Origin of the sequence: Paenibacillus lignilyticus (assembly GCF_017942085.1) — a bacterium.
Lineage (GTDB): Bacteria > Bacillota > Bacilli > Paenibacillales > Paenibacillaceae > Paenibacillus_Z > Paenibacillus_Z lignilyticus.
The window spans coordinates 1-50,102 of the sequence record NZ_JAGKSP010000025.1; the positions used below are offsets into that span (position 1 = coordinate 1).

Annotated in this window: 53 protein-coding genes, 1 tRNA gene and 1 pseudogene; 13 read left to right on the forward strand and 42 right to left on the reverse strand. The window is 48.9% G+C overall.

The genetic code is table 11. The annotated features are described in order from the left end of the window. Positions 1 to 255: 255 nt before the first annotated feature. From I8J30_RS29650 to I8J30_RS33380, 4 genes and pseudogenes are all read right to left on the reverse strand, one after another. Positions 256 to 660, reverse strand: coding sequence for a YflT domain-containing protein (locus tag I8J30_RS29650; RefSeq protein WP_210664051.1), 405 nt, complete (start codon positions 658 to 660; stop codon positions 256 to 258). A gap of 61 nt (positions 661 to 721) precedes the next feature. Beyond that, the gene (locus I8J30_RS29655; protein WP_210664052.1) at positions 722 to 883 is read right to left on the reverse strand and encodes a DUF1328 domain-containing protein; all 162 of its coding nucleotides are present in this window, start codon (positions 881 to 883) and stop codon (positions 722 to 724) included. Positions 884 to 1,169: 286 nt separating this feature from the next. Beyond that, complete coding sequence (locus I8J30_RS29660; RefSeq protein WP_240548482.1) at positions 1,170 to 1,841, reverse strand: GNAT family N-acetyltransferase; 672 nt, start codon at positions 1,839 to 1,841, stop codon at positions 1,170 to 1,172. An 84-nt stretch (positions 1,842 to 1,925) separates the two neighbouring features. Beyond that, a pseudogene (locus I8J30_RS33380) lies at positions 1,926 to 2,174 on the reverse strand (short-chain dehydrogenase); the annotation flags it as partial. Positions 2,175 to 2,333: 159 nt separating this feature from the next. Between I8J30_RS33380 and I8J30_RS29665 the strand changes: the two are divergent. Next, a complete protein-coding gene (locus tag I8J30_RS29665) occupies positions 2,334 to 3,149 on the forward strand; it encodes a glycoside hydrolase family 16 protein (RefSeq protein WP_210664053.1) in 816 nt (271 codons plus the stop codon). A gap of 30 nt (positions 3,150 to 3,179) precedes the next feature. On the opposite strand, the gene I8J30_RS29670 is transcribed toward I8J30_RS29665, so the two are convergent. From I8J30_RS29670 to I8J30_RS29685, 4 genes are all read right to left on the reverse strand, one after another. After that, entirely contained in the window at positions 3,180 to 3,848 is a 669-nt protein-coding gene (locus I8J30_RS29670) for a DNA alkylation repair protein (RefSeq protein ID WP_210664054.1), read from the reverse strand. Between the two features lie 38 nt (positions 3,849 to 3,886). Continuing rightward, on the reverse strand, positions 3,887 to 4,366 hold the full coding sequence (rlmH, locus tag I8J30_RS29675; protein WP_210664055.1) for a 23S rRNA (pseudouridine(1915)-N(3))-methyltransferase RlmH: 480 nt from the start codon (positions 4,364 to 4,366) through the stop codon (positions 3,887 to 3,889). Between the two features lie 3 nt (positions 4,367 to 4,369). Then, the gene (locus I8J30_RS29680; RefSeq protein ID WP_090980575.1) at positions 4,370 to 4,537 is read right to left on the reverse strand and encodes a CxxH/CxxC protein; all 168 of its coding nucleotides are present in this window, start codon (positions 4,535 to 4,537) and stop codon (positions 4,370 to 4,372) included. A gap of 218 nt (positions 4,538 to 4,755) precedes the next feature. Next, entirely contained in the window at positions 4,756 to 6,147 is a 1,392-nt protein-coding gene (locus tag I8J30_RS29685) for a S1C family serine protease (protein ID WP_210664056.1), read from the reverse strand. A 127-nt stretch (positions 6,148 to 6,274) separates the two neighbouring features. Here I8J30_RS29685 and I8J30_RS29690 point away from each other — a divergent pair, with 127 nt between their 5' ends. Beyond that, positions 6,275 to 6,496, forward strand: a complete 222-nt coding sequence (locus I8J30_RS29690; protein WP_210664057.1) for a hypothetical protein — start codon at positions 6,275 to 6,277, stop codon at positions 6,494 to 6,496. Here I8J30_RS29690 and I8J30_RS29695 read toward each other — a convergent pair. The 14 genes from I8J30_RS29695 to I8J30_RS29760 all read right to left on the reverse strand — a co-directional run bounded on the left by I8J30_RS29695 (position 6,465) and on the right by I8J30_RS29760 (position 23,000). Further along, the gene (locus I8J30_RS29695) at positions 6,465 to 7,271 is read right to left on the reverse strand and encodes an MBL fold metallo-hydrolase (RefSeq protein WP_091224690.1); all 807 of its coding nucleotides are present in this window, start codon (positions 7,269 to 7,271) and stop codon (positions 6,465 to 6,467) included. The two genes, I8J30_RS29690 and I8J30_RS29695, sit on opposite strands and share 32 nt — an antisense overlap. 74 nt (positions 7,272 to 7,345) lie before the next feature. Next, a complete protein-coding gene (gene yycI, locus I8J30_RS29700; RefSeq protein ID WP_091224689.1) occupies positions 7,346 to 8,068 on the reverse strand; it encodes a two-component system regulatory protein YycI in 723 nt (240 codons plus the stop codon). Between the two features lie 29 nt (positions 8,069 to 8,097). After that, positions 8,098 to 9,777 carry a YycH family regulatory protein gene (locus I8J30_RS29705; RefSeq protein ID WP_210664058.1) on the reverse strand — a complete coding sequence of 560 codons (1,680 nt, stop codon included), beginning with the start codon at positions 9,775 to 9,777 and terminating at the stop codon, positions 8,098 to 8,100. After that, entirely contained in the window at positions 9,774 to 11,609 is a 1,836-nt protein-coding gene (gene walK / locus I8J30_RS29710; RefSeq protein WP_210664059.1) for a cell wall metabolism sensor histidine kinase WalK, read from the reverse strand. The genes I8J30_RS29705 and walK overlap by 4 nt, the downstream gene beginning before the upstream one ends. Next, a complete protein-coding gene (yycF, locus tag I8J30_RS29715) occupies positions 11,606 to 12,361 on the reverse strand; it encodes a response regulator YycF (RefSeq protein WP_210664060.1) in 756 nt (251 codons plus the stop codon). The genes walK and yycF overlap by 4 nt, the downstream gene beginning before the upstream one ends. Before the next feature lie 194 nt (positions 12,362 to 12,555). Continuing rightward, positions 12,556 to 14,061 carry a M23 family metallopeptidase gene (locus I8J30_RS29720; protein WP_210664061.1) on the reverse strand — a complete coding sequence of 502 codons (1,506 nt, stop codon included), beginning with the start codon at positions 14,059 to 14,061 and terminating at the stop codon, positions 12,556 to 12,558. Positions 14,062 to 14,195: 134 nt separating this feature from the next. After that, positions 14,196 to 14,861, reverse strand: a complete 666-nt coding sequence (locus tag I8J30_RS29725) for a hypothetical protein (protein ID WP_210664062.1) — start codon at positions 14,859 to 14,861, stop codon at positions 14,196 to 14,198. A 146-nt stretch (positions 14,862 to 15,007) separates the two neighbouring features. Further along, positions 15,008 to 16,294, reverse strand: coding sequence for an adenylosuccinate synthase (locus I8J30_RS29730; RefSeq protein ID WP_210664063.1), 1,287 nt, complete (start codon positions 16,292 to 16,294; stop codon positions 15,008 to 15,010). A 182-nt stretch (positions 16,295 to 16,476) separates the two neighbouring features. Further along, complete coding sequence (gene dnaB / locus I8J30_RS29735; RefSeq protein WP_091224682.1) at positions 16,477 to 17,838, reverse strand: replicative DNA helicase; 1,362 nt, start codon at positions 17,836 to 17,838, stop codon at positions 16,477 to 16,479. 30 nt (positions 17,839 to 17,868) lie between these two features. Next, on the reverse strand, positions 17,869 to 18,312 hold the full coding sequence (gene rplI / locus I8J30_RS29740; protein ID WP_091224681.1) for a 50S ribosomal protein L9: 444 nt from the start codon (positions 18,310 to 18,312) through the stop codon (positions 17,869 to 17,871). Then, positions 18,309 to 20,270, reverse strand: a complete 1,962-nt coding sequence (locus tag I8J30_RS29745) for a DHH family phosphoesterase (protein ID WP_210664064.1) — start codon at positions 20,268 to 20,270, stop codon at positions 18,309 to 18,311. The genes rplI and I8J30_RS29745 overlap by 4 nt, the downstream gene beginning before the upstream one ends. Positions 20,271 to 20,289: 19 nt before the next feature. Further along, the gene (locus I8J30_RS29750) at positions 20,290 to 21,192 is read right to left on the reverse strand and encodes a DUF2232 domain-containing protein (RefSeq protein WP_240548483.1); all 903 of its coding nucleotides are present in this window, start codon (positions 21,190 to 21,192) and stop codon (positions 20,290 to 20,292) included. A gap of 164 nt (positions 21,193 to 21,356) precedes the next feature. After that, complete coding sequence (locus I8J30_RS29755; RefSeq protein WP_210664086.1) at positions 21,357 to 21,797, reverse strand: CBS domain-containing protein; 441 nt, start codon at positions 21,795 to 21,797, stop codon at positions 21,357 to 21,359. 117 nt (positions 21,798 to 21,914) lie between these two features. Next, positions 21,915 to 23,000, reverse strand: coding sequence for an LCP family protein (locus tag I8J30_RS29760; protein ID WP_210664066.1), 1,086 nt, complete (start codon positions 22,998 to 23,000; stop codon positions 21,915 to 21,917). 182 nt (positions 23,001 to 23,182) lie between these two features. On the opposite strand from I8J30_RS29760, the gene I8J30_RS29765 reads away from it, so the two are divergent. Next, positions 23,183 to 23,536, forward strand: a complete 354-nt coding sequence (locus I8J30_RS29765) for a DUF4870 domain-containing protein (protein ID WP_210664067.1) — start codon at positions 23,183 to 23,185, stop codon at positions 23,534 to 23,536. Between the two features lie 60 nt (positions 23,537 to 23,596). Here I8J30_RS29765 and rpsR read toward each other — a convergent pair whose 3' ends face one another. The 3 genes from rpsR to rpsF are packed head-to-tail and all read right to left on the reverse strand — an operon-like array spanning position 23,597 to position 24,753. Beyond that, positions 23,597 to 23,875, reverse strand: coding sequence for a 30S ribosomal protein S18 (gene rpsR, locus I8J30_RS29770; protein ID WP_090574546.1), 279 nt, complete (start codon positions 23,873 to 23,875; stop codon positions 23,597 to 23,599). Positions 23,876 to 23,893: 18 nt separating this feature from the next. Beyond that, entirely contained in the window at positions 23,894 to 24,427 is a 534-nt protein-coding gene (locus tag I8J30_RS29775) for a single-stranded DNA-binding protein (protein ID WP_091224676.1), read from the reverse strand. A 41-nt stretch (positions 24,428 to 24,468) separates the two neighbouring features. Then, complete coding sequence (rpsF, locus tag I8J30_RS29780; RefSeq protein WP_210664068.1) at positions 24,469 to 24,753, reverse strand: 30S ribosomal protein S6; 285 nt, start codon at positions 24,751 to 24,753, stop codon at positions 24,469 to 24,471. A 240-nt stretch (positions 24,754 to 24,993) separates the two neighbouring features. Between rpsF and I8J30_RS29785 the strand changes: the two genes are divergently transcribed. Continuing rightward, positions 24,994 to 25,173, forward strand: a complete 180-nt coding sequence (locus I8J30_RS29785; protein WP_091224674.1) for a YjzC family protein — start codon at positions 24,994 to 24,996, stop codon at positions 25,171 to 25,173. Positions 25,174 to 25,717: 544 nt separating this feature from the next. Here I8J30_RS29785 and I8J30_RS29790 read toward each other — a convergent pair. From I8J30_RS29790 to I8J30_RS29800, 3 genes are all read right to left on the reverse strand, one after another. Continuing rightward, positions 25,718 to 25,808 (reverse strand) — tRNA-Ser (locus I8J30_RS29790). A 60-nt stretch (positions 25,809 to 25,868) separates the two neighbouring features. Further along, complete coding sequence (locus I8J30_RS29795; protein WP_210664069.1) at positions 25,869 to 26,111, reverse strand: DUF951 domain-containing protein; 243 nt, start codon at positions 26,109 to 26,111, stop codon at positions 25,869 to 25,871. A gap of 64 nt (positions 26,112 to 26,175) precedes the next feature. Further along, positions 26,176 to 26,415, reverse strand: coding sequence for a putative Se/S carrier protein (locus tag I8J30_RS29800; protein ID WP_091224672.1), 240 nt, complete (start codon positions 26,413 to 26,415; stop codon positions 26,176 to 26,178). Between the two features lie 151 nt (positions 26,416 to 26,566). Here I8J30_RS29800 and yyaC point away from each other — a divergent pair, with 151 nt between their 5' ends. After that, positions 26,567 to 27,160 carry a spore protease YyaC gene (gene yyaC / locus I8J30_RS29805; RefSeq protein WP_210664070.1) on the forward strand — a complete coding sequence of 198 codons (594 nt, stop codon included), beginning with the start codon at positions 26,567 to 26,569 and terminating at the stop codon, positions 27,158 to 27,160. On the opposite strand, the gene I8J30_RS29810 is transcribed toward yyaC, so the two are convergent. The 12 genes from I8J30_RS29810 to rpmH form a co-directional block, all read right to left on the reverse strand. After that, entirely contained in the window at positions 27,129 to 27,626 is a 498-nt protein-coding gene (locus I8J30_RS29810) for a DUF4446 family protein (RefSeq protein WP_210664071.1), read from the reverse strand. The two genes, yyaC and I8J30_RS29810, sit on opposite strands and share 32 nt — an antisense overlap. Before the next feature lie 30 nt (positions 27,627 to 27,656). Continuing rightward, on the reverse strand, positions 27,657 to 28,829 hold the full coding sequence (locus I8J30_RS29815) for an aminotransferase class V-fold PLP-dependent enzyme (protein ID WP_210664072.1): 1,173 nt from the start codon (positions 28,827 to 28,829) through the stop codon (positions 27,657 to 27,659). 120 nt (positions 28,830 to 28,949) lie between these two features. Further along, positions 28,950 to 29,801: a ParB/RepB/Spo0J family partition protein gene (locus I8J30_RS29820; protein ID WP_210664073.1), complete on the reverse strand. Its 852-nt coding sequence runs from the start codon at positions 29,799 to 29,801 to the stop codon at positions 28,950 to 28,952. Further along, positions 29,782 to 30,555: a ParA family protein gene (locus tag I8J30_RS29825; protein ID WP_091224667.1), complete on the reverse strand. Its 774-nt coding sequence runs from the start codon at positions 30,553 to 30,555 to the stop codon at positions 29,782 to 29,784. Before I8J30_RS29825 ends, I8J30_RS29820 begins: the two co-directional genes overlap by 20 nt. 94 nt (positions 30,556 to 30,649) lie before the next feature. Beyond that, positions 30,650 to 31,471: a nucleoid occlusion protein gene (gene noc, locus I8J30_RS29830; protein ID WP_091224666.1), complete on the reverse strand. Its 822-nt coding sequence runs from the start codon at positions 31,469 to 31,471 to the stop codon at positions 30,650 to 30,652. A 158-nt stretch (positions 31,472 to 31,629) separates the two neighbouring features. Further along, positions 31,630 to 32,352 carry a 16S rRNA (guanine(527)-N(7))-methyltransferase RsmG gene (gene rsmG / locus I8J30_RS29835; protein ID WP_210664074.1) on the reverse strand — a complete coding sequence of 241 codons (723 nt, stop codon included), beginning with the start codon at positions 32,350 to 32,352 and terminating at the stop codon, positions 31,630 to 31,632. 2 nt (positions 32,353 to 32,354) lie between these two features. Beyond that, positions 32,355 to 34,244, reverse strand: a complete 1,890-nt coding sequence (gene mnmG, locus I8J30_RS29840; RefSeq protein WP_210664075.1) for a tRNA uridine-5-carboxymethylaminomethyl(34) synthesis enzyme MnmG — start codon at positions 34,242 to 34,244, stop codon at positions 32,355 to 32,357. Between the two features lie 32 nt (positions 34,245 to 34,276). After that, entirely contained in the window at positions 34,277 to 35,656 is a 1,380-nt protein-coding gene (mnmE, locus tag I8J30_RS29845) for a tRNA uridine-5-carboxymethylaminomethyl(34) synthesis GTPase MnmE (RefSeq protein WP_210664087.1), read from the reverse strand. A gap of 77 nt (positions 35,657 to 35,733) precedes the next feature. Further along, positions 35,734 to 36,402 carry an RNA-binding cell elongation regulator Jag/EloR gene (gene jag, locus I8J30_RS29850; protein ID WP_210664076.1) on the reverse strand — a complete coding sequence of 223 codons (669 nt, stop codon included), beginning with the start codon at positions 36,400 to 36,402 and terminating at the stop codon, positions 35,734 to 35,736. Further along, complete coding sequence (locus I8J30_RS29855) at positions 36,399 to 37,175, reverse strand: YidC/Oxa1 family membrane protein insertase (protein WP_091224662.1); 777 nt, start codon at positions 37,173 to 37,175, stop codon at positions 36,399 to 36,401. Before I8J30_RS29855 ends, jag begins: the two co-directional genes overlap by 4 nt. 139 nt (positions 37,176 to 37,314) lie before the next feature. Further along, positions 37,315 to 37,662 carry a ribonuclease P protein component gene (gene rnpA / locus I8J30_RS29860; RefSeq protein ID WP_210664077.1) on the reverse strand — a complete coding sequence of 116 codons (348 nt, stop codon included), beginning with the start codon at positions 37,660 to 37,662 and terminating at the stop codon, positions 37,315 to 37,317. Positions 37,663 to 37,849: 187 nt separating this feature from the next. Next, positions 37,850 to 37,984, reverse strand: coding sequence for a 50S ribosomal protein L34 (rpmH, locus tag I8J30_RS29865; RefSeq protein ID WP_090574515.1), 135 nt, complete (start codon positions 37,982 to 37,984; stop codon positions 37,850 to 37,852). Positions 37,985 to 38,615: 631 nt separating this feature from the next. Between rpmH and dnaA the strand changes: the two genes are divergently transcribed. The 6 genes from dnaA to gyrB all read left to right on the forward strand — a co-directional run bounded on the left by dnaA (position 38,616) and on the right by gyrB (position 45,010). After that, on the forward strand, positions 38,616 to 39,968 hold the full coding sequence (gene dnaA, locus I8J30_RS29870; RefSeq protein WP_091224660.1) for a chromosomal replication initiator protein DnaA: 1,353 nt from the start codon (positions 38,616 to 38,618) through the stop codon (positions 39,966 to 39,968). 244 nt (positions 39,969 to 40,212) lie between these two features. Beyond that, positions 40,213 to 41,355: a DNA polymerase III subunit beta gene (gene dnaN, locus I8J30_RS29875; protein ID WP_210664078.1), complete on the forward strand. Its 1,143-nt coding sequence runs from the start codon at positions 40,213 to 40,215 to the stop codon at positions 41,353 to 41,355. Between the two features lie 17 nt (positions 41,356 to 41,372). Then, positions 41,373 to 41,588 (forward strand): S4 domain-containing protein YaaA, encoded by a 216-nt coding sequence (gene yaaA / locus I8J30_RS29880; protein WP_090980644.1) that lies wholly within the window; start codon positions 41,373 to 41,375, stop codon positions 41,586 to 41,588. 46 nt (positions 41,589 to 41,634) lie between these two features. Then, positions 41,635 to 42,744 (forward strand): DNA replication/repair protein RecF, encoded by a 1,110-nt coding sequence (recF, locus tag I8J30_RS29885; protein ID WP_210664079.1) that lies wholly within the window; start codon positions 41,635 to 41,637, stop codon positions 42,742 to 42,744. Positions 42,745 to 42,777: 33 nt separating this feature from the next. Continuing rightward, positions 42,778 to 43,026: an extracellular matrix regulator RemB gene (remB, locus tag I8J30_RS29890; protein WP_090980648.1), complete on the forward strand. Its 249-nt coding sequence runs from the start codon at positions 42,778 to 42,780 to the stop codon at positions 43,024 to 43,026. 73 nt (positions 43,027 to 43,099) lie between these two features. After that, positions 43,100 to 45,010, forward strand: coding sequence for a DNA topoisomerase (ATP-hydrolyzing) subunit B (gene gyrB / locus I8J30_RS29895; protein WP_210664080.1), 1,911 nt, complete (start codon positions 43,100 to 43,102; stop codon positions 45,008 to 45,010). A 50-nt stretch (positions 45,011 to 45,060) separates the two neighbouring features. On the opposite strand, the gene I8J30_RS29900 is transcribed toward gyrB, so the two are convergent. Beyond that, entirely contained in the window at positions 45,061 to 45,813 is a 753-nt protein-coding gene (locus I8J30_RS29900; RefSeq protein ID WP_210664081.1) for a YheC/YheD family protein, read from the reverse strand. Between the two features lie 394 nt (positions 45,814 to 46,207). Between I8J30_RS29900 and gyrA the strand changes: the two genes are divergently transcribed. Further along, positions 46,208 to 48,700, forward strand: coding sequence for a DNA gyrase subunit A (gyrA, locus tag I8J30_RS29905; protein ID WP_210664082.1), 2,493 nt, complete (start codon positions 46,208 to 46,210; stop codon positions 48,698 to 48,700). Positions 48,701 to 48,743: 43 nt separating this feature from the next. Next, positions 48,744 to 49,829, forward strand: coding sequence for an HD-GYP domain-containing protein (locus I8J30_RS29910; protein ID WP_210664083.1), 1,086 nt, complete (start codon positions 48,744 to 48,746; stop codon positions 49,827 to 49,829). A gap of 42 nt (positions 49,830 to 49,871) precedes the next feature. On the opposite strand, the gene I8J30_RS29915 is transcribed toward I8J30_RS29910, so the two are convergent. Then, positions 49,872 to 50,102: hypothetical protein (locus tag I8J30_RS29915; protein WP_210664084.1), on the reverse strand; the 231-nt coding region annotated here is incomplete at its 5' end.

Here is a 50,102-nt window from a genome sequence, read left to right on the forward strand (position 1 = left end):
AGAAGGATAGGCGTTCAACTTTTATCATAAGGACTACCTTTCTTTATATCTGAATCGTGAGTATCAGATGTTTTGCAGAAATAGGTTGTGAGTTTACCGTAGTTAGAGTAACACTGTTTACAACCAATATCAATTCATTTGTATCCCCTCTGATTCCGGATTTTCCCTGTTTTGCGTTTCAACTCTTCGATATAGAACGAAGACCTACCCCGCTGGGATAGGTCTTCGTTTCTCTATAGATGTAGTTTGTTAGCTTTAAAAAGCACCAAAGGTCGGGTAGTAGTAGATTGTATCGTCATATTCATCGTTTTTGTATTCCCTGCCACCCCAGGCGATGACCAGGATTTTATCCTCATCCATCTCTCTTTCGAGATGCTCGGCATATTGCTTTGAAATCCCAAGAGACCTCATCTTAGCGCGAAGCTCATCGCCGGTCGAACGGAACACATTAGCAATCGCCGTGCCGACTCCCTCATCGGATACGCCAATCTGCTCGGCATCCGTGTTCTCCGCGATTCTGGCCGTCCTGTCCTTGTCATGGGTCAATACGAAGATGTTGTTCGCATCATAGCCTTCGCCGCGGAAGCGATTGACCTCTCGTTGAACCTCGTTCAAGTGGCCAACCGTGTGTACCTTCGTCGTCATCGTTTGAATTGTCATTGTAATTCCTCCTCGTCAATGAATGTTTGGAATCGGTGAAGCTTGAGACTAGCAGCTTGTACTATACTCGTCGTCTTCCGAATATCAATGAAGCCAAGAACATAACCAGGAAGACTACGAATAATATCTTCGCGAGGCCGGCCAAAGCGGATGCGATGCCTAGAAAGCCGAATATGCCAGCGATGATTGCGAAGATGAAAAACATCAGTGCCCATCCTAACATAACAGTCACCTCTTCTTCCAAATAGCTTGTTTGCCTTGCTTGATACTGCATTAACCTAATTGATTAGGGTTGAAGCAACTGCATTGCAATTATTCGAGCGCTACTCGGCCATTATATGTAAGGATTTTTTCGGTGAATTTTACGACGAAACTAGCCTGTTTCAGATCTGCCCAAGCTGTGTAAAAATGCTCACGGAATGCGTTGTTTCATAATGGTCGCCGAAGCCCCGTCCACAGAGCTTTTTCTTTTCCAGACACAAGTCCCTCTCCCTCTTCACCATCGTACGTTAAAATTGTTCGATAGAAGAAGAATTCACAGCCTCCAAAAAAAATCTCGGAGCCTTGGTTATTTTTAACGCTTGAAATGCGTCGGTTGGCATAATTCCTTGCAAGATTGGAAGACACCTCTCCAAATCATTTCTTCTAGTGCCGATAACCGGATCGCTCAACAATTCAAAACCAAAATCGGCATACAGTTTTATTGCGCGATAACTCGATGGCTGCGTATGAAGAAACACCGGAAACTCAGACATTGACAGACTTTGCATGACATATGAAAGCAATGCTCTGCCGATCCCGAAACCCTCATATTGTTTTAGAACCTTGAACCAATGAATGGTCGTAATCTTCTCGTAAGCTTTCCAAGCGAAGCATGTTGCAATCGGGCGGTCTTGCGTATCACATACAAAAAGGCATCTATCAAAAAATACTTCTTTCTTATCCGAGTATACATCTTGAAAGAAGGATGACATAAAGCCTCTATACTTTTCAGCTTCCCCTGCGTTATCGAACGGAAAGTCCATCCAGATGCCAAGCTCCGCTTCGCGGCATTTTCGAATGCGAAACCCTGTTGGGAGACTCCGAACTGCACTAGGGTTTAACTCCGTACACATCATAAACAAGTTTATATCCGGTATTCCTTCCGACAAAGAGCCCACCTCAAATATAAATTCTTTCAACTCTACAATCACCGGAACGAGAAAATAAAAGCATGCGGTTTTTTAGAACTCGCATTTATCGCACTATCGTTCCAATCGAGTCGACTACGCATTGGTATCTAACATTGCTGGAATGTTTATTTCTTTTACACATGAGGCTTTGGACAGGTTCATTACGCATTTAACTAAAGATACAATATCTTGAAGAGGAATCTGCGTGCCGTTGTATGCTGACAAGACTTTCTCAATCCCATCTTCCAATGGAATTTGGGTTGCAATTTCACCGGGATTTATACAAGTCACACCGATCCCATATTTCTTTACATGCTCCCGTATAGCGTTTCCAATGCCTCGCCCAATCCTTTACTTGCTCCGAAGATAATAAAATTTCTCATGAGTTATCCTCCGATTTGATTCATTTCAGCCTGAACGCAACTTAGTATCTGAATCTTGCCAATGAGTGGGGGTATGAGAGACAATGGACAAGAATCGAAAGAGGGAGTGAGCGCTACCATGAGCATGCTGGATTTCCCAAGGAACCCGTTAGAAAAACCAAACTACACGCTTATTTTCCACGATGACTTCGAGACAACCGAGTTGGATCGCGCGAAATGGCTGCCTTATTATTTACCGCAATGGAGCTCCAGACGGAATGCTGCTGCAAACTATCACTTCGTAAATAGTCAGCTCCTATTGAGCATTACCAAGGACCAACAGCCGTGGAGTCCGGAATTTAATGGAAGCGTGAAAGTTAGCAACTTACAAACAGGAGTATTTTCAGGACCGCTGGCCAGTGCGTTTGGTCAGCATCGGTTTTCGCCTAATTGCATCGTTCGCGAGGAACAAGCTGAGGAGCGGTTATTTGTCCCGCAATACGGCTTTTTCGAAATTCGGGCTAGAGGTCTGGGCACACCGCGGAATGTCTGCGCGTTCTGGATGATAGGCTTTGAGGATTCGCCCGAACGATCCGCGGAAATTTGCCCGTTTGAGCTGAAAGGATGGAACGTGAGGGACGGATCCTGCACGCTCGGGTTTGGCATCCATGCATTCGGTGACCCTAATATAAAAGAGGAGTTTTTCGAACGGGATTTTGCCATTGATCCGACGCGCTACCATGTATACGCGGCAGATTGGACTCCTGAAGGCGTCGACTTCTATATTGACAACGAACTCGTCCATCGCTCTGCACAATCACCCGGCTATCCCATGCAGCTGATGCTTAACATCTATGAGGTCCCTGCGCAAGAAAGCGGAAACTCGGAACAACCTGTGTATCCAAGTGATTTTGCAATTGATTACGTGCGGTGCTTTCAACGAATCGGAGATTAATGTCCATACACTAATGAATTATCCGTGTAACTAATTATTAGTTCGTTTGTTAACTTCAATCGCAATGAACTCCGGCAAATAATTGGGAGTACAGCCCTTTGATACCATTTCATCTTTATAAAGACCCGTTTCCTCACCAAGTTTAATGCAACGTGCTCGATTCTTTTGATCATAAACGCCTATCCAACCTGCGGTGAAATTCATAGCCCATTGAACTTCCGGTTCTTCCTGCGTAATAGTAGCTTCAATTGCAGATAGTAAGTCTTCGGTGTTATCGGGCGGTGTTTGTCCCATCCATCTCAATCGCCCTTTATAATACCAGAAGGTTCTCCTTTGAAGAGCAGACGGACTATATTCCCATAACTCCATCAATGCAATTGTCTTCTTGTCTTTGGTGAGCTGATTAGCCATTAACCAATCCATTAAGTTATTTCGCTCATCAAATGTGTGAATCTGCATATCCTTATCAAGCTTATCTAGCACATCTTCCGAAAGAAGTTTTTTGTCCATAATTAAGATTGCCAATAGTCTGGGCAAAACCTCTTCGGTTGACCAAAGTTCCATAGCTAGTTCGTGATCTATTTTAATGTCCTTCGCGATTTTACGTAAGTCGCCTAGTTTAGTTTTACTATCGATCTGTAATAGAATGTTTTCTGCTTTTGAAGAGCGTTTCATTTCTGTACTTTTATTCTTATTCATTTGACACAACTCCTTTCTTAAAGCACAGTTTCATACGATTACTTATGATAAGGTTCGCCGCGGTTAATCTTCACCGCCCGGTACACCTGCTCCAGCAGCACCAATCGCATGAGCTGGTGCGGCAACGTCATGCGCCCGAAGCTCAGCTTCTGCTGGGCGCGCTTCAGCACGGCGGGCGCGAGGCCGTTGCTCCCGCCAATAATAAAAGCCACGTGGCTCCGCCCATACGTGGCTAAATTATCGAGCTGGCCGGCGAGGTCCTCGCTCGACCAGAGCTCCCCATCCAGCGCCAGCGCAATCACATGCGCGTCCGGCTTAATAACCGCGAGCAAGCGCTCACCCTCGCGCTCGCGAACAATGGCTTCCTCGGCGGCGCTCATCGTCTCAGGCGCCCGCTCGTCCGGCACTTCCGTGAGCGTGAGCTTCACGTACGGTCCAAGACGCTTCGCGTATTCGGCGATGCCGAGCACGAGATATTTTTCCTTCAGCTTTCCGACAGCAGCGATTTGAATATGCACCGGCTACACCACCAAATACTCGGCAATGTGATCGCACAGCTCGCAAGTGGCCGGCGCTTCCCATTCCGTGAACTTCGTCGTCACCAAATCCACGATATCCGGTGCATCCTCGTATTCATCCACAAATTTATCAATCGCCAGCTCCACATGCTCTTTACATACACAATACATCTGCCAGATCCCCCAATTGTAGTCTGTTTCCTGTTATGCCTTGCCCCATGCCTGGTTTACGCTTTGTTCTTGCCGTTTCTTTGCCCATGCTTGCTGCTTCCATTGCCTTACCCGGCCTCAACGTAAAACCCCATATCCACGCAAAGAGATCAGCTCGTCGTAACGCACGCCCGCACCTTCCGAGCCTGCACGAGCTGATCCGCTTCGCGACTATACCGTTATTCTTCCGTCTTCTCCGCCAGCTTAAACGTTGTCGTTTGCTTCTTGCCGTCACGGTAGAAGGTCACTTCAATCTCATCGCCGATCGTCTTCTTGCCGTACAAATATTTGCGCAGCTCCATCGTACTGCTGATGGATACGTTGTCGAGCTTCACGATGACATCGTTAAACGCCAGCCCCGCTTCCTCCGCCGGACCGACCGCTTGCAGCACAATTACGCCCTGCTTCACATCATCCGGCAGCTTCAGATCGCCTTGCGGCATCATCACGCCTTCGTCTTCTCCGCCCACAGCAGCACCATCGCCGGACTGTGAGCCTTCCTCCGTGGACTGCTCCTGATCCGCGCCGCCTGCGCTGCCATCATCATCGCCATGACCTTGAGCAGCAGCCGCTTGCTGCGCCATATACAAGCCCAGATCCATCGTATACACGCCGAGATAAGGACGCTTCACTTTGCCATACTCCAGTAAGCTTTGCACAATTGGCATCGCAATATGCGAAGGAATCGCAAAACCAACGCCTTCCACGCCATACTCCGCAATCTTCATGCTATTGATACCGACCACGTTGCCGTCCAGATCGATCAGCGGACCGCCGCTGTTGCCTTGGTTAATGGACGCGTCGATTTGAATAACTTCCTGTTCCCAGTCGTAGTTGCCGTCTTGGCTGAGCGACACCGGAATGATCCGTTTCGTCTTGCTCACAATCCCCATCGTGAGCGAATCGCTAAGTCCAAGCGGATTCCCGATCGCCATCACCCATTGACCGGCGCGCAAGCCTTCGGATTCCCCGAATTCGGCTACCGCATCAATGCCGTCAGCATCGATCTCCAGCACGGCCAGATCCGTAATCGCATCAGTCCCGACAACCCTCGCATTCCGCGTTTCGCCATTGCTGAGCACGGCTTTTACCGCAACGGCATCCTCGATAACGTGATTGTTCGTGATGATATGCGCCTTGCCTTTGACCTTCTCGAAAATAAACCCGGAGCCCAGAGCCGCTTGCTGCAGCTCAGGAGAGCCATCTCCGCCATCAGTACCTGCCGAATCATTACCATCACTTTCAGGCTGAGCCTGCTCATTGATAATACTGACGACAGCCGGACGCATCTTCGCCGCAGCCGAGATCGTCTTCTCGAGCGGATCATTGCTCAAGCCCACATTAGTCACGCCCGCAACAGCGGATACAGAACCTTCACTACGGTCAAAACCCGTAAATAAACCAAACACCAGCACAGCAGCCAGTGCGCTAACCATCGAAGAAGCTACAGCCACACGTACAGGCGTCCAGCGGATGCCGATCCCGCGCTTGCTAAACGAAGCGTCACGGCCCGTAGACCGAATACGACGCGATACACGTGTTGAATAGAAATCATCATCAAACAAGCTCATCTATAATCGCTCCTCTCGATGTCACCCTGACATCAAGACCATTATTTTACGAATCTAGGAATGATATCGGTAGAACGGTCTACAATAATAATAGAATAATAAATAAATAGATGAAGGAGCGAATCTCATGAAATCCAGAAGTTCCTCGGCCCTTGACCATCTTAATCTCGTAGCCAAGCTTGCCGACCTCAAAGAGGATCATTACCGCACCCTGCTTACCCTCAGCGCGATGACTGAGCTGCTCATGGATAAAGGCATTCTCACCCCGGACGAACTTGAACGCAAAATCGCTTCGCTCGATTCCGAGCTGGACGAGCTTATCGTCGGCGCACTTCGTCCCATGCCGTAGGCCGGTCATGGAACGTTTCGCGCAGCGGATGCTCATCGCGCTTGAAGAAGAAACCGTTGTTCTCCAAGATGCCGTTCACCGTCAGCTTAGCCAGATCCATCAAATTGTGATCCAAGCTAAGATGCGCCAGATAGACCCGCTTCGTTCGATCCGTCATCAGCTGGCATAACGCTTCTCCGGCTGCTTCATTCGACAAATGGCCGATATCGCTGAGAATGCGCCGCTTAATGTTCCACGGGTAACGCCCCATCCGCAGCATGTTGACATCATGGTTCGACTCCAGCACCAGCACATCGGAATCTTCTATCATGCGCCTTACTTTGTCGCTGACATAGCCAAGGTCTGTGGCCAGACTCAGCTTGACGTCATCATCTTCAAAAACATACCCGACCGGCTCGGCCGCATCATGCGAAATCGCATACGATGTCGTCCGCATAGCGCCGAACTTCGCTGTTTCCCCTGTCTCCATAATGACACGCTGCTCGCTTGTTATGGTGCCGACATGGCGCTCAAGTGCACCCCATGTCGCTTCATTCGCATAGATCGGCACATTGTGCTTCCTGGCAAACGCACCAAGCCCTTTTATATGATCGGAATGCTCATGCGTCACGAGAATCGCATCGATTTCATGACCGGCGACGCCACGTTCCCGCATGAGCTCCTCGAGCTTCTTCGCACTTAAACCTGCATCAATAAGCACGGTCGAATCTTCGCACTGCACGATCGTGGCATTTCCTGTCGAACCGCTCCCAAGTACCGTAAATCGAAGTCCCATACTTCTTCTAAACCTGCCCTTTCCCCTGCTCCCCAAACCCGCCGATCGTTCGACGGGACACTGCGAAACCCCACTTATTCCGTCACAACTTCTCCGCTGATTGCATTCATGTAGTACTGTCCGCCATCCTCCAGCAGCACGCGCCATGTCGGCGCCGAAACCTGTGTATTGGAGTCAAAAATCTGACCGTGATAGCCCAGCTTGATCTCCCCGATGACGGCCCCGTTTTGCAGTTGATTCTCAATTAAGCTTGTCACCACTTTAGTGGCCGACAAAACCGACTGCGAGGTCGAATTCTGTGGCGGCAGCAGCTCGACAAGGTCCTGCCTGTACGCCGTAATCTTCTGATTTCGATAATCGTAATAAAGCTCAAGCTTGGCATCGAACATCGGGCGCCCTTCAACCATCCGGTACAAAATAAACTCATCTTCATGTACCGTACCCAGCGCATAATTCTCAAGCTCCGGGATAATGCCTCCGAGACTCGCCTGCAGCTCTTTCTCCTCGAACACAACCTTACTGTCTACCGGTTTCTTCAGTTCGTGGCGCTCACCTTTGCCGAGCTTGGTTTGGATTCGGTAGGTCAAATCCCGCAGCTCAGGAGTTTCCGAAGGGATGCTTGTTCCGAGCTTAATCTTCTTCTCTTCCATTAGCGCCTGCGTTTCCGGCCGCAAATCGCTCACATCCGCGCTCGTTCGCAGCCCCTCCCGGATATTGGACCAGAGCTGATACCCAAGCACGAGATTCAGCAGCAAAAATGCAAAAATCAACACACTTTTCGCCCTGCCCCAATCCATCCCTTCATCTCCTTCGACTGTAACCCCGCTTACGGCTGCTCCGCAGCAGCGTCGCCATCTCCACTGCCTACATGGGTCGCTTCTCCGCTCACAGCAGATGTAATATCCGCCGCAGCGGCAGGCGCACCTGCCATATCGCTATCCGCGGGAACGGCATTGCCGGTTCCTTCACTTGAGCCCGTGCCTTCACCGGCATTCGCTCCCGCATCGATTCCATCTTGCTTGTCACTTTCATTCGTGCCATTAAGGCTGATTAAGCTGCTGATGTGTCCGGATAATGGGCCGCCGCTCAGCTGTGCTATACCGCTGGAAGCTGCATTATCACTCGGTTCATCGCCCATGCTTCCGGTGCCACCGGTATTGCTCGTCTTCTGGAGCGGCGCACCGCCCGGCTCACCGGGCATCGGCTTATAACCGCCCGGAATCGCTTGAAGCAGGTTCTCCTGGGTGCCGTCTACGAGACGAACAGCCCAGATTGGCTCCAGCTTCATTACATTCTTCTCGGTTGATATCGCCAGCAGCGCAGGATAGATCGCAGTCACTTCCAGTCTGCGACCGTAGTTCTTAAAGGCGTTCTCCAGCATATCGCCGCCTGGCAGCCAACGGATGTCCCGTTGCTGTGCCTTCTTCTGCAGCGTGAGCAGCGAACGCTCATACTCCGAAACAACGCCTTGCTGCAAACGCAGCCTCATGCTGCCGAACATGAACGGCTCCTGCGGTATAATCGGATACGAGCCGTAGTACTGCTGGAATCGCAGCACCTGTACGCTCTCGAACGTACCCGCATGCGTGAAGCGATGCATTCCATCCCAGCCGCCGTGCTTGTTAATGAACTGAATGGCCGCGTATACGTTCTGACTCTCGTTATCGTCTTGGCCTTGCACCGATACGGGGTCCGTATAGCTGATCCATCGTCCGTCCTGCTCCACCTGGAGCCCGCGCTTGCCATCCGTATAGATCTGCGAGCCGCCTTGATCGCTGATTACCCGCGTAACGCCGGGATCAAAGAACAAATACTGCTGCATTTGCTCCGGCGAATACGTATCGTACCCCACGGTCAACTGCATCGACTCCACCGGTCCATCCGGCGTATAGAGATCATCGCCGATTTTCCGATAGTTCGTCTGATACTCCCCGTAACCGACATACATCTGAACGTCTTGCGCCGTTAAATCCGCTTTCACCGATTCATACACGGTCAAGCCGTCGCTGCTGAAGAAATACGTTCGGATTTCATCCCGATCGCTGCTTTTATAGATCCAGATCCGGTTGACGACGTCATCCATAAACGTCGCATCGCCTTCCAGCTTCAATACTTTGCTTAACAGCTCAACCGGAACGCCTCGCCCGAACCGCAGTTCAAGCCCTTCATCGCGATTGCGGATTTCATCCCAATCGACGACGACAGCCGCGCTCCGCTGAAAGCCTTTAAACTCGCGGCTCTTGATCTTGCCGAAGATCAAGTTATAGAAATTCGAGGCCGGGTACAAGAGCGTATGTTTTCCTTTGCCCAGATGCAGAACCATGTCTTCCGGAAAAATAACGTTCTCGATCTTCTCCTCTTGCCCCATCGGCTCGGCCGGCACATAATCCTGCTGCGGTGTCGTTGTTACTCCGAGGCCGGGCATGCTGTATGCGAGCATATAGCTTTGAATCAGACTGAGAATAACGAGCGCCGTGAGCACCGCGGTCTTCAGCTTGTCCATCATGCGCTCTCACCTCCGCCGACCTGCACAGGCAGAATGACCGTTACCGTCGTTCCTTCATTCAGCTCGGAATCGAGCGCAATGGAGCCGCCATGCGCCTTCACAATTTCCCGGGCAATGGACAAGCCCAAGCCGGTTCCGCCCATGTTACGAGAGCGGGCTTTATCGACGCGATAGAATCGGTCGAAGATACGGCCAAGGTCCCGTTTCGGGATACCGATCCCCGTATCCTTCACGCTAATGGCGACCGAAGCCGGCTCAAGGCGGCGTGCCGCAATTTCAATGCGCCCGCCGTCGAGCGTGTATTTAATCGCGTTCGAGACGAGATTATCGAGCACCTGATCGATCTGATCTCGATCGAGCCAGATGGACGTGATCGCATCTTCTACCCGTACCGACGCCTTAATCGCTTTCTTCCGCAGCTGGAAGGAGAAGCGGTCAGCCACTTCCTCCAGCATGTCCGGCACATTCGTCTGCTGCCGCCGCAGCGGAGCTTGATTGGAATCCAGCCGCGATAGATGCAGCAGATCCGTAACGAGACGAATCATCCGCTCGGTCTCGTTCCGAATAACGCCGACGAATCGCTGGCCAAGTTCTCGCTCATCCATTGCGCCGTCATCGAGCGCTTCCGCATAACTCTTGATCGTCGTGAGCGGCGTGCGCAGCTCATGCGATACATTCGCAACGAACTCGCGCCGCGATTGCTCAAGCCGCTCCTGCTCGGTGACGTCCTGCAGCACCGCAATCGTGCCGCTGATGCCTTGATCCCGGCGATGAATCGGCGTCAGCGTTACGCGCATCAGCTCTTCCTCATCGCCATCGGTCTCCAGATGGTAGAGAATTGCCGAAGGCTCATTCCCTTTCTGCAGTCCCGTCAGCTGCGCTTCATCCATGCCGAACAAATCGGTTAGACGAATGCCCTGGCAATCCTCCCGGCGCAGCATTTCCTGCGCCCGCCGATTCGTAATGATAACAACACCGCGCTCGTCGGCGGCTACGACACCGTCGCTCATATTGGCCAGAATCGAAGAAATCTTCTCTTTCTCTTCTTCCGTGGCCGACAGAGCATCGCGCAAGCGCATCGTCATATCGTTAAACACTTCGCTTAATCGGCCGATCTCGTCATTGCCGAGAACCGGCACCTGCTGGTCAAACCGGCCTTCCGCAACGGCCGCGGCCTGGCGGGTCAGTGCTTTTATCGGGTTCGTAATCGTATGGGCGAGCAGAATGCCGAGCACGCCCGTCAGACCTAGCGCGAAGAGCATCCCGGACATGAAGATCCGGTTAATCCGGTCAACGGTCGAATAGAGCTCCTTCATCGACGCGACCAGGTAGATCGCGCCTACCGTTTTCTCCCCATCCACAATCGGCTTGGCAATGATCTTCTTGCGCAAACCGTCCTCATCGATAATTTCCTCTTCGTTATCGCGAATCCCCTGCAGCGCCCGGCTGACAGCCAGCGAGGTATTCTTCTTGCCGATATAGGACTGATGCGCCTGCATGGAGGTGGCCAACACCTTCCCGCTTGCATCCAGAATTTGAATTTCAGCCTCGCTGATGCTGAACAAACTGCTAACAAGCACCCTGAGATACTCCTCTGTCGAGTTCTCGTCCGTGGTGCCTGTCTTGTCCAACCGATTGGACAGCGTTTGCGCCGATAATTTAGAGAGCAGATTGGCCTGCTCGTTCATGTTATTCGTAAACGTCGATGTCAGCGAGGTCTTCATCGTACTGATGAAATAGACACCGATCAGCTGCATCGCAATAAGAATCAGCAGCACATAAATAATAATCAGTTTAACTTGAATGGTTCGGAAAAACCGTATCCCGTTCATCCGTACCCGAACCCTCCGGATTTCGGATTGCGCATCAAGTATCCGAGCCCACGGCGGGTCAAAATATATTCCGGCCGGCTCGGATCATCCTCGATCTTCTCCCGAAGTCTCCGGATCGTAACATCCACCGTACGGACATCGCCGAAATACTCAAACCCCCATACCGCTTGAAGCAAGTGCTCACGCGTCATGACCTTCCCGCAGTTGCGGGCCAAATAATAAACGAGCTCGTACTCACGGTGCGTCAGGTCGAGCGGCTCATTGTCTTTATAGACGACATACATATCTGTATCGATAAACAAGTTGAAAATCCCCAGCCCCTGCTTGTCCTCGGCAGCCGGCATATTGCCGTTGCCTGCCGAAGCGGCCGCAGACGAAGAAGCGTCGTTCTTCTGGCGCCGCAAATGCGCTTTCACTCGGGCAAGCAGTTCGCGGGTACTGAACGGCTTCGTGACGTAATCGTCGGCCCCAAGCTCCAATCCAAGTACTTTATCCAGCTCGGTATCTTTGGCTGTCAGCATGATGATGGGCGTTTGCAAACGCGCGCGCACTTCGCGGCACACGTCCATGCCATCCTTCACCGGCAGCATCAAATCAAGCAAAATTAAATCCGGCAGCTCCTCAAACGCGAGTCTTACCGCTTCACCACCGTCGAAGGCGCAAATGACTTGATAGCCTTCCTTCTCGAGGTTGAATTTTATAATGTCCGCAATCGGTTGTTCATCATCTACGACTAATATTTTTCCGTGCATCGCTACACCGCCTGTCGCTTAGCAATCTTCCTCTATTCTACCATAGGAAGTGTCTGAGTTCCCAATGAAAGTTCCCTCATATGAGGGGAGAATTGGTCGATTTCCCGCGGATTTTGTGACTTTCCTCTGAACGCAAAAACACTGCCGGGCCATGAAGGCCGAGCAGTGTATCGCAGCGTCTGCGATTGCTTCGCTTACAGGTACTTAAGCGGGTTTTGCAATGCGCCGTTCTTATGAACTTCAAAGTGCAAATGCGTGCCGAAGGAGTGGCCGGTATTCCCCATAATGCCGATCCGTTGACCCTTCTCAACCGTCTGACCACGCTTGACGGAAATTTTGCTAAGATGGCCGTAAACTGTTTCATAGCCGTTATGGTGATTGATGATGATACAATTGCCAAGCCCCGGGCGTTGTCCGGTGAAGCTGACTGTACCGTTATCTGCTGCCATAATGTTTTTGTTGCCAACCATATCAACGCCGCGATGCAATGTTCCCCAACGTTGACCGAAGCTGCTGGTGAGACGCGCGCCGGTTACCGGCCAGCTGAAGCGGCCGCTGCCCTCGCTCAGTGTAACCTTCGTTCCTTTCATCACAATCGCCGGAACGGATGGCTTCAGAACGACTTCGCTGATCAGCTCTTCGCTCATCAAGTAACCATTCTGCTTCACCAATCGATACACCAATTGCTTCTTACCGCTTTGACCTTGGCGAATGACCTTCGACTGGCCTGCTTTCATATTGCTGTTCTTCTGAACGACCGTAGCCGGTTCTATGGATTCGGTTTCCGTCACATTCTCGACCGTTTCAACCGTCACTTGCGGCTGAAGCACCGTCAGATCAAGCACGTCTCCGACTTTAATCATATCGTCTTTAATCCATTTGTTGCGTTCATAGATGACCTGAGGCGAGATATCGAACTTGTGTGCGATACAGCCGACGCAGTCACCTTCTTGAACCGTATACGAAGTCGGTTTCACAGTCCCTTTAATTAGCTGCAAATAGAGCTGTTCGGGATCCGCGATGTCCGTAGGCTGAACTTCTGCTTCTTTAGTCGCAACCTTCTCGACAAATTTCACGGATTTCAAGGCCGATTTGGATTTCAAGCTGCCGTCAGCGGAGTAAGACAATGCCGTAACTTCCGCTTTGCCTGCTTTCACCTTCGGCGAATATTTACCTTCTACCCGTTTGAGCAGCGCAGTCGCCGTCGCCTTGTCCTTCACAACACCGATCCGCTTGCCGTCTACGATTAGCTCTACGCCTGTAGCATGTGAAGCAAGCAGTCCTTCAAGCTTCTGCAAAGTCGCTGCTGAATCCGGTTTGGCATTGTAAGCGCTTTTATCACTGTATGTGATCGTACCTGTGTCAAGCACCATATGTATGCCTGCGTTTTTCTCCTGCATCTGCTTCTCTTTGCTGCTGATCAACTCTTTAACCTGGGTCTCTGAGCCTACTTCTCCGATTAGCTTGCCATTATGATAAACTTCGACATAATCTACGGTGTGTGCTTGTACATAATGACTGCCGCTAAATCCTGCAATCGTCAATAAAGCTACTGCGCCTACCGCAAGAAATAGCGGCTTCTTGCTCAGTAATCGGTGTTTCGTACTGCCTTGCGTGCTATTTGGGTTGACGGTCCGAAAAGTCTGTCGGAATGAGTTCCATACCTTCCGGATTCGACCCCTCTCATTAAAAAAGGCCATGATCGTCTCCTTTTCGCGTTATGGTTCATAACTTTGATGGGATTCGACAATGTAAAACCTACATTGTCAGGCTACGGTTTCTACTTTATCATAACGCTGCATTCCGATTCAACCAAACGACCTTGGGCTTGACATTAATATTTGCTCAGAATTGCCAGCATTGCGTCGTATTCTGTCCGATCTAGGTACTGCGCCATGAGCTGTTGGACCTGGGTCAATTCCGCGTCTGTCAGCCCTTCTTCCATCAGATTCGATATGTTCTGCCATGCATCCTGAGGAAGCTTCGTCATCATCGTATTGAACAGCTTCTCTTTGTCAGCATCGCTGATTTGCGATTTCGCTGCATTGATTTCATCTGTCGTCATGGCAACCTCGTCATCCGTTGAAGATACAGCGCCGCTGCCCGCCTTCGTCCCGGTTCCGCCGCCGATATCGCTTAATTCGCCGCTCGGAGTCTGCTCAAAAGCATCCACCGACGCAGGAGAATCGCCGTCCGTTTTCGTATCATCCTTCGTACTCGATGTTTGCCCGTCGCCGCTGCCTGTTTTTACGTCCGCATCTTTGTCCTTCGGGGCCGAATCCGCCGAATTGCCTTTTTGCTTCACAACCGGGTCCGCTCCCCATAACCCGCCCCAAACTCCATTCAGCGCAAAAGGTTTCTGCTCGAGCGGCACATTAAACTGCTTCAGCAGCGTCTCCACATAACTGTTCACGATATAACCTGTCGTCCAGATGGATAGAAAACTGATCAGCAGTCCCGCTGCGATTGTTTTCGCCAGCCACCCTGTCATTTTCCACATGATAATCACCCTCCTATGCAAGGGCATTTTCGCCCATACTTCTTAGTATGGGCACGCAGCTTCGGAACCATTCATAGTGGCATCCCCTAAATTGGCAAAAAAAGAAGAGGACCGCGATTTCTCGCAGCCCTCTGGATCGATATTGATTAACCGTAGATCGGTACAACCGGATTCGTTTGCTCGCGGTTGCGTCCAACGGAGAAGATCGCAATTGGAATACCGGTAAGCTCGGATACCCGCTCCACATAGCGGCGCGTGTTCTCCGGCAGATCCGCCAGCGTCTTCGCGTTCGAGATATCTTCGCTCCAGCCCGGCAATTCCTCGTAAACCGCTTCGCACTCGGAGATCAGCTTCAAGCTCGCCGGGTAATGCGTAATGATTTCGCCGCGAAGTTTGTAGCCTGTGCAAATTTTAACCGTTTCAAGACCGGAAAGCACGTCAAGCGAGTTCAAGGACAGGCCCGTAATCCCGCTAACGCGGCGCGCATGGCGGACAACAACCGTGTCGAACCAGCCTACACGGCGTGGACGGCCGGTAACTGTACCGTACTCATGGCCTTTCTCGCGGATCCAATCCCCGATCTCATTATTGAGCTCTGTTGGGAATGGACCGTCACCAACACGCGTAGTATACGCTTTGGCAACGCCGATAACTTGTTGGATCTTCGAAGGTCCGACGCCGGAGCCGATACAAACCCCGCCGGCTGTCGGGTTCGAGGAAGTCACGTACGGATAAGTGCCTTGGTCGATATCAAGCATGACGCCTTGCGCGCCTTCGAACAGAATCCGTTTGCCTGCATCGATCGCATCGTTCAGCACAACGGAAGTGTCCGTTACGTAAGGACGAAGCGTTTCGGCATAACCCAGGTACTCGGCAAGAATGGCGTCAGCGTCAAGCTTCTCGCCGTTGTATACTTGCTCGATCACTTGGTTCTTCTCAACAATCATGCGGCGAAGCTTCGCTTCGAACTCTTCTGCATCAAGCAGGTCAGCGACGCGAATCCCGTTACGCGCTGCTTTGTCCATGTAGCAAGGGCCGATGCCTTTGCGAGTCGTTCCAATCTTGTTATCGCCTTTACGCTCTTCTTCAAGACCGTCAAGCACGAGGTGATACGGCATGATCAGATGAGCACGATCGCTGATTTTCAGATTCTCGGAAGAGAATCCATTGTCATGTATATAGTTAATTTCATCAATCAGTGCGGAGGGATTGATAACCATACCGTTACCGATGACGCACACTTTATTTTCGTTGAAAATGCCCGATGGAATCATCGTGAGCTTATATTTCTTGTTGCCGATCATAATCGTATGACCTGCGTTGTTTCCCCCCTGGTACCGGGCTACGACATCAGCACCGTCCGCCAGAAAGTCGGTGATTTTTCCTTTGCCTTCGTCTCCCCACTGGGTTCCGACTACAACTACCGTTGACATGGATATACCCCCATTACAAGTTTTGCGCGCGTTGCAAATAAACAACATAATAGCTACCAGCTTTAGACAGCATGATTAGTTTAGCAGTCTGCAGTGGTAAAGTCAACGAAAAGCGAACAATTGTAAGGTCGTATATCGCATTGTTCGGAATTTCGATAAATGTGGAACAGAACCCTCCCTTATTAGGAAGCGTGGCCCGGTTCTTGGTGCGATCGATCTAAACCAACGAATTTATTGAAGTTTTTCAAGAAGGCAAGCTCAACGGTTCCAACGGGACCGTTACGCTGTTTGGCTATGATGATCTCGATAATATTCTTCTTCTCGGATTCCTTATCATAGTAGTCGTCCCGGTATAGGAACGCTACAATATCGGCGTCTTGCTCGATCGATCCGGATTCCCGAAGGTCAGACATCATGGGACGCTTGTCCTGCCGCTGCTCAACGCCCCGGCTGAGCTGTGACAGTGCAATAACCGGCACTTCGAGCTCACGGGCGATCTGTTTCAGTGTACGGGAGATTTCGGATACTTCCTGTTGACGATTCTCGCCGGCTTTGCCGCGGCCTTGAATCAGCTGCAAATAGTCGATCAGAATCATCCCAAGCCCGCGCTCTTTTTTCAGTCGGCGGCACTTAGCTCGAATATCCGAAACGGTAATACCCGGCGTATCATCGATGTAAATTTGCGCTTCGGATAACGAACCAATCGCCATCGTTAGCTTTTCCCAATCGTCGCCTTCCAAATACCCGGTACGCAATCGGCCCGCATCCACGTTTGATTCCGCACAAATCATACGCTGTACCAGCTGGGCAGCCGACATCTCAAGACTGAAGATGGCGACTGTTTCCCGTGCCCGTACACCGACATTCTGTGCAATATTAAGTGCGAAAGCCGTCTTCCCTACGGAAGGCCGCGCAGCCACGATAATCAGGTCATTTCGCTGGAAGCCCGCGGTCATCTTGTCCAAGTCGGTAAACCCGGATGGAATGCCTGTGGAGCCGCCTTTATTCGAATATAAATGCTCCACTTTCTCGAATACTTCCATGAGCACGTCGCGAATGGAGATGAATCCGCTGCTTGAACGACGGTTTGACAGCTCCATGATGCGGGCTTCCGCTTCGCTAAGCATGGCTCCTACATCTTCGGCTGCGGCATAGCCGTCCGAAACGATGTTCGTCGCTGTCCGAATGAGACGGCGGAGCATCGATTTCTCTTCCACGATTTGCGCGTAGTAATCCACGTTAGCTGCTGTTGGAACCGCGTTACCCAGCTTGGCCAGGTAACTGACGCCGCCGATCTCCTCCAGCTGCTGTCGATCCTGTAAATAAGCAGTCAAGGTTACCAAGTCAATCGGCTGGCTCGCTTCACCAAGCTCCACCATCGCATCAAACAGCAGCTGATGCGACGGCAAGTAGAAGTCCTCACTGCGCAGCCGCTCCATTGCCGTTATTAACGCTTCCGTTTGCAATAAGACAGCACCAAGTACCGCTTGCTCTGCTTCCATATTCTGCGGCGGTATTCGGTCGAAATTCATCTCATTACTCATTGGTCCGCATGACTCCCCTTTTGATTGCTTTTATTCCTCCGTAGCATGTACACTCAGCTTCGCTTTCACTTCCGGATGCAGCTTTACCAATACTTGCGTAACGCCGAGCGTACGGATCGGCTCTTCCAGCTCGATTTTGCGTTTGTCGATTTTGACGCCTTGCGCCTCGAGCGACTCCGCAATTTGCTTGCTTGTGATGGCACCGAACAAACGACCGCCTTCGCCGGCTTTCGTTTTCACAACGATTTTCATCGCTTCCAGACGTTCCGCAAGCGCCTTTGCATCTTCTTTTTCTTTTTCCTTCTTCTTCTGCTCGGACGCCTTCTGAATATCAAGCGTCTTCAGGTTGCCATCGGAAGCCGGCTTTGCCAAATTCTTCGGAAATAGGAAGTTGCGCACGTACCCTTCCGACACCTCTTTAACCTCACCCTTCTTACCTTGCCCCTTCACATCTTGCAAAAAGATTACCTTCATTCGAATAACCCCTCTTCCTTATCGAGTTCTTGCAGCACCTGCTTGAGGCGCTGCGCTACTTCCACCACAGTTCCTTCTTGCTGAGCGGCGGCATTGGTTAAATGTCCGCCTCCACCCATGCGCTCCATGACCACTTGTACGTTCATATGGCCCAGTGAGCGGGCGCTGATGCCGATCAGACCGTCCGGCCGCTCTCCGATGACGAAGGATGCCAGCACGTCGGTCATATTAAGCAGCGTATCCGCCGTCTGCGCTATGAGCAGCTGCGAATACTGCCGGCCTTGCTCGGTCATCGCGATGGCAATATGCTCATAGACGATCTCAGCCTGCTTAATAATCTCTGCCTTCTTAATGTATTCGGCCAAGTCCTCTTTCAGCATCCGCTGAATCAAGGTCGAATCCGCCCCATTGCGGCGCAGGAACGATGCCGCTTCAAAAGTCCGCGAGCCGGTGCGAAGCGAGAAGCTCTTCGTGTCCACGGTAATCCCCGCGAGCAACGCCGTGGCTTCTCTGACATCCAGCAGCACGCGGTCGTTAATATATTGCAGAAGCTCTGTTATTAGTTCACAAGTCGAGGATGCGTACGGCTCCATGTAGACCAGGATCGCGTTCGAGATAAACTCTTCACCGCGTCTGTGATGATCGACGACCACGATTTTTTCCGTTTGCGTCAGCAGCTTCGGTTCTTTCACCATCGATGCTTTATGCGTATCGACGACCACGATAAGCGTATTGCCGTTAATCAGCTCTTTCGCTTGCTCGGGCGTAATAAATCGCTTGGCAATCCGCTCTTCTTCCCTCAGCATTTCCATCATTTTCTGAATCGAAGGGTTAACGCCCTCCAGCACGATGTACGCTTCTTTATTAAAGAGCATAGCAGCCTTCAGCACGCCAATGGAAGCGCCGATCGCATCCATATCCGGCATTTTATGCCCCATAATGACGACGCGGTCGCTGTCCTTGATCAAATCGCGCAGTGCATGCGCGACAACCCTCGCCCGAACACGGGTCCGCTTCTCAACGGCATTGGACTTCCCGCCATAGAATGACTGGCGCTGACCGACCTTCACCGCTGCCTGATCGCCGCCGCGTCCAAGTGCATAGTCAAGACTGATTTGCGCCCAGTGGCCGAGCTCCACGACGCTTTCGGCACCTGCGGCGAAGCCGATGCTGAGCGTCATCGGAATCTTATTCTCCGCGGTAATCTCCCGCACCTCATCGAGGATGACAAACCGTGACAGCTCCAGCTGCTTGAGCGTGCGCATGTCGGTAATAACCAAGTAGCGGTCGGAGGTGAGCCGTTTCAAATACACATGAAACTTATTCGCCCAGTCCGTAATTTCCGCAGTTGCCTTCGAAAGCAGCGTACTCCGCTGTTGATCGTCCATGCCTTGTGTAACCTCATCGAGGTTATCCATCATGACGATGCCAAGCGCCAGCTTCTCTTCCTCATACCGCTTAGCCAGCTGCCAGCGCTGCGTCATATCACGGATATAGAGCAGCCTCTCGTCGAAACGGAACTGCAGCTCATATACCGAGTTGCCGACATGCGCCTCTACTGTACCTTCGCGTTCTTTGGCCTGCGAGAGCGTAGGGAACAAATCTTCCAGGGAATCGCCGACAACAGACTCCCGCTCCAGCATGTGCGTGACAAACGCATTGTGCCATTCTACCGTTTTGTCTTCGTTATAAAGAATGATTCCGAACGGGAGATCGCTGATCACCTCATTACCGGCTTTCTTCACCCGATACGACAGCGTCCCCAGATAGACCTTCAAATCGCGGCGGAAGGCGCGCTCGGCCATAACCGAGTAGAAACCAACCGCGCCGCAGAGCAGTAGCCCCAACATGCCGAGCTTCCATTCATAGAAAGCAAGTGTGACCGTCAACAGAATCATAAGCACGAATGCCCACAGATGGTGCATGCCGTGCCAGCGGTTAATTAAAAACTTTGGCATCGTTTCATTCGCCTCCGTATCACGATTTCTTAAACGCTTTACGGATTGGGAAAGCTGCGTCAATGACCCCAATCAAGCTAAACGGTTGGAAAATCGCGACAACTACCGACAGAAGCACCGGGATCGCTTTGTTCCACTTGCGTTCATGCGCCAGGAAGAAGAAGAAACCCATCGCCTGAATGGAGAAAGCCATTTGCATGAGCGGCACTAAATTATGAAGCGTCACCGTCATGAACGATGAGCCCGTGTTCGGCGTAGCCATATCCGCTATGAGTACGACCAAGTAGTAAAACACAAAAATCCGCGGCAATCTCCACTCGCGCGCCGCTTGCAAATGCGAAATCGTTAGACCGCTTGAACGCAGAGCTGGCGCCGCAATCGCATGCGTGATAACCGCAAGCAGGAATGAAACGGTAATAAGCGCCATTGGAATGGAATGAATCAAGCTTTGTACATACGATTCCGTCACGGTTGCCGTCCACACACTCGGCATAATCCCTTGTTCCCTCAAATTGTCCACTGTTTTCGTAATCATTTCGCGAATTTCATTCATTAAGGAAAAATCGAATACGAGGTCAAACACAACCAGCTCCAGCAGAAGCTGGGCAAGCACCGTTAATACGGTAGCGGTTAAGACCTTCCGGGCAGGAGCCCCTTTTCGGTAGTAATGCCCCATAACAAGCGATGGAACTAAGAAAAACAGTCCAACGATTAAGGCAGGCAGTCCCATAATGATAACGCCAATTCCATATACGGCTGCCATATGCAGCGTAAATGCCCGCTTGGACAACGTCGTATAAAGGATAACCGTTGGTACCATTAATACTGCCGCAGCCAGCGCATTCAGAACGGGGACTGCTACCATGAGCAGTAGAATTAACGCCGAGAAGCTCCAAAGAATTGACTTTAAGCCGGTTTTCAAACCGTTCACCTCTTGCTGATTTACTAGTACAGAACTAATGATTTACTCCCCATTATATCATAAAACAATTCCGGCAACACAGGGGACCTTGTCCAGCAGCAGCGCAATCCCCCACCGCAAGAACGACAAAACGCCGTCCTCTGGGATCGAGGACGGCGTCTGATTTAGCCGGCTGCCATTTCTTTGCTGGCTTGTTTATGTTGATTTAAGATAATGGCTTCACAGTAGTCGATGATGTCGCTTCGGCGCACAATGCCGATAAAACGGTTCATGTCATCCACGACAGGCACAAAGTTCTGCACCTTCGCCAGTGAAATCAAATCCTCCATATTGGCATCAATTTGGACGGCCTTATTTGCCATGCGCATTTGCACATCCGACAGCTTCACTTTGTTCGTCTGATCAAAGCTCACTTGCGGGTTGTTCTTCATATACCACAGCAGATCGCCCTCAGTTAATGTGCCTGCATATCCGCCCTGATTGTCGAGTATCGGTACCGCCGTGTAGCGGTGATGCTCCATCTTCTCGAGTGTTTGACGCAGTGTTGCATCGAGCGTCAACCATACCACCTCTTGCTTAGGCAGCAGAAAAAAAGCAATATTCATGTTGATGTTCCCATTCCCTTCTACTTTGTCTTTCTTGTTCGTGAAGAGCTCCGGGCCTAGCTGCAGCTTGACGAGCTTGACGTGCGCCTTTGATGTCATCTCAGCGCCGCATTGCCGTTAATGCTTCTCTGATGCTGCTTTCGTTTGGGACGACAACGACTGCACAGGCTTCTGATCTTTAACCTGGTATTCCTCCGGAAGCGGCAGCTCTGCTTTCGTTTTCGCTGGATCCAGCCATGCCTTAATCAACTGTTGCGTTGCAGCTAAATCTTCTTCATCCGCAAAATAGTACCAAGCGCCGTGATTCACTTTACGATGTCCGTTGCCCTTCAACGTGTGACTGTAAATCGTGCGGTTGTCGCTTTGCAGCATGCTCTTCGCCAAATCAATCATATGCTGCGGAGTTAAATCGGTTGTGAAATTGTCACCCATAATTGAAATAAGTTCAGGAATCTTCGTCCACTGCTGGACATGCGAAGCTTTAGTCATGATTGCGTTTAAGAACTGCTGGTGACGTCCTGCACGGCTCGTATCGCCGCCTGCATCTTCACGGTACCGAACAAAGTTGAGCGCTTCAGTGCCATTGTAGAGCTCTTTACCGGCCTTAACAACGAACTTCTCGTGATCCGGGTCATCATTAACCAGATCTTCCGTAATCGGAAGTGCGATTCCGCCCATAGCGTCGATGACTTCGCGGAAGCCGGTAAAGTTAATTGTAGCATAATGATCGATGGTGTTGTTGAATAACCTTTCGACGGTTTCTACCGACATTTTCGCTCCGCCAAAAGCATAGGCATGCGTGATTTTATCTTCCCATTGATTACCTGATTTCGTTGTTTTCCCTACGATGTCGACATACGTGTCACGGGGAATGGAAACCATCAGAATAGCGCCGTCTTTCGGTCTGATAACGGTGTAGATCATCGTATCAGAGCGGCCTACCTCTTTATCCCGCTGATCAACGCCGAGCAGCAGCATGGAGAATGGTTCCTCCGGCTTATACGTTGTCTTTACGGGCTCATGGCCTTCCAGCGGCTGATACGAATTTTCGAGCCTGTCCTTAACCGATCCGGATAAGAACACATCAAAGCCCCACATCGCAAGCGCATTTCGATTAAAATAGCCGACTGTCCCCGCCAGTACTACGATAACGAGGATAGCTGCAAGCCACTTATACGTTCGTCGTGATTTTCTCGGTTGCATATTCGTTGTAACGCTCCATTCTCTACAAATCTATTTACACGTGGTTTCCTAATTTTAAACGATTATGTGGAGTCGAAAGTTACAAATGGTTAACGATTTTCCTTTGTCAATTCTGGTCATTTCAACCAAGCATAGTTTAGCCCAAGCTTGAATACATACCTACAAAGGGAGGGAGCGTCATTATGCAAGCACCGTTATTTGGACCTGATCCGTCATCGACCGGCATTGACCCTAAGATTGTCGGGTTGCTTTGTTATTTAGGCAGCTTTGTAACCGGCATCTTGTTTCTTGTCCTGGAGAAGCGAAGCCATTTCGTGAAATTCCATGCCATGCAATCGATCCTCATATCTGTCGTACTGGTTGTCATTAATATTGTGCTCGGCTTTATCCCGTTTATCGGCTGGCTGCTTGGCTTTTTACTTGCTCCGCTGTCATTTATATTATGGATTGCATTAATGCTCCTCGCCTTGCAGGGTAAAAGGTTTAAGCTTCCGATTATCGGCGATTATGCGGAGCAGCAAGCAAGTAAGTTTTAACGGGATCGATTTATACGCGCACAAAAAAAGGCAGCCGATTGGCTGCCTCTTCGTTACGTCCTATTCCGTTGTGTAAGGCAACAACGCTACTTGACGGGAGCGTTTGATCGCTACAGTCAGAAGACGTTGATACTTTGCACTTGTTCCAGTCACACGACGTGGCAAAATTTTGCCGCGCTCGCTGATAAATTTACGAAGCAGGTCCGTATCTTTATAGTCAATGTGCGTAATTTTGTTAGCTGTGAAGAAACATACTTTACGGCGTTTGTTACGGCCTTTACGACCGCCGAATTTGCGTTCTGGACGCTCGTCGCCACCATCTCTTTGCTTAAAGCTCATGTTCATCCGTCCTTTCAGTTAGAATGGCAAATCATCTTCCGATATATCGATCGGGCGTCCGTCATCTGAGAACGGATCACGACTATTGTTGTTCCTTGGTGTGCCTCCCGAACGGCCTCCACCCTGTGGATTACCACCGCTGGTGCCACCTTGTGAGTTGCCTCCACCGTAGTTACCGTTTCCGCTGCCATAACTTGCCGCACCCTCATCACGCGGACCATTCTCACGGTTACCGGATTCCAAGAAACGAACGTTATCGGCAATAATTTCAGTCACGTAGACCCGTTTGCCTTCGTTGTTCTCGTAATTCCGCACCTGGATACGGCCTTCAACCGCCGTTAGGCGGCCTTTGCGCAAGTAGTTCGCACAAGTTTCGGCGAGCTGACGCCAAGTAACGATCGGAATAAAATCCGCTTCCCTTTCGTTCTGACCACCGCTCGTAAACGGACGATCCACCGCAAGTGTAAATTGCGTTACCGCAACACCTGCCGGCGTATAGCGCATTTCAGGATCCTTTGTTAATCTACCGATGAGAATAACACGGTTCAACATCGTTTATCGCCTCCAATCGAAACATCCTTGCGTTGATGAGACTAAGCTACATCTTTAACAACTAAGAAACGGATAACTTCATCCGTAATTTTCATGACGCGGTCAAGTTCAGCAACAACTTCTGGAGTTGCGTTGAAATGTACCAGTACGTAGATACCGTCACGAATCTTGTTGATTTCATACGCAAGGCGGCGTTTACCGATCACGTCATGCTTTGTGACCTCTCCACCGTTTCCGATGATTGCTTGGAACTTGTCAGTCAAAGCTTGTACCGACTCTTGTTCCACATCCGGACGAATGATGTACATCACTTCGTATTTGCGCATATGTTTCACCTCCTCTTGGACTATGCGGCCCCCTTAAAAGGGAGCAAGGAGCGAGTTAATTTCTCGCATACCTGAATACTATACCAAACTTAGTCCCCTCTTGACAAGTATTGATTCAATCCATTCGCCTACCTCTTTCTTCCGTTCATGTTCCGCCCTCATTTGTTGCACACTAATGATCAGGACGGAATCTCTGCGTCGTCCTCATTTGTGCAACCGCACTGGAGGTGTAATTCATTAATGGGTGAATGGACAGAATTTCGAGAAGGCGACCGTGCGCCTAACGACGGGTTGTATATTGAAATCGGCGAAGCTTCTTTCCATATGGGCGTCAACAATCCGCAGAAGGTAAGATTGGCGAAAGGCGACAAGTTTCCGGCCCTTTCGAATAAGGATCGCAAGTGGAAACGAATGTACTGATTTTTCGCGAATGCTTGTATAGAAGAAAAACAACCTGCGCATTATAGTTGTGACGGTGTAAAGAGAGGTGTGGTTCCGTTGAACCCATGCATGTACGAACCTCAAGGAGATTTTGTCCACTCAGCATAGAAGCGGAGGGATGTGCCAAAGACCAGTGTCTGTAACACACGCACACCGACTAAAGACCGGTGAACCGAGGTTTCTTACGAAGAGCTTGTAGTGATGACTGTTTTCTAAATCAAACACCGTCGGAGAAGGGCTCGCGAGAGCCCTTTTTTCCATTGTGCCTGCAATACAAGAAAAAGCACTCTTGAGGACCCTGTTCCCCATTTTGCCTGCGACACAAGAAATAAGCGTTCCTGAGCACCCTTTTTCTCAGCATATTGCTAAGAATGTCCGGTTAACGAACGATGGCGTTATTACAGCGTCTCCTGCTCTTTCTGCTTTGGAGACTTTGGGTGAACAAGCATCTATCTCGCTTTACAATTAACCTTTGTATGCAAACAAAAAAACGACCCGCCCGGGTCGTTGATTGATTAAAATATGGCGGAGAGGGTGGGATTCGAACCCACGCACGCTTTGACACGCCTAACTGATTTCGAGTCAGCCCCCTTGGGCCTCTTGGGTACCTCTCCATAAAGGTGAATCAGCAGAACAGAATTTATCTTACCACGGGGCTCGTCCAAATGCAAGCATTAATTGCTTGATGTTCCATTGGCGCTTTCGCCCTCATTCGAGCCCTCATCTGCTTTCGAACGGAGTACTTTTTTCAAGTTTTTCTCGAACTTCGCACGTGGTATGAGAACGCTATGTTTGCAGCCTACGCATTTGATTCGGATATCCATCCCCATGCGAATGATCTCCATCTCATTTGTTCCACATGGATGCTGCTTCTTCATTTGTACAACATCGCCCAGTTCAAACTGCTTCCTCTCCATAACAGTCCGCCCCTTTCCCCTAAAGCTGTTTCTATTTCCACTCTCTATCGTATCCCTTTAAGCCTCATAACTCAATGGGCTCGTACCGATCCTCAACCTGTTTAAATATTCCCCTAATCTCAACATTCTCTTGGTTGATGACATCCTTCACGACTAGCAGATCACTCTCCGGAAAATGAATGGATAGTGCGCAGCCCGCAGTAATTTGCTTCGGCGTTGGACAGATATCTATTTCAATATCCGCATATTCTAATAGCATTTCCGCCCGCAGAGCCTGCTGGGTGGAGTCAAAGGCAATAAGCATGCGTTTGCGCCTCCTGATTGTTTTATTGCAGGTTCCTCAGTTAAACAAGTATAAAATGGTTGTCCCATCCATATACTAGTAACCAAGTGATAACAACTGTTTCTCTATCGATAGGTTGTAGGAATTCATAGAGTTGGCGGGAGGATAATCTATGAAATTGCCGGGAATGAAAGAAACACCGCTCAAAGTACCGTACACAGAACCCAACATTACAGGACTTCTGATGAACCGCATCACGTACCTTTTGGACAACGTCCCTTCTGATCGTAGGCTTGTTGTTGTATGTGTAGGTACTGATCGTTCCACAGGCGATTCGCTCGGTCCTCTTGTCGGCACTTCTCTAAGCAAATATCGGAGCCCTTTCTTCGATCTTTATGGCACCCTGGAGGAACCTGTTCATGCGATGAACTTGGACGAAACACTGATCGACATCAACAAGTTTGTCCGTAAGCCTTTTGTCATTGGTATTGATGCCTGCTTAGGTCAAGCCGCAAGCGTCGGCTGTATTCAAGTCGGCTCTGGTCCTGTCCGTCCGGGTGCCGGTGTTAATAAAGATCTGCCGCCTGTCGGTGACATCCACATTACAGGCATCGTAAATGTCGGTGGATTTATGGAGTATTTTGTTTTGCAAAACACTCGGCTTCATCTTGTTATGCGTATGTCTGATATTATTGCACACAGCCTGTTCTTATCCATCATGAAATGCGTACGCCCTACTTCGATTCCCGCTGCAACGCAAGACTGATGGCTTCTTTCTCTTCCGGGGTCAGCGGATACTTCGATTGCCCTTCTTGCACCGGCTTGGCGTACACGAAGGTATTCTCTCGGCCGTGAATGCCGCTAAGTACCATTCCGTCCTCAGTATCATCAATCACTGCTATTGAGAAACTCAAGTCATTCCCTCGTTCAGCAAAAGCGTTGTAACGATGGATACCGATGTTGCCCTTCTTCTTCTTCAGTGTATCATTCAGCGTATGGACGCTTTGCTTCAGCTTGTTCTGTCCTTCTTCCTGCGTACTTAGGCGCTGTTTCAGCTCTAAGATGACGCTTTCCAGCTCTTCGACCCCTGCACCGCTCATAAACTGCGTGTAACTTTTACGCAGTCGTTTCAATTTGCTTCCGATAACAAAACTGCGCACCAACAATATCAAAACAGCAACAAGCAGTCCAATCGTTATCCAATCAGACGGTCTCTCAATCAGTTCATTCATGATGTCTTACTCTCCCCCGTTTAAAGCACATTAACTGTAGTGCTGCTTGATTTCCTTCACAGCCGCTATAAGCGCATCAACCTCTTGTTTTGTTGTGAAGCATCCCACGCTTGCGCGTATTGCCCCTGTATCCTTCGTCCCTGCAATTTCATGTGCGAGTGGAGTGCAATGGAACCCTGTGCGAACAGCGATTTGATAATGCTGATCCAGAATAAATCCAATTTCGGATGGATCTGCTCCCGGCAAAACGAAGGACACGATTCCGGTCCGGGGTTTACCGAGCTCCGGGCCAAGGATATGAACTCCGTTCAACTCATAAAGTCCCTCCATCAATTGCTGTGTCAGCATCCATTCTCTAGTATGGATGTTTTGCACCGTCTCATGCAGAATATGCTGCACCCCGGCCTTCAGCCCATTTATTCCAGCTGCATTTTGAGTGCCCGCTTCATACCTGTCTGGACGAACCGTTGGCTGCTCTATCGCCTCCGACTGACTGCCCGTACCACCGTGCAGGAGAGGCTCCAGTTCCACGTTGGGGTGAATATACAACCCACCTGTCCCTTGCGGCCCCAGCAGCCCTTTATGGCCCGGAAACGCGAGCATATCAACCCCCATCTGCTCCACGTTTATTTCCAATAACCCCGCCGTTTGCGCAGCATCGACAAGCAGCTTTATTCCGTGTTTACGTGTAATCTCTCCAATATCAGCAACAGGCAGAATGGATCCCAATAAATTCGAACTATGGTTCACAATAACTAGCTTTGTGTTAGGTTGTATGGCAGTCTCAATTTGCTTCGCATCCAGTTCCCCTGCTTCATTGGGTTCGACGTAACTAACCTCAATACCGATTACTCGCTTGAGGTATTCTAAAGGTCTGCGTACGGAATTATGTTCGACTGCAGTGGCGATTACATGATCACTTTTATTCAGCATTCCTTTTATTGCAGTGTTAAGTGCCATGGTTGTGTTTAATGCAAATGCGATATCATTGGGATTGGATATCGCGAACAGCTTTGCCAACACTTTTCTCGTGTTGAACAAAATCCGGCTTGCCCGAACAGCCATCGCATGGCTGCCTCTTCCGGGGTTCGCACCATCTCGTTCCATCGCTTCCACCACAGCTTCAATTACACTGGCCGGTTTAGGCCATGACGTTGCCGCATGATCGAGATAAATTAATCCCTTATCCGTTTTCTGCTGCATTCTTACCCCTCCTCTTGCCAACAAAGCGAAATACCTTTTAATGCTAACAATAGCATACTCGATTGGCACCCCTACTTCAAACGGGGATTCCCAATCGAGTATGCTATTTGAGTTTTAGTATTAAGATAACTGTTGCAGCAATTCCAATAGGCGTTCTAAATCCTGTTTATTGTAATAGAGGAGTTCGATGCGCCCTTTATCCTTCTGCTGTTTAATCTTCACCGTTGTCTTGAATTGTTCGCGCAGCGTTTCTTCCAGCTGATCAATATAAGGATCACGTTTTTTGGAAGATTGCGATTTCGGTTTCTCAGCCGTTGGCTGATCCAAGTTTTTAATCGCTTCTTCTAATTGACGAACGCTCCACTCATTTGTAATGGTCAACTCAGCAAGTTCCTTTTTGCGTGCATCTTCCTTCACACCCACAATTGCCCTTGCATGCCCCATTGAAATTGTTCCACGTGAAACATTATCTTTGATTTGTTCCGGCAATGACAACAAACGCAGGAAGTTTGCGATGTGCGATCTCGATTTACCTACCTTCATGGAAAGCTCTTCTTGTGTTAAATCGAATTTGTCCATGAGCGCTTGGTAAGCAATTGCGAGCTCCATAGCATTGAGATCTTCACGTTGTAGATTCTCAATCAGCGCAATCTCCATTACTTGTTGGTCGGAGAAGTTGCGAATTACTGCAGGTATAGTTGTGTTGCCACATAGCTGCGATGCACGGAACCGTCGTTCGCCGGCGATGATTTCATACCCTTTAAGTACGGTGCGAACAATGATCGGTTGAATGACGCCATGCTGTTTGATCGATTCGGCGAGTTCTTTAATCGCATCATCATCAAACGTTTTTCGCGGTTGATACGGATTCGGACGAAGCTGTGTTAACGAAACTTCTACAACTTTATCATCTTCGCTTACAGATAGCGATGGGATAAGCGCATCAAGTCCTCTACCTAGCCGCTTGCTCATACATAATCACTTCCTTCGCGAGTTCAAGATACACCTCTGCCCCTTTGGATCTTGGATCGTAAGTTATGATAGATTGTCCGTGTGAAGGAGCTTCGCTTAAACGAACGTTTCTTGGGATAATCGTTTGGTACACTTTTTGTTGGAAGTACTTCTTCACTTCTTCGATTACTTGAATGCCTAGGTTAGTCCTAGCATCAAACATCGTAAGTAAAACACCTTCTATTTGAAGCGTAGTGTTCAGATGCTTCTGAACCAGACGTACTGTATTTAAGAGCTGGCTCAAGCCCTCCAGCGCGTAATATTCACATTGAATAGGGATAATAACAGAATCAGATGCAGTTAAAGAGTTAATCGTTAGAATACCCAATGATGGCGGGCAGTCAATAAGGATGTAATCATACTGGTTCTTAACCAGGGCAAGTGACTTCTTCAAGCGCTGCTCGCGAGAAATCGTTGGAACAAGCTCTATCTCCGCACCGGCCAACTGAATCGTAGCTGGTATTATATTAAGTCCTTCAATATTAGTAGAACAAGTAGCATCTTTAGGGTGAACATCATTAATAAGCACATCGTAAATACAATGTGCGACGTCTGCTTTGTTAATTCCAATTCCGCTCGTCGTATTGCCTTGCGGGTCAATATCTACGAGCAATACTTTCTTGCCAAGCGACGCCAGACATGCACCCAGATTAACGGACGTGGTCGTTTTTCCGACACCGCCCTTCTGGTTCGTTATTGCTATCGTTTTAGACAAACCGTTCACCTCTATGCTGATTACTTTATTGATGCCATATGAAACGATTAAATGACGATGCCGTCCCTAGTTCGGACGGCTGTTTGAATCGTTATTATCGTTTCGGAATTTTGATTACGATTTCGTAATGATCCTCGTAATCTTGTTCGTTGGTCTTAATTTGCAAGCCCGATCCCGAAACCATATCAATAGATTGTCTTATTGTATTAAGCGCCAGACGTACATCCTTCGTAAAGGAAACCCGCTTCGGCTTTTTCGTTTTAGTAGCCTCTTTATAGAACGCCACTCGAGCTTCCGTTTGTTTCACGTTTAGCTCTTTCGTAACAATGTCATCCAGCACTTTCAGCTGCAGCTCTTCCGTATCAAGCGATAACAATGCTCTTGCATGACGCTCCGTGATTTTACGTTCCATCAGTGCATTCTTAATTGTATCACCGAGACCAAGAAGTCTGATCTTGTTGGCAATCGTGGATTGGCTCTTGCCCAAACGCTGAGCTAAGCTTTCTTGCGTAAGATTGTGTAGATCAATAAGCTTCTGATACGCGACCGCTTCCTCGATGGAAGTGAGACCTTCACGTTGAAGGTTCTCAATCAGGGCAATTGAAGCGGCTTGAGAATCGTTAAATTCCCGAATGATAGCCGGAATTGTCTCAAGACCGAGCTTTTTAACTGCACGATAGCGCCGTTCGCCTGCGATGATTTCATATCTGCCACCACGCACCCTGACTACGATCGGCTGAATGACGCCGTGTGTGCGGATGGTTTGACTGAGTTCATCAATTCGATCATCGTCGAAAACAGTCCGCGGTTGATAAGGACTTGTATCTACATCCTCAATCGGGAGCTGCTTCACTTCATCTTGACTTACACTTTTGGAGTCACTCAATCCAAATAAACGAGAGAACTGTTCTTTCATATCGTCAACTACCACCCGATTTCAAAGTGCCGAGTATTGTCGTTCCTACTATAATTCGCCGGCTGTAAGTTGATTTCCTGCTTGACAGACATTTATTATCGAAACAATTGTGTCCGCCAACAAAATGTTCCACGTGAAACAAAATCAATCCATTATCACTATATAATAGGTTGTTTCAGAGGTAAACCTGCTTTTCTTGGATACTTCACTGGTGTAGCGCTAAGTTTCTCCATCAGGAGAATGTGACGATCCGATTGCTCGAAAGGCAGCTTTAAATGTTCAACAGAAGTAAGCTTCGCTTTGAGCTCGGTCATACTGCGTTTGGATTCATTCAATTCCTCAGCAGGATCAGAACCCTTCATTGCAGCGAACACCCCACCTTTGCGTGCAAATGGGAGACATAACTCATTTAAGCCACTAAGCCGTGCAACCGCTCTAGCGGTGACAACATCATAAGCGTCACGATGATTAGCCAGGTGCGCAATATCCTCCGCACGACCATGAACGCATTGCACGTTCTGAAGCTGAAGAGTTTGCACAACATGCTGTAAAAATTGAATTCGTTTGTTTAACGAATCTATAATCGTAATTTTAAGATGAGGGAAACAAATTTTCAATGGTAGGCTTGGAAATCCGGCACCTGACCCAATATCGGCCAATGATGATACTTTGTCCATTTTCACAAAGAAAGAGAGAGTCACGGAATCGTAGAAATGTTTCTCATACACCGCTTCTCTCTCCGTAATGCCTGTTAAATTCATTTTTTCATTCCATTCCACAAGCAGTTCATAATACGTTTGAAACTGCTCCAGCTGGAGCGGCGAAAGCGCCACTCCATGCTTTTGCAATAATTCAGTGAACCAAGTTTCGGTAGCGTTCATGGTTACCCCCGTGCTGCAACAACCTTATTGTAGTGTTCTAAATAAACGAGAAGAATAGAGATGTCAGCCGGCGTTACACCGCCAATGCGTGATGCTTGCCCTATCGACAACGGACGAATGTTGGACAAGTTTGTTTTCGCTTCCTTGGAGAGATTGTTGACAGCCATATAATCAATATCGTCAGGAATGCGTTTCTTCTCCATCTTAGCAAGGCGCTCAACTTGTTGCTGCTGTTTCTCAATATATCCTGCGTACTTAATTTGAATTTCAACTTGCTCTTTCATATCATCTGTAAGCACTTCAGGGGATGGAGACAGTCGATCAATGATGTCGTAGGAAACTTCCGGACGTCTTAACAAGGAAAGTCCGTCTGTTGTCTGTTGAATCGGAGTCGATTGTGCTTCCTCCAGCAATTGCAGCGTTAATTCGTCAGGACGAATCTTAACGGATTTCAAACGCTCAATTTCTTGCTCCACCAACAGCTTCTTCTGTGTAAACTTCTGATAACGCGTTTCCGAAATCAAGCCAATCTCATACCCCGTTGGCGTCAAACGCATATCAGCATTGTCATGTCTCAACAACAACCGATATTCCGCACGCGAAGTTAAAAGGCGATACGGCTCTGTAGTTCCCTTCGTCACTAAATCATCTATGAGCACGCCGATATAACCTTGCGAACGATCGATGATAACAGGCGGTTTCCCTTGTGCTTTACGCGCAGCGTTAATCCCAGCCATAACGCCTTGTCCTGCCGCTTCCTCATAACCGGATGTTCCGTTAATTTGTCCAGCTGTGAACAACCCCGGAACAACCTTCGTTTCAAGAGATGGCCACAGCTGTGTTGGAACGACGGCGTCATACTCGATCGCATAACCCGTGCGCATCATCTCAACTTTTTCCAAACCTGGAATAGAACGGAGAATGCTTAGCTGCACATCCTCAGGCATACTTGTGGAGAGTCCTTGCACATAGTACTCCGACGTGTTTTTTCCTTCCGGTTCCAAGAAGATCTGATGCTTCGGTTTATCGGCGAAGCGTACGATTTTATCTTCAATAGATGGGCAATATCGTGGACCTGTTCCCTCAATGGCACCGGAGAACATAGGAGCACGATGAAGATTATCGTTAATAATCTTATGTGTTTCCTCCGAAGTATACGTCAGCCAGCAAGGCAGCTGCTCATTATCGGAGTACTCCGTTTCGTACGAGAAAAATTTCGGTTTCTCGTCACCGGGTTGAATCTCGGTTTTGGAGAAATCAATCGTATCCTTATGCACGCGAGGCGGCGTTCCCGTTTTGAAACGCACAAGCTGCAGACCAAGCGAGCGCAAGCTTTCGGACAGTTTAACGGAAGGCTGCTGATTGTTCGGCCCGCTCTCGTACATCAGCTCACCCATAATCACTTTCCCGCGCAGATAAGTGCCCGTCGTCACGACAACGGTTTTTGACCGATACTCTGCACCGGTCTTCGTAATAATACCTACACAAGCGCCATCCTCAATAATGAGTTCCTCCGCCATTCCTTGGCGAAGCGTCAGATGATCGGTTTCTTCTATCGTTTGTTTCATGAAGTGCTGATAAAGGAATTTATCCGCTTGCGCGCGCAGCGCGTGAACAGCCGGGCCTTTACCCGTATTAAGCATCCTCATTTGAATAAACGTTTTATCGATGTTGCGTCCCATTTCTCCGCCAAGCGCATCAATTTCACGCACGACATGGCCCTTTGCCGGTCCGCCGATCGACGGATTGCATGGCATGAAAGCCACCATATCCAAGTTAATCGTAAGCAACAGCGTCTCGCAACCCATTCGCGCAGCAGCAAGTGCAGCTTCTACACCAGCATGACCGGCACCGACCACAATGACATCAAAATCCCCTGCATGATATCCCATTACTTTATCCCTCCTTGCCATTACAACTAAAATTATTTACCTAAACAGAACTGCGAGAAAATTTGATCGATAAGCGAATCGGATACCGAATCACCTATTAATTCGCCTAACTGCTCCCAAGCGGTACGCACATCAATTTGCACAATATCAATCGGTATCCCGATATCTGTCGCTTCCATGGCATCTACAAGCGACTGGCGGGCATGGCCGAGCAGCGTAATATGTCGAACATTGCTGACATAAGTCAAATCCGCGGACTCCAGCTCACCGCCGAAGAACATACGTTTAATGACATCCTCCAGCGTTTCAAGCCCCTGTTCGTGAAGAACCGACAAACGAACAATTTGCTCGGGGGAGAATATCGCTTCAACCTCAGAGGTGTTCATCACGACAGGTAAATCCGTCTTATTCAGTAATACTACAACCGGCCGATTTCGAAACTGCTCCATCAGCAGCCGGTCATCCGGATGCAGCTCTTCATTCACGTTCAGCACGAACAAGATCAAATCCGCTTCCTCAAGCGCTGAGCGCGAGCGTTCCACTCCGATCCGTTCCACCACATCCGCAGTTTCGCGAATACCGGCCGTATCAAGCAATCGCAGCGGAATGCCGCCAAGTGTCACGTACTCTTCAATAACATCACGCGTTGTGCCCGGAATGTCCGTGACAATCGCTTTGTTTTCCTGTACCAGCGCATTAAGCAGCGAAGATTTGCCGACATTGGGCCGGCCCACAATTGCCGTCATAATGCCTTCTCTTAATATCTTGCCTTCGCTTGCCGTTTTTAACAATCGATCGATTTCGGCGCATGCCTCACCGCAGCGTTCACGGATATAATCGCTCGTCATGGAAGCCACGTCATGCTCCGGATAGTCGATATTCACTTCAATATGCGCAAGCAGCTCGATCAGATTGTGACGAAGCGCTTTAACCTTCTTCGACAGCATCCCTTCGGCCTGCTTCATCGCAACCGAGAATGCGCGGTCCGACTTCGAGCGGATCAGATCAATGACCGCCTCCGCCTGCGTCAAATCGATTCTCCCATTCAGGAACGCACGCTTCGTAAATTCGCCGGGCTCTGCAATCCGAACGTCCCCGGAACGAAGCAGCAGCTCCAGGACGCGTTTAACCGCCACAACACCGCCGTGCGTGCTAAGTTCAACGACATCTTCTGACGTAAACGAACGCGGACCCCTCATAATCGTCAGCAAAATCTCTTCTACGACTTCGCCGCTGATGGGATCCACGATATGCCCATAATGGACGGTATGCGAATCAGCCGTGACAATATTCGATTTGGATCGGAAACATTTTGCACTTTCGGCAATTGCCTCTGGTCCACTTACCCGTATAACGGCAATGCCGCCCTCTCCGACAGCAGTCGAAATGGCGGCAATCGTGTCTTGAATCATCATGTTATTTTCCCTCATATTTAAAAAAATGAGCAATGACCATTAAAGAGCCATTGCTGAAAAAGAGCTGTATGCTTCTACTTGAGCGTAATCACGACACGGCGATTTGGTTCATCGCCTTTGCTAAATGTTTTAACCTTGGCGTGGTTCTGTAATTGCGAATGAATGATCTTCCGCTCGTGCGGGGACATCGGCTCCAGTACAACTTCTTTGCGTGTACGGATAACATGTCCCGCCAGCCGATCGGATAAATCCTCAAGCGTCTTCCGGCGACGCTCGCGAAAATCTTCCGCATCAAGCACAATGCGAAGATGGCTGTTGGAATAACGGTTGGCCACAATGTTGACCAGGTATTGCAAAGCGTCAAGCGTTTGGCCTCTACGCCCGATCAGCATGCCAAGATCGCCGCTTCCCGATAACGCGAGGGTTAAACCGTCTTTTGAATCGTTACGAGCAATCGTAATGTCAAGCCCCATCGTTCTTGCCACTTCGGTGATGAATCGTTCCGTTTCAAGGAGCGGATCTTTGGCTGCCGCCGCACTAACCGATGGCGTCTTCACTTGCTCGACCACTGGTACAAGCACGAGCTCCACTTTCGCAGCTCGCGCACCGATCAAGCCGAATAAACCTTTGGACGGTTTCTCGAGAACAGTTACATTAACGCGATCCGCTGACACTTGCAATTCCGTTAAACCATTTTGTACAGCATCTTCGATCGTTTTGCCCGATGCTACGATTTTCTTCATTTCGCAGGTACACTCTCCTTGCCCTTAGGTGAGTTGCGTACATATAGGAAATAGTTTTGCACAATGGTGTAGATATTGCTGAATACCCAGTAAAGCGGCAATGCAGCCGGGAAAGACAACGCCATAACGAAGATCAATACCGGGAAAATCATCATAATCCCTTGCATCGCCGGCATTGTTTTCTGTTGCGACGACATCATCTTGGATTGAATGAACGTAGTGATGGCAGCCAAGATTGGCAGCACATAAGTATGGTCCTTCTCTCCAAGCTCCAGCCACAGGAATGTATGCTCACGAATGTTTTCATTCATATAAATCGCATTGTAAAGCGCAATGAAAATCGGCATTTGCACGAGCAGAGGCAGACAGCCGGCAAGCGGGTTAACTTTATGCTGTTGGAACAGCTTCATTGTTTCTTCCTGCTGCTTTTGAGGGTTGTCCTTGTGCTTCTCTTTCAATTTCGCAAGCTCCGGCTGCAATGCCTGCATGGCCTTCGAGCTGCGGTATTGTTTAATCGTAAGCGGTAGAATCAACGTTCTGACGATGATAACCATTAGCAAGATCGCAATGCCATACTCGCCGCCAAACCATTTGGCAAAAGTTTCGAGTACTAATGAGAAATAATACACTACGTTTCTCTGCCAGAAGTTACCGTGTTCCAGGTCAGTCATTGATACCGTGTGAGTAGCCGATGAACAGCCGCTCAGGAAAAGCATGACCGCAATTAATGCAATTGCCGTCAGCCATGTTCGTTTCGAAATACGGGACAACATGTAAATCTCCTCTCTGCATACCGATAGCGTAAGGTCCGAAAAACAAGGACCAGTTGCATTTTCATATTCACGTAAACTATATCACATTTTATGGCACAAAGAAACAAGCCTCCTGCTCACATAAAAGCGATTACACACCTTACCGTGGAGTCTTTAGAAGACCTGCTCGTTTCAATACGTGAAGCATGCTTTTTTCAAGTTCCTTCAGCTCCAGACCAACCGCCGGCTTCCTCACAATAACGATCAGATCCAGCTGCCCGGTTATACGGTCCTTCTGCCCTCGGACAATTTCCTTCACAAGACGCCGCATTCGATTGCGAACGACGGCATTCCCGATCTTCTTGCTCGCCGATACACCAAGCCGTAATGGATCCGCCTGCAGCTGGCGCGACCAATAAACGACAAATTGGCTGTTTGCGAATGATTTGCCGTTCCGATAAATCCGGCTGAAATCTTCGCGGTTACGCAATCGCAATTTTCTTTGCACGGGTACACCTTCACCGGACCTTTATTTATATATCTGTAGGAAAAAGGGCTCTCGCCCACATAACTCTCCTAAGATCATCATGTGACCAATCGTCTCTCCCTCATTATAAGGAAGCCCACATTACGTTCTTCTTCCTCTATTCTTGCCGTAAAAAAGAAAAAAAGACCACGTAATGTGGTCTTAAGGTTTACGCGCTCAATACTTTTCTTCCACGTTGACGGCGGGCGCTTAGCACTTTACGTCCGTTTGCGGAAGCCATGCGTTTACGGAAACCATGAACTTTCTTGCGTTTGCTAACGTTCGGTCTGAATGTCGGTCTCATTATCAATGCACCTCCTATACCTTACTCAAATCTCCATTACTATTTCTATCGTCTGGCGCGATTAGCGATCATCAGTTTTTTCTAAGCGTGAACAGCTGCGCAGCCGAGATAGCCAAACCACGAGCGTCCATCGGTGAAAAAACGCCTTTTTCAATTAAACCATGCAGGGGCCCAAAAGTCAACCAGAAACAGCTGTGGGAAGAGTCTCCAACGCCAGGCTGTGGATAAAAGTATAAACAGGGCCATTAGATTGATAATTTAATAACATGTGGATGAATTTATCGGAGATTCCCGTATTATGTCGAATTGGTAACAAGATATAAACAATATCTAGTGTTGTCGATAACTATTATACACAACCTATAGAATTTGTGGATAAAATCGGCGGAATCGTTGAATATCAAGGGTTATTTTGCTATGATGAATATGTTTTCCGTGTGGATGACTCCAACTCCCCCTCAACATTATCAACACCCTGTGGATAACAATGTGAACAACATTCATCCCCTTTTGATAATTTTTATGCACCCATCCTTAATAATGTGGATGAAATTGATCAGAATGCCCGATGTTTCGACATCAATAGCACGACCGCGCCGTTTTCGGTGAATTGGATAAGGAGTGACAATCTGTGGATAGCCATACGCACGAAATGTGGCAACAGGTGCTGTCGATCATTCAAACGAAGCTCAGCAAGCCAAGTTTCGACACTTGGTTCAAAGCGACTAAGGCTTCGTTTAGTGGTGATTCTACTGTCATTGTGACAGCGCCGACGACTTTTGCGGCCGAATGGCTCGAGAGCCGGTATACAAAGCTTGTGCGGACCACACTGCAGGAATTTATGGGGCGCCAATATGACATTAAATTTGTCATTGAAGAGAATAAGCCGCCTGAGCCCGCAGAAATCCAACCAATCATAATGCCAACCGTGCATGTCGGGCCGGAAGAGCCCTACACGCATATGCTTAACCCCAAATATATGTTCGACACATTCGTCATCGGCGCCAATAATCGCTTTGCCCATGCCGCTTCTTTAGCTGTGGCCGAAGCACCGGCGAAGGCTTACAATCCTCTGTTCCTATACGGCGGCGTCGGACTGGGCAAGACGCATTTAATGCATGCGATCGGGCATTATATTTTGGAACATAACCCGAATACAAGGGTTCTATATTTATCCTCCGAGAAATTTACGAATGAGTTCATCAATGCCATTCGGGACAACAAAGGCGAGAGCTTCCGCAACAAATACCGAAACATTGACGTGCTGCTCATTGATGATATACAGTTCCTGGCCGGCAAAGAACAAACGCAAGAAGAGTTCTTCCATACCTTTAATGCGCTGCATGAGGAACGTAAGCAAATCGTCATTTCGAGTGACCGGCCGCCCAAAGAAATTCCAACCCTGGAGGAACGGCTTCGTTCCCGGTTTGAATGGGGCTTAATAACGGATATTCAGCCGCCGGACCTCGAGACGCGAATCGCGATTCTGCGGAAGAAAGCGAAAGCGGAGAACCTGGACATCCCGAACGAAGCTATGGTCTACATCGCCAGCCAGATCGATACGAATATTCGCGAGCTGGAAGGCGCATTAATCCGCGTCGTAGCCTATTCATCGCTCATTAATGAAGACATCTCGTCCCATTTGGCGGCCGAAGCGCTTAAAGATATTATTCCATCAAGCCGGCCAAAAATGATTACGATGCAGGATATCCAGCAAAAAGTTGGGGAGCTGTACGGACTCAAGCTGGAGGAGTTTAAAGCGCGCAAGCGTACGAAGGCAGTTGCGTTCCCAAGGCAAATTGCGATGTATCTGTCCCGAGAATTAACGGACTACTCGCTGCCTAAGATCGGGGAAGCGTTCGGCGGACGTGACCATACAACCGTCATCCACGCGCACGAGAAAATTACGCAGCAGCTGAAAGTGGATTCGGAGCTCTACAAAATCGTTCAAACGTTAACGGATAAAATTAAAAATCACACGTAAATACGAAGACTGTGGATATAGCCCAAAAAGTTATACACTTCTTCAACATTTCATCAGCAAGCCTATGCACACGCTATACACATGTGGATAGGCTTGCTTTATCCGTGTTTGAACCACTTATCCACATATCCAGCGCCCCTACTACGACTTCTACTAATATTTATTAATAAACATCATCAAATATAGGTGACAACGCAGCCTCCTCATTCGCCGCCTTGATCCCTGCAATTTAGGAGTGACATTCATGAAATTAACCATTCGAAAAGATCAATTGAACGACGCGATCCAACAAGTTTCCAAAGCAACTTCCAGCAGACCGGCTATTCCCATTCTCGGCGGTATCAAAATCGACGTTACTCACCAAGGTGTAACACTTACCGCCAGCGATACCGATATTTCGATTCAAAGCTTTATTCCCGTTGAGAACGGTGAATTTGTCATTGCTAAAGTACAGAAACCGGGCAGCGTTGTTTTGCCGGCTAAGTTTTTTGTTGAAATCGTAAAGAAGCTGCCGTCCGACGATCTCGAAATCGAAGTGAAAGAACATCACCAAACGATGATTCGATCCGGTTCGACGGATATCCAAATGGTTGGCCTTGATCCCGAAGAATTCCCGATTCTTCCGACAATCGAACAAAGCGAGAATATCTCCGTTCCGGGTGACCTGCTGAAATCGATGATCCGCCAGACGGTTTTCGCTGCTTCTACCAGCGAACAAACGCCGATTTTGACCGGAGCGCTCTGGAATTTACAAGAAGGCCAGCTGAAATTCGTGGCAACGGACCGCCATCGTCTGGCTAGCCGCACAGCTGTTGTTGAAACGCCGGAGAACTACCGTTTTTCCAATATTGTTATTTCAGGAAAGACATTAAACGAGTTATCCAAGCTCGTTCCGGACGATCATACACATGTGGATATCGTTGTGGCGGATAACCAAGTGCTGTTCAAAGTGGGTAACGTATTGTTCTACTCGCGTATTTTGGACGGGACTTACCCGGACACTTCTAAAATTATTCCGCAGCAGTTCAAAACAGAACTCGTTCTTCACACAAAAAAATTGACGGATGCGATCGATCGCGCGTATTTGATGTCGCGTGAAGAGAAAACCAACATTGTTCGCCTCATTTCGGACGAGGACGGCACAATTGAAATTTCCTCGAGCTCCACGGAACTCGGTCGCGTTACGGAGAAACTCGATGCCAAAGAAATGAACGGTGAGCAGCTTCGCATCGCCTTTAACTCCAAATATATGCTTGATGCCCTGAAAGTTATCGATAGCGAGTATTTGTTTATCGGATTTAACGGCGCGATGAGCCCGATCATCATTAAGCCGACTGACCATCCGCACAGCCTGCACCTCATCTTGCCATACCGGACGACAGGCTAAAAAAGGAGAATGAAACGATGAAAGAAATAGGAATTTCGACAGAATATATTGCACTCGGACAGTTTCTTAAGCTGTCTGACTGCATTGACTCCGGCGGTGCAGCCAAATTCTTCTTGCAGGAGAACGAGGTACTGATCAACGGGGAGCCGGACGACCGTCGCGGCCGCAAATTGTACACCGGCGATAAGATTGACGTGAAAGGGTTCGGCAGCTTTACGATCGTGAAACGGTAATGCAGCGAGCAACGCGGCTTGTCAGCAGTAACCGGGGGGCATTCAAGTGCGATTAACATCCATTCAATTGCAGCATTATCGCAATTACGAGCAAATTGAACTTGCGACTGACAGTCAGGTTAACTTGTTTGTCGGTCGCAATGCGCAAGGTAAAACCAACCTGCTGGAAGCGATTTTCGTGCTGGCTCTGACGAAGTCTCACCGTACGAGCAAGGACAAAGAGCTAGTCGGCTGGCAATCTTCTGAAGCGCGGATCCGGGGTGTAGTGGAGAAACGATATGGTCCGCTCACGCTGGATCTTTCTTTGTCTCCTCAGGGGAAGAAAGCGAAGATAAACGGCCTGGAGCAGCGCAAACTTAGCGAGTTTGTCGGATCGCTCAATGTCGTCATGTTCGCTCCCGAGGATTTGGAAATCGTAAAGGGCACGCCGGGCATCCGAAGACGATTTCTGGATATGGAAATCGGCCAGGTTCAGCCTGGTTATTTGCATGCACTGGGTCAATACAGCAAAGTGCTTGTGCAGCGCAATAATTACTTGAAAACAGCATCGCCCGGCAACGCCAATCAGGCCATGATGGATGTCTGGAATATGCAGCTTGCAGAGTACGGTGTTAAAATTGTGAAAAAAAGGCAAAACTTCATAGAGAAGCTTCAGAAGTGGGCACAGCAGATTCATGCAGGCATAACAGCCGGCGCAGAAGAGCTGACAATCGTTTATCGCCCCTCGTTCGAAAGTGACCCAACCGAAGATGAATCTATATTATTTGAGCAATTTATGATAAAGTTAACACAGGTAAAGGATCAGGAGCTTCGTCGCGGTATGACGCTCGTTGGTCCTCATCGTGATGACATGGCCTTTTTTATAAACGGCAAAGAAGCCTCTGTATATGGGTCACAGGGCCAACAGCGAACGACAGCTTTATCGCTGAAATTAGCCGAGATTGAACTTATCCATGAAGAAATCGGCGAGTACCCTTTGCTGCTGCTCGATGATGTTTTATCCGAGCTGGACCAGCACCGGCAAACGCAGCTTATAGAAACTTTTCAAAGTAAAGTGCAGACCTTTATTACGACGACCGGGCTTGAAAGCGTCAATATCAGCAAGCTCCATGATTCCCGCGTGTACCAGGTGAAGGACGGTCATGTCGAACAGTAAGCCTTAAGGCGTTGCCTATGAGAGGTGGAGGCTATGTACATTCATTTGGGCGGAGAAAAAATTATTCGTGCTACGGAACTCGTAGCTATATTTGATATCTCAATCGAGCAGTCCTCCAAGCTGTCCAAGCAATTCGTCGCACAGGCTCGGAAGCGAAAAGACGTTGAAGTTATAGGAGAAGAAGAAGCGAAATCCATTGTAGTGACCGAGCATAAGATCTACTATTCGCCGATTTCATCCTCAACGCTGAAGAAACGATCGCACCATTTTGCGACCAACTAGGGTCGTACAACGGGAATTGATATTGCAGCATTAGATGCGGCAAGAGTAGTTGAGAGGAGCAGTGAAATTGAGCATGTCGTCGAATCAGCATACGTATGATGAAAGTCAGATTCAGGTGCTTGAAGGATTAGAGGCGGTACGTAAACGCCCCGGTATGTATATAGGCTCTACCAGTGGCAAAGGGCTTCACCATCTCGTATGGGAAGTCGTCGACAATAGTATTGACGAAGCGCTGGCCGGCTATTGCACACGCATAGAAGTCATAATTCATGAAGATAACAGTATTACTGTCATCGACAACGGCCGCGGTATTCCGGTCGGTGAAAACGTGAAACTGAAGAAATCGACACTTGAAGTGGTTATGACGGTCCTTCATGCAGGCGGTAAGTTTGGCGGCGAGGGCTACAAGGTATCCGGCGGTTTGCATGGCGTTGGTATTTCCGTCGTGAATGCATTGTCCGAGCATGTAGACGTAACCGTTAAGCGGGAAGGCCATATCCATAGACAAGAATATCGTCGCGGCGTACCGCAGTATGATCTCAAAGTAATCGGTGATACCGAAGAAACAGGGACAACGACTCGCTTCAAACCGGATCCGGAGATTTTTACGGAGACATTGATTTATGAGTATGAGGTGCTTCAATCCCGTATTCGCGAGCTGGCGTTTTTGAATAAAGGCATTGAAATTGCGCTGCTTGATGAGCGGACAGGCGCAAGCAACACGTACAAATACGAAGGCGGGATTAACGAATTCGTCAAGTATTTGAACCGTAATCGTGAAGCATTGCATGAGCAGCCGATCTACGTGGAAGGCAACAAGGACAACATCCACGTGGAAGTAGCCTTGCAGTATAACGATAGCTATACCGAGAACATTTACTCGTTCGCTAACAATATCAACACGCATGAGGGCGGAACGCATGAGTCCGGCTTCAAGAGCGCGCTGACACGTATTATTAACGAGTATTCCCGTAAAATGAACGCGATCAAAGAAAGCGACTCCAATCTGTCGGGTGACGATGTTCGTGAAGGTTTGACGGCGATTATTTCCGTTAAGATTCCGGAGCCTCAGTTTGAAGGGCAAACGAAAACCAAGCTTGGCAACAGCGAAGTGCGGGGGATTGTCGAATCCTTCTTCGCGGAGAAGTTCCAAGAGTTCTTGAATGAGAATCCGGCTGTTTCGAAGAAAATCATCGAGAAGGGCCTTCAAGCTGCACGTGCGCGTGAAGCAGCTCGTAAAGCCCGTGAGTTAACCCGTCGTAAGAGCGCGCTGGAAGTGAGTGCACTACCGGGTAAATTGGCGGATTGCTCCTCGAAGGATGCTTCGATCAGTGAAATCTATATCGTAGAGGGTGACTCTGCGGGCGGATCGGCTAAACAAGGCCGTGATCGTCATTACCAAGCCATTTTGCCGCTGCGGGGTAAAATTTTGAACGTCGAGCGCGCGCGTCTGGACCGTATTTTATCCAATACGGAAATTCGCGCAATCATTACGGCGCTAGGTACGAGCATTGCCGATGATTTCGATATCTCCAAAGCTCGTTATCACAAAGTCATCATCATGACCGATGCTGACGTCGACGGCGCACATATTCGTACGCTGCTGCTCACCTTCTTCTTCCGCTACATGCGCAAAATTATCGAGGCCGGCTTTATTTACATCGCACAGCCGCCGCTCTTTAAGATCGAACGCAATAAAGTCATTCGTTATGCGCAAAGCGAGAAAGAACGGGATGCCATCATCAGCGAATTCGGTGAAGGCGCTAAAGTCAATGTACAGCGTTATAAAGGTCTCGGAGAGATGAACGCATCGCAGCTGTGGGAGACAACTATGGATCCGGAAAGCCGCACGATGCTTCAAGTTACAATCGAGGATGCCATTGAGGCTGACAATATTTTCGAAACCCTTATGGGTGATAACGTCGAACCGCGCCGTGAATTCATTCAAGAATTTGCGAAGTACGTGAAGAATCTCGATGTATAGAGCGTTAACAAAACAAACAACAAGCCGTCCGGCGATTCGGGCGGCTTGTGTTATTTCTTTTTGCGATTATTTGCTGCGTGGTAGCGGTAAATGCGGCGGAAGATATCTTTATCCGGCAGTTTTCGGAAGATATATGGATCAGGCATCGTGTTGACCTCAAGGATCCAAGGCCTAAAAGATTGATCAATGGCCAGATCCAGACCAATCTCTTTGATCCTCTTATACGAAGTCTCCATTTGCTGGGCAGTGATAACCCCTAGTTCAGCCAGCCATTCTTGATAGCTGGCAATCTGCGCGATAGAAAGATGGGATCGCATTAGCTTCTCAAAAGGCATCGCAGTGCCGCCATTATGACAGTTGGTTACGATTCTAGAGGGATCGCTGACTCTGCCGATGACACCGGTTGTTACCCATTGCTGCTTCAAGTTGCGCTGAACCATGACGCGGACATCGAATCTTCTTTTGTCATAAGTAAGTAAATGAATGCCCTGCTGAATCAAATATTTGCGGCCTTGAATGACTTGCCCGAGAGATTGAGCCATCGACTCAAACGAAGAAAATCGCTGAAGTTTGGTCCCTAGTTGATAGGTGTACGTATTATCGGCCGTTTTCTCCACCCGGATGACGCCGTTGCCGAATGTGCCGTGATCGGGTTTTACATAAACCATTTCAAATTCATTAAGCATCTGCTCAAGCTCAGATGTGCTCCACACTTGTGTTACCGGAATACGCTGACGCAATTCGTCGGAATGCAGCAGCACTTTTGTTTTCTCCCATTTGCTTCTAACGCGTTGTATGGCCAACAAGGTCCCGCCTTCCAGTGGGATAGTAGGTGGTGCAGGAAAGCCCAGCCTGCAGGAGACAGGGGTTGAAAACGATGTTATAATAGGGATAATGCCTATTTTTGCTTCTACGCAAGAAGGCTCTAATAATCGCACTTTGATTCCCTTTTAGATTATGGCGGAGAACGGTGCAAGGAGTGGGCGAATGCCTACGTTTGCTAAAGTTTGTAGTCAGGTGGATGCCTGGAGCAACTTTATTGCCGCCAAACGTTTAAGGTTGGCTGGATTGAGAAAAAACTATAATGGATTCTAGTATTCTGTTATACGAATTATCCCTGCTTTCGTGATGCGAAGAACACTGTAATCGCATTCGAAGGCTCATGTTGATGTTATAAGCAACCCTAGGAGGTCAACGATGGCGGAAGAGAACAATCTGCAAGTAAGGGATCGCGATATCGGTACTGAGATGCGCGAATCGTTTATGGATTATGCAATGAGTATCATCGTTAGCCGCGCACTTCCGGATGTACGAGACGGACTGAAACCGGTTCACCGTCGGATTCTCTTTGCCATGTCCGAGCTTGGCATGTCTCCGGACAAGCCGTACAAGAAGTCGGCCAGAATCGTCGGCGAAGTAATCGGTAAGTATCATCCGCATGGCGACTCAGCCGTTTACGAGACCATGGTCCGGATGGCGCAAGATTTCTCACTGCGTTATATGCTTATCGACGGTCATGGTAACTTTGGTTCCATTGACGGTGATATGGCTGCAGCTATGCGTTACACAGAGGCGCGTTTGTCCAAGATCGCGATGGAAATGCTTCGCGATATCAATAAAGAAACGGTCGATTACATTCCGAACTATGACGGCGAAGAGCATGAGCCGAAAGTACTTCCTGCCCGTTTCCCGAATCTCTTGGTGAACGGTTTGACAGGGATCGCGGTAGGTATGGCTACCAACATTCCGCCGCATAACTTGACTGAAGTTATCAATGGCGTACAAGCGCTTATTCAGAACCCCGATATCACTCCAATCGAGCTGATGGACTATATCAAAGGTCCTGACTTCCCAACTGCCGGGTTCGTAATGGGACGCGAAGGGATGCGCCAAGCCTATACAACAGGCCGCGGATCCGTCACCATGCGTGCACGCGCAACAATCGAGGAGAATGGCGGTAAAGCGCGGATCATCGTGCACGAACTGCCTTACCAGGTTGTTAAAGCAAGACTTGTCGAGAAAATCGCAGAGCTTGTCCGCGAGAAGAAAATCGAGGGCATTACCGATCTGCGCGATGAGTCGGACCGTAACGGTATGCGTGTCGTCATTGAGCTTCGCCGCGATGTGACGCCTACAGTTGTATTGAACAATTTATACAAGCAAACGCAGATGCAGATGAACTTCGGCTTCAACATGCTTGCCCTTGTTAAAGGCGAGCCGCGTACACTCAACCTGCGTGATATTTTGTATTACTATTTAGAGCATCAAATTGAAGTCATCCGCCGTCGCACGGAGTTTGACCTGAAGAAAGCGGAAGCTCGCGCTCACATTCTGGAAGGCTTGCGTATTGCACTTGATAACCTGGATGAAGTCATCAAGTTGATTCGTGCGTCGCAAACAACGGAAGAAGCAAGAGAAGGCTTGATTTCGCGCTTTAGCTTAAGCCTCGATCAAGCACAAGCCATTCTCGACATGCGTTTGCAGCGTCTGACAGGACTCGAGCGCGACAAGATCGAAGCCGAGTATGCTGAGCTGCTTCGCAAAATTGCGGAATTCAAAGCGATTCTTGCTGATGAGCAGCTTGTTCTGCAAATCATCAACGAGGAACTTGAAGAAGTGAAAGAGAAATTCGGCGATGAGCGTCGTACGGAGCTAATGGCAAGCGAAGATGAGATCTTGGATGAAGATCTGATTCCGCGCGAAGATGTCATTATCTCGGTTACTCACTCCGGTTATGTGAAGCGTCTGCCGGTTACAACTTACCGCAGCCAGAAGCGCGGCGGCAAAGGCGTTATCGGAATGGATACGAAGGATACCGACTTTGTCGAGCATCTGTTTGTATCCAACACGCATCACTTCCTTCTCTTCTTTACGAATAAGGGAAAAGTGTACCGCCTGAAGGCTTATGAGATTCCGGATCTCAGCCGTACAGCTCGTGGGACACCGATCATAAACCTGATTCAAATCGAGCAAGGAGAAACCGTTAATGCGGTTATCCCGGTTGAATCGTTCGAGCCGGATCGTTTCTTGTTCTTTGCAACGAAACAAGGCATCGTGAAGAAGACACCTCTTGATGACTATTCGAACATCCGTAAAGTTGGACTTATCGCGATTAACCTGCGCGATGACGATGATCTGATTGGCGTGAAGCTGACGGACGGAACGAAAGAAATCATAATGGGTACGAGCCAAGGGATGTCCATCCGATTCCCAGAGACGGATGTTCGTCCGATGGGACGTTCGGCGACAGGGGTTAAGGGGATTAACTCTGATGACGACGATCAGGTAATCGGTATGGATGTTGTAGAGCCGGAGAATGAGGTATTGATCGTTACAGCTAATGGTTATGGTAAACGTACTCCGGTAAGTGAGTACCGCAGCCAAAGCCGTGGCGGTAAAGGGATCAAGACGCTCAACGTAACGGAGAGAAACGGATCGATCGTCAGCTTGAAAGTCGTTCAGAACGACGAGGATCTGATGATCATGACATCCGGAGGCACGCTCATTCGTATGAGCATGGCCGGCATCTCTACAATGGGCCGTAACACGCAAGGGGTTAGACTCATCAATATTCGCGAAGATGACTCTGTTGCGACGGTTACCCGCGTGGCGCGCAACGACGAGTCAGACAACAATGATGAAGAGTTAGAGGGCGAGGAAACAGAAGGAACGTCCTCCACTGAAGAATAGACATAAACGAGAAAGATAATCGCAGGCATCGTGGAGGAGAGCTATGGGGACAGTAGCGATTTCGCAAGTAAAGCTTGGGGACAAAATTGCACAAGACGTTCTCACCCCGCTTGGCAGTGTGCTTTTGCATAAAGGTAAAGTGGTAACTCCGCGCGAGTACGATATCTTGCATGCATTCCTTGTACCTACTGTCTGCATCGATGCGCCAGGGGACAAGAAGGAAGCAGAGGAAGCAGCACAAGACAAGAATGTAGAATCAGGCAAAGAGAGCTCGGTCAAATCGGGATTGATGGAGCAGTATGACTTAACGGTTGTGCTGCTCAAGAAAGTGTTCAATCAGATGATGAGCGGAATGGCTTTGCCGATTCTTGATTTGCGTAATCAGCTGGAAGCGCTGCTGTCTTATAGTCATGACTATAAGATGATGACCTTCTCTCCGCAGAATGTCCCGAATGAGGATTACTTGTTTCACAAAAGCGTCATGTCAGCATTAAGCTGCTACATGCTGGCTCAGTGGAATAACCTCCCCAAGAAGGACTGGATGCAGTCGGCGTTCGCAGGGCTGCTTCATGATATCGGCAACGCTAAGATAGACCGCAACATCCTCAATAAACCGACGAAGCTGACGGCTGAGGAAGTCGAGGATATGAAACGGCATACTGTTCTTGGCTATCAGTTGCTCAAGAACGCTGCAGCGATCAATGAAGGTGTAAAGCTGGCAGCACTCCAGCATCATGAACGGTATGACGGGAGCGGTTATCCACTTGGTATCGGGTCGGAGAAAATCCATCCTTATGCAAAGTTTGTAGCGATCTCGGATATCTTCAATGCCATGACGATGAAACGCGCTTACCGTAAAGCGACTTCGCCTTATTTAGTGCTTGAACAGCTGCTGCAGGACTCATTTGGTAAGCTGGATCCTGCCTACGTACGGATCTTTATTGATAAGGCGACTCAGTTTAACAATGGAACAGTCGTACGATTGAATGATGATCGTGTCGGTGAGATTGTTTTCTCAGACCGGAACCATCCGACAAGGCCTTGGGTATCTGTATCCGGAACGATCGTCAATCTCATTACCGAACGACAGCTGTATATAGAAGAAGTAATGTCGAGAAACAATCAATAAGATGATTTTAAAATAAAGGTTGACCTGATTTGTCGAACTGTGTTATATTACTCCTTGCCGCTTTTGAGGCAAAGAAATATAACGCAGTTTTTTATTTGAAAGAATAAAAAAAGCTTGCAATGAAGTAAGCGAATGTGATATATTATTCAAGTCGCCGCTGAGACATGGGCGCATAAAACACGAAGTATTTGTTCTTTGAAAACTGAACAATGAGCGACCAGTCAAATGGTCATAAATCGCGAAACGAACGTTTCGCAAAGCTAGTTTTTTGAA

Coding starts and splice junctions, on each gene's coding strand:
- dnaB (WP_091224682.1), bottom strand. CDS start 17,838: ATGAGTAATGAGATGAATTTCGACCGAATACCGCCGCAGAATATGGAA.
- I8J30_RS29745 (WP_210664064.1), bottom strand. CDS start 20,270: ATGCCAAAGTTTTTAATTAACCGCTGGCACGGCATGCACCATCTGTGG.
- rpsF (WP_210664068.1), bottom strand. CDS start 24,753: ATGCGCAAATACGAAGTGATGTACATCATTCGTCCGGATGTGGAACAA.
- I8J30_RS29855 (WP_091224662.1), bottom strand. CDS start 37,175: ATGTTGTCCCGTATTTCGAAACGAACATGGCTGACGGCAATTGCATTA.
- dnaN (WP_210664078.1), top strand. CDS start 40,213: ATGAAATTAACCATTCGAAAAGATCAATTGAACGACGCGATCCAACAA.
- I8J30_RS29730 (WP_210664063.1), bottom strand. CDS start 16,294: ATGTCAACGGTAGTTGTAGTCGGAACCCAGTGGGGAGACGAAGGCAAA.
- I8J30_RS29665 (WP_210664053.1), top strand. CDS start 2,334: ATGAGCATGCTGGATTTCCCAAGGAACCCGTTAGAAAAACCAAACTAC.
- I8J30_RS29650 (WP_210664051.1), bottom strand. CDS start 660: ATGACAATTCAAACGATGACGACGAAGGTACACACGGTTGGCCACTTG.
- I8J30_RS29765 (WP_210664067.1), top strand. CDS start 23,183: ATGCAAGCACCGTTATTTGGACCTGATCCGTCATCGACCGGCATTGAC.
- I8J30_RS29705 (WP_210664058.1), bottom strand. CDS start 9,777: ATGATGGACAAGCTGAAGACCGCGGTGCTCACGGCGCTCGTTATTCTC.
- I8J30_RS29760 (WP_210664066.1), bottom strand. CDS start 23,000: ATGCAACCGAGAAAATCACGACGAACGTATAAGTGGCTTGCAGCTATC.
- I8J30_RS29795 (WP_210664069.1), bottom strand. CDS start 26,111: ATGGAGAGGAAGCAGTTTGAACTGGGCGATGTTGTACAAATGAAGAAG.
- I8J30_RS29685 (WP_210664056.1), bottom strand. CDS start 6,147: ATGAGCTTGTTTGATGATGATTTCTATTCAACACGTGTATCGCGTCGT.
- I8J30_RS29815 (WP_210664072.1), bottom strand. CDS start 28,829: ATGCAGCAGAAAACGGATAAGGGATTAATTTATCTCGATCATGCGGCA.
- rpsR (WP_090574546.1), bottom strand. CDS start 23,875: ATGAGCTTTAAGCAAAGAGATGGTGGCGACGAGCGTCCAGAACGCAAA.
- gyrA (WP_210664082.1), top strand. CDS start 46,208: ATGGCGGAAGAGAACAATCTGCAAGTAAGGGATCGCGATATCGGTACT.
- jag (WP_210664076.1), bottom strand. CDS start 36,402: ATGAAGAAAATCGTAGCATCGGGCAAAACGATCGAAGATGCTGTACAA.
- mnmE (WP_210664087.1), bottom strand. CDS start 35,656: ATGATTCAAGACACGATTGCCGCCATTTCGACTGCTGTCGGAGAGGGC.
- yycF (WP_210664060.1), bottom strand. CDS start 12,361: ATGCACGGAAAAATATTAGTCGTAGATGATGAACAACCGATTGCGGAC.
- yyaC (WP_210664070.1), top strand. CDS start 26,567: ATGAAATTGCCGGGAATGAAAGAAACACCGCTCAAAGTACCGTACACA.
- I8J30_RS29720 (WP_210664061.1), bottom strand. CDS start 14,061: ATGGCCTTTTTTAATGAGAGGGGTCGAATCCGGAAGGTATGGAACTCA.
- rsmG (WP_210664074.1), bottom strand. CDS start 32,352: ATGAACGCTACCGAAACTTGGTTCACTGAATTATTGCAAAAGCATGGA.
- I8J30_RS29670 (WP_210664054.1), bottom strand. CDS start 3,848: ATGAATAAGAATAAAAGTACAGAAATGAAACGCTCTTCAAAAGCAGAA.
- I8J30_RS29785 (WP_091224674.1), top strand. CDS start 24,994: ATGGGTGAATGGACAGAATTTCGAGAAGGCGACCGTGCGCCTAACGAC.
- rpmH (WP_090574515.1), bottom strand. CDS start 37,984: ATGAGACCGACATTCAGACCGAACGTTAGCAAACGCAAGAAAGTTCAT.
- I8J30_RS29655 (WP_210664052.1), bottom strand. CDS start 883: ATGTTAGGATGGGCACTGATGTTTTTCATCTTCGCAATCATCGCTGGC.
- I8J30_RS29910 (WP_210664083.1), top strand. CDS start 48,744: ATGGGGACAGTAGCGATTTCGCAAGTAAAGCTTGGGGACAAAATTGCA.
- remB (WP_090980648.1), top strand. CDS start 42,778: ATGTACATTCATTTGGGCGGAGAAAAAATTATTCGTGCTACGGAACTC.
- I8J30_RS29820 (WP_210664073.1), bottom strand. CDS start 29,801: ATGAGCAAGCGGCTAGGTAGAGGACTTGATGCGCTTATCCCATCGCTA.
- I8J30_RS29775 (WP_091224676.1), bottom strand. CDS start 24,427: ATGTTGAACCGTGTTATTCTCATCGGTAGATTAACAAAGGATCCTGAA.
- I8J30_RS29725 (WP_210664062.1), bottom strand. CDS start 14,861: ATGTGGAAAATGACAGGGTGGCTGGCGAAAACAATCGCAGCGGGACTG.
- rplI (WP_091224681.1), bottom strand. CDS start 18,312: ATGAAGGTAATCTTTTTGCAAGATGTGAAGGGGCAAGGTAAGAAGGGT.
- I8J30_RS29680 (WP_090980575.1), bottom strand. CDS start 4,537: ATGTATTGTGTATGTAAAGAGCATGTGGAGCTGGCGATTGATAAATTT.
- I8J30_RS29695 (WP_091224690.1), bottom strand. CDS start 7,271: ATGGGACTTCGATTTACGGTACTTGGGAGCGGTTCGACAGGAAATGCC.
- noc (WP_091224666.1), bottom strand. CDS start 31,471: ATGAAAGAACAGTTCTCTCGTTTATTTGGATTGAGTGACTCCAAAAGT.
- gyrB (WP_210664080.1), top strand. CDS start 43,100: ATGTCGTCGAATCAGCATACGTATGATGAAAGTCAGATTCAGGTGCTT.
- yaaA (WP_090980644.1), top strand. CDS start 41,373: ATGAAAGAAATAGGAATTTCGACAGAATATATTGCACTCGGACAGTTT.
- walK (WP_210664059.1), bottom strand. CDS start 11,609: ATGAACGGGATACGGTTTTTCCGAACCATTCAAGTTAAACTGATTATT.
- mnmG (WP_210664075.1), bottom strand. CDS start 34,244: ATGGGATATCATGCAGGGGATTTTGATGTCATTGTGGTCGGTGCCGGT.
- I8J30_RS29800 (WP_091224672.1), bottom strand. CDS start 26,415: ATGCTTATTGCCTTTGACTCCACCCAGCAGGCTCTGCGGGCGGAAATG.
- I8J30_RS29690 (WP_210664057.1), top strand. CDS start 6,275: ATGAAATCCAGAAGTTCCTCGGCCCTTGACCATCTTAATCTCGTAGCC.
- I8J30_RS29810 (WP_210664071.1), bottom strand. CDS start 27,626: ATGAATGAACTGATTGAGAGACCGTCTGATTGGATAACGATTGGACTG.
- I8J30_RS29755 (WP_210664086.1), bottom strand. CDS start 21,797: ATGAATATTGCTTTTTTTCTGCTGCCTAAGCAAGAGGTGGTATGGTTG.
- yycI (WP_091224689.1), bottom strand. CDS start 8,068: ATGGATTGGGGCAGGGCGAAAAGTGTGTTGATTTTTGCATTTTTGCTG.